The organism is Clostridium sp. AF22-10 (assembly GCF_003478725.1).
Lineage (GTDB): Bacteria > Bacillota > Clostridia > Lachnospirales > Lachnospiraceae > Otoolea > Otoolea fessa.
Window position 1 is genome coordinate 1 of sequence record NZ_QUFZ01000018.1, and the last position, 57,671, is coordinate 57,671.

52 protein-coding genes and 2 pseudogenes (1 of these 54 running past the window's edge) are annotated in these 57,671 nt (G+C 44.6%); 2 read left to right on the forward strand and 52 right to left on the reverse strand.

Annotated features, from left to right (window positions below; all coding sequences use genetic code 11):
• The 14 genes from DWX91_RS12215 to DWX91_RS12295 form a co-directional block, all read right to left on the reverse strand.
• Nucleotides 1-1,519 (reverse strand): AAA family ATPase (locus tag DWX91_RS12215; RefSeq protein ID WP_118539033.1); only part of this gene is annotated, 1,519 nt, incomplete at its 3' end.
• Nucleotides 1,516-3,012 carry a MobQ family relaxase gene (gene mobQ / locus DWX91_RS12220; RefSeq protein WP_118539035.1) on the reverse strand — a complete coding sequence of 499 codons (1,497 nt, stop codon included), beginning with the start codon at nucleotides 3,010-3,012 and terminating at the stop codon, nucleotides 1,516-1,518. The genes mobQ and DWX91_RS12215, both read right to left, overlap by 4 nt.
• The gene (locus DWX91_RS12225) at nucleotides 2,978-3,337 is read right to left on the reverse strand and encodes a DUF3847 domain-containing protein (RefSeq protein ID WP_003500140.1); all 360 of its coding nucleotides are present in this window, start codon (nucleotides 3,335-3,337) and stop codon (nucleotides 2,978-2,980) included. The genes mobQ and DWX91_RS12225 overlap by 35 nt, the downstream gene beginning before the upstream one ends.
• A 382-nt stretch (nucleotides 3,338-3,719) precedes the next feature.
• Entirely contained in the window at nucleotides 3,720-4,328 is a 609-nt protein-coding gene (locus DWX91_RS12235) for an ATP-binding cassette domain-containing protein (protein ID WP_002593328.1), read from the reverse strand.
• A complete protein-coding gene (locus DWX91_RS12240) occupies nucleotides 4,325-6,289 on the reverse strand; it encodes a DUF1430 domain-containing protein (protein WP_118539037.1) in 1,965 nt (654 codons plus the stop codon). Before DWX91_RS12240 ends, DWX91_RS12235 begins: the two co-directional genes overlap by 4 nt.
• A gap of 260 nt (nucleotides 6,290-6,549) precedes the next feature.
• On the reverse strand, nucleotides 6,550-7,833 hold the full coding sequence (ltrA, locus tag DWX91_RS12250; RefSeq protein WP_117995321.1) for a group II intron reverse transcriptase/maturase: 1,284 nt from the start codon (nucleotides 7,831-7,833) through the stop codon (nucleotides 6,550-6,552).
• Nucleotides 7,834-8,361: 528 nt separating this feature from the next.
• Nucleotides 8,362-8,706 carry a TnpV protein gene (locus tag DWX91_RS12260; protein ID WP_118539041.1) on the reverse strand — a complete coding sequence of 115 codons (345 nt, stop codon included), beginning with the start codon at nucleotides 8,704-8,706 and terminating at the stop codon, nucleotides 8,362-8,364.
• Nucleotides 8,703-11,639 (reverse strand): DUF4368 domain-containing protein, encoded by a 2,937-nt coding sequence (locus tag DWX91_RS12265; RefSeq protein WP_118539101.1) that lies wholly within the window; start codon nucleotides 11,637-11,639, stop codon nucleotides 8,703-8,705. Before DWX91_RS12265 ends, DWX91_RS12260 begins: the two co-directional genes overlap by 4 nt.
• A gap of 110 nt (nucleotides 11,640-11,749) precedes the next feature.
• Nucleotides 11,750-12,250, reverse strand: coding sequence for a PcfB family protein (locus tag DWX91_RS12270; RefSeq protein ID WP_118539043.1), 501 nt, complete (start codon nucleotides 12,248-12,250; stop codon nucleotides 11,750-11,752).
• 41 nt (nucleotides 12,251-12,291) lie between these two features.
• A complete protein-coding gene (locus DWX91_RS12275; RefSeq protein ID WP_118539045.1) occupies nucleotides 12,292-12,477 on the reverse strand; it encodes a hypothetical protein in 186 nt (61 codons plus the stop codon).
• A 4-nt stretch (nucleotides 12,478-12,481) separates the two neighbouring features.
• Nucleotides 12,482-13,177, reverse strand: coding sequence for a phage antirepressor KilAC domain-containing protein (locus tag DWX91_RS12280; protein WP_182435080.1), 696 nt, complete (start codon nucleotides 13,175-13,177; stop codon nucleotides 12,482-12,484).
• A gap of 13 nt (nucleotides 13,178-13,190) precedes the next feature.
• Complete coding sequence (locus DWX91_RS12285; protein ID WP_118539049.1) at nucleotides 13,191-14,087, reverse strand: DUF6017 domain-containing protein; 897 nt, start codon at nucleotides 14,085-14,087, stop codon at nucleotides 13,191-13,193.
• A gap of 497 nt (nucleotides 14,088-14,584) precedes the next feature.
• Nucleotides 14,585-15,220, reverse strand: a complete 636-nt coding sequence (locus DWX91_RS12290; protein ID WP_118552728.1) for a sigma-70 family RNA polymerase sigma factor — start codon at nucleotides 15,218-15,220, stop codon at nucleotides 14,585-14,587.
• 431 nt (nucleotides 15,221-15,651) lie between these two features.
• Nucleotides 15,652-15,858 (reverse strand): hypothetical protein, encoded by a 207-nt coding sequence (locus DWX91_RS12295; protein WP_097776605.1) that lies wholly within the window; start codon nucleotides 15,856-15,858, stop codon nucleotides 15,652-15,654.
• Between the two features lie 283 nt (nucleotides 15,859-16,141).
• Between DWX91_RS12295 and DWX91_RS12300 the strand changes: the two genes are divergently transcribed.
• A complete protein-coding gene (locus tag DWX91_RS12300; RefSeq protein WP_097776604.1) occupies nucleotides 16,142-16,543 on the forward strand; it encodes a helix-turn-helix transcriptional regulator in 402 nt (133 codons plus the stop codon).
• Nucleotides 16,544-16,588: 45 nt separating this feature from the next.
• The gene (locus DWX91_RS12305) at nucleotides 16,589-17,143 is read left to right on the forward strand and encodes an ImmA/IrrE family metallo-endopeptidase (protein WP_118539053.1); all 555 of its coding nucleotides are present in this window, start codon (nucleotides 16,589-16,591) and stop codon (nucleotides 17,141-17,143) included.
• A gap of 71 nt (nucleotides 17,144-17,214) precedes the next feature.
• Here the strand turns inward: DWX91_RS12305 and DWX91_RS12310 are convergent, their stop codons facing one another.
• The 38 genes and pseudogenes from DWX91_RS12310 to DWX91_RS12495 form a co-directional block, all read right to left on the reverse strand.
• Complete coding sequence (locus DWX91_RS12310) at nucleotides 17,215-17,544, reverse strand: hypothetical protein (protein ID WP_118539055.1); 330 nt, start codon at nucleotides 17,542-17,544, stop codon at nucleotides 17,215-17,217.
• A gap of 129 nt (nucleotides 17,545-17,673) precedes the next feature.
• Entirely contained in the window at nucleotides 17,674-18,291 is a 618-nt protein-coding gene (locus DWX91_RS12315; RefSeq protein ID WP_243099048.1) for a VanZ family protein, read from the reverse strand.
• The gene (locus DWX91_RS12320; RefSeq protein WP_366470096.1) at nucleotides 18,292-19,197 is read right to left on the reverse strand and encodes a sugar phosphate nucleotidyltransferase; all 906 of its coding nucleotides are present in this window, start codon (nucleotides 19,195-19,197) and stop codon (nucleotides 18,292-18,294) included.
• 20 nt (nucleotides 19,198-19,217) lie between these two features.
• Nucleotides 19,218-21,086 carry a glutamine--fructose-6-phosphate transaminase (isomerizing) gene (glmS, locus tag DWX91_RS12325; RefSeq protein WP_118539059.1) on the reverse strand — a complete coding sequence of 623 codons (1,869 nt, stop codon included), beginning with the start codon at nucleotides 21,084-21,086 and terminating at the stop codon, nucleotides 19,218-19,220.
• Between the two features lie 85 nt (nucleotides 21,087-21,171).
• A pseudogene (glmM, locus tag DWX91_RS12330) lies at nucleotides 21,172-22,556 on the reverse strand (phosphoglucosamine mutase).
• Between the two features lie 390 nt (nucleotides 22,557-22,946).
• Nucleotides 22,947-23,657 carry an acyltransferase family protein gene (locus DWX91_RS12335; protein ID WP_412693906.1) on the reverse strand — a complete coding sequence of 237 codons (711 nt, stop codon included), beginning with the start codon at nucleotides 23,655-23,657 and terminating at the stop codon, nucleotides 22,947-22,949.
• A 105-nt stretch (nucleotides 23,658-23,762) separates the two neighbouring features.
• Nucleotides 23,763-24,932 (reverse strand): Coenzyme F420 hydrogenase/dehydrogenase, beta subunit C-terminal domain, encoded by a 1,170-nt coding sequence (locus DWX91_RS12340; protein WP_118539063.1) that lies wholly within the window; start codon nucleotides 24,930-24,932, stop codon nucleotides 23,763-23,765.
• Nucleotides 24,933-24,963: 31 nt separating this feature from the next.
• A complete protein-coding gene (locus tag DWX91_RS12345; protein WP_118539065.1) occupies nucleotides 24,964-26,067 on the reverse strand; it encodes a polysaccharide pyruvyl transferase family protein in 1,104 nt (367 codons plus the stop codon).
• 6 nt (nucleotides 26,068-26,073) lie between these two features.
• Nucleotides 26,074-27,573: a lipopolysaccharide biosynthesis protein gene (locus DWX91_RS12350; protein WP_118539067.1), complete on the reverse strand. Its 1,500-nt coding sequence runs from the start codon at nucleotides 27,571-27,573 to the stop codon at nucleotides 26,074-26,076.
• A 268-nt stretch (nucleotides 27,574-27,841) separates the two neighbouring features.
• Nucleotides 27,842-28,951 carry a non-hydrolyzing UDP-N-acetylglucosamine 2-epimerase gene (gene wecB, locus DWX91_RS12355; RefSeq protein ID WP_118539069.1) on the reverse strand — a complete coding sequence of 370 codons (1,110 nt, stop codon included), beginning with the start codon at nucleotides 28,949-28,951 and terminating at the stop codon, nucleotides 27,842-27,844.
• A gap of 18 nt (nucleotides 28,952-28,969) precedes the next feature.
• Nucleotides 28,970-30,229, reverse strand: a complete 1,260-nt coding sequence (locus tag DWX91_RS12360; RefSeq protein WP_118539071.1) for a hypothetical protein — start codon at nucleotides 30,227-30,229, stop codon at nucleotides 28,970-28,972.
• Between the two features lie 58 nt (nucleotides 30,230-30,287).
• Nucleotides 30,288-31,442, reverse strand: a complete 1,155-nt coding sequence (locus tag DWX91_RS12365; protein WP_182435081.1) for a glycosyltransferase — start codon at nucleotides 31,440-31,442, stop codon at nucleotides 30,288-30,290.
• A gap of 38 nt (nucleotides 31,443-31,480) precedes the next feature.
• On the reverse strand, nucleotides 31,481-32,656 hold the full coding sequence (locus DWX91_RS12370; protein ID WP_118539075.1) for a glycosyltransferase: 1,176 nt from the start codon (nucleotides 32,654-32,656) through the stop codon (nucleotides 31,481-31,483).
• Nucleotides 32,657-32,686: 30 nt separating this feature from the next.
• Complete coding sequence (locus DWX91_RS12375) at nucleotides 32,687-33,496, reverse strand: ATP-grasp fold amidoligase family protein (protein WP_412693903.1); 810 nt, start codon at nucleotides 33,494-33,496, stop codon at nucleotides 32,687-32,689.
• 106 nt (nucleotides 33,497-33,602) lie between these two features.
• The gene (locus tag DWX91_RS12380; protein ID WP_118539079.1) at nucleotides 33,603-34,697 is read right to left on the reverse strand and encodes a glycosyltransferase family 4 protein; all 1,095 of its coding nucleotides are present in this window, start codon (nucleotides 34,695-34,697) and stop codon (nucleotides 33,603-33,605) included.
• A complete protein-coding gene (locus DWX91_RS18200; RefSeq protein ID WP_412693904.1) occupies nucleotides 34,694-34,879 on the reverse strand; it encodes a hypothetical protein in 186 nt (61 codons plus the stop codon). Before DWX91_RS18200 ends, DWX91_RS12380 begins: the two co-directional genes overlap by 4 nt.
• Nucleotides 34,852-35,871, reverse strand: coding sequence for a glycosyltransferase family 4 protein (locus DWX91_RS12385; protein ID WP_412693905.1), 1,020 nt, complete (start codon nucleotides 35,869-35,871; stop codon nucleotides 34,852-34,854). Before DWX91_RS12385 ends, DWX91_RS18200 begins: the two co-directional genes overlap by 28 nt.
• Before the next feature lie 18 nt (nucleotides 35,872-35,889).
• A complete protein-coding gene (locus DWX91_RS12390; RefSeq protein ID WP_279220256.1) occupies nucleotides 35,890-37,140 on the reverse strand; it encodes a nucleotide sugar dehydrogenase in 1,251 nt (416 codons plus the stop codon).
• 45 nt (nucleotides 37,141-37,185) lie between these two features.
• Complete coding sequence (locus DWX91_RS12395) at nucleotides 37,186-37,926, reverse strand: nucleotidyltransferase family protein (protein WP_118539081.1); 741 nt, start codon at nucleotides 37,924-37,926, stop codon at nucleotides 37,186-37,188.
• Between the two features lie 11 nt (nucleotides 37,927-37,937).
• A complete protein-coding gene (locus tag DWX91_RS12400; protein WP_118539083.1) occupies nucleotides 37,938-38,321 on the reverse strand; it encodes a VOC family protein in 384 nt (127 codons plus the stop codon).
• Complete coding sequence (locus tag DWX91_RS12405; RefSeq protein WP_118539085.1) at nucleotides 38,318-39,490, reverse strand: galactokinase family protein; 1,173 nt, start codon at nucleotides 39,488-39,490, stop codon at nucleotides 38,318-38,320. Before DWX91_RS12405 ends, DWX91_RS12400 begins: the two co-directional genes overlap by 4 nt.
• Nucleotides 39,491-39,512: 22 nt before the next feature.
• On the reverse strand, nucleotides 39,513-40,589 hold the full coding sequence (locus DWX91_RS12410) for a GDP-mannose 4,6-dehydratase (protein WP_118539087.1): 1,077 nt from the start codon (nucleotides 40,587-40,589) through the stop codon (nucleotides 39,513-39,515).
• Between the two features lie 1,067 nt (nucleotides 40,590-41,656).
• Nucleotides 41,657-41,977, reverse strand: coding sequence for an NAD-binding protein (locus DWX91_RS12415; protein ID WP_118472781.1), 321 nt, complete (start codon nucleotides 41,975-41,977; stop codon nucleotides 41,657-41,659).
• 391 nt (nucleotides 41,978-42,368) lie between these two features.
• Nucleotides 42,369-43,829, reverse strand: coding sequence for a sugar transferase (locus DWX91_RS12420; protein ID WP_118539089.1), 1,461 nt, complete (start codon nucleotides 43,827-43,829; stop codon nucleotides 42,369-42,371).
• Nucleotides 43,830-43,943: 114 nt separating this feature from the next.
• Nucleotides 43,944-44,579 (reverse strand): hypothetical protein, encoded by a 636-nt coding sequence (locus tag DWX91_RS12425; protein ID WP_118472779.1) that lies wholly within the window; start codon nucleotides 44,577-44,579, stop codon nucleotides 43,944-43,946.
• A 37-nt stretch (nucleotides 44,580-44,616) separates the two neighbouring features.
• A complete protein-coding gene (locus tag DWX91_RS12430) occupies nucleotides 44,617-45,645 on the reverse strand; it encodes an LCP family protein (RefSeq protein ID WP_118472778.1) in 1,029 nt (342 codons plus the stop codon).
• Nucleotides 45,642-46,361: a CpsD/CapB family tyrosine-protein kinase gene (locus DWX91_RS12435; protein ID WP_118472777.1), complete on the reverse strand. Its 720-nt coding sequence runs from the start codon at nucleotides 46,359-46,361 to the stop codon at nucleotides 45,642-45,644. The genes DWX91_RS12430 and DWX91_RS12435 overlap by 4 nt, the downstream gene beginning before the upstream one ends.
• A gap of 6 nt (nucleotides 46,362-46,367) precedes the next feature.
• Nucleotides 46,368-47,159 (reverse strand): YveK family protein, encoded by a 792-nt coding sequence (locus DWX91_RS12440; protein WP_118472776.1) that lies wholly within the window; start codon nucleotides 47,157-47,159, stop codon nucleotides 46,368-46,370.
• Between the two features lie 79 nt (nucleotides 47,160-47,238).
• A complete protein-coding gene (locus DWX91_RS12445; RefSeq protein WP_118472775.1) occupies nucleotides 47,239-48,015 on the reverse strand; it encodes a CpsB/CapC family capsule biosynthesis tyrosine phosphatase in 777 nt (258 codons plus the stop codon).
• 617 nt (nucleotides 48,016-48,632) lie between these two features.
• On the reverse strand, nucleotides 48,633-50,591 hold the full coding sequence (locus DWX91_RS12455; protein WP_117795592.1) for a fructose-1,6-bisphosphatase: 1,959 nt from the start codon (nucleotides 50,589-50,591) through the stop codon (nucleotides 48,633-48,635).
• 282 nt (nucleotides 50,592-50,873) lie between these two features.
• Entirely contained in the window at nucleotides 50,874-51,356 is a 483-nt protein-coding gene (locus DWX91_RS12460; RefSeq protein ID WP_118472804.1) for a GNAT family N-acetyltransferase, read from the reverse strand.
• Between the two features lie 411 nt (nucleotides 51,357-51,767).
• Nucleotides 51,768-52,346: a pyridoxal 5'-phosphate synthase glutaminase subunit PdxT gene (gene pdxT, locus DWX91_RS12465; protein ID WP_022360404.1), complete on the reverse strand. Its 579-nt coding sequence runs from the start codon at nucleotides 52,344-52,346 to the stop codon at nucleotides 51,768-51,770.
• A 1-nt stretch (nucleotide 52,347) separates the two neighbouring features.
• A complete protein-coding gene (pdxS, locus tag DWX91_RS12470; RefSeq protein WP_118539091.1) occupies nucleotides 52,348-53,223 on the reverse strand; it encodes a pyridoxal 5'-phosphate synthase lyase subunit PdxS in 876 nt (291 codons plus the stop codon).
• A 364-nt stretch (nucleotides 53,224-53,587) separates the two neighbouring features.
• Nucleotides 53,588-54,438 (reverse strand): annotated as a pseudogene (rsmI, locus tag DWX91_RS12475) (16S rRNA (cytidine(1402)-2'-O)-methyltransferase).
• 15 nt (nucleotides 54,439-54,453) lie between these two features.
• Complete coding sequence (locus DWX91_RS12480) at nucleotides 54,454-55,185, reverse strand: tRNA1(Val) (adenine(37)-N6)-methyltransferase (RefSeq protein ID WP_118539093.1); 732 nt, start codon at nucleotides 55,183-55,185, stop codon at nucleotides 54,454-54,456.
• Entirely contained in the window at nucleotides 55,175-56,086 is a 912-nt protein-coding gene (locus DWX91_RS12485) for a stage 0 sporulation family protein (protein WP_022360400.1), read from the reverse strand. The genes DWX91_RS12480 and DWX91_RS12485 overlap by 11 nt, the downstream gene beginning before the upstream one ends.
• A gap of 4 nt (nucleotides 56,087-56,090) precedes the next feature.
• A complete protein-coding gene (holB, locus tag DWX91_RS12490) occupies nucleotides 56,091-57,080 on the reverse strand; it encodes a DNA polymerase III subunit delta' (protein WP_117796592.1) in 990 nt (329 codons plus the stop codon).
• A 260-nt stretch (nucleotides 57,081-57,340) separates the two neighbouring features.
• On the reverse strand, nucleotides 57,341-57,671 hold the 3' portion of the coding sequence (locus tag DWX91_RS12495) for a guanylate kinase (protein ID WP_118539095.1). 287 nt of this gene lie beyond the right edge of the window; the window shows 331 of its 618 coding nt (coding positions 288-618); its start codon lies beyond the right edge, outside the window — the gene reads right to left on this strand; the stop codon is at nucleotides 57,341-57,343.

Sequence of the window (57,671 nt, forward strand, 5' to 3'; positions counted from 1 at the left end):
TGGGGCTGTCCTTCAGCTTGCCGATAAAGAGCAGACTGCGGACTGCCGCCGTAATGTCGATAGACCCTAATCCCCGGTAGGTGCTTTGCGTTCCTGCGGCTTTGTTGAGATGTCCGATCAGCACGATAGCGCACCCGGTAGCCTGTGCAATGTCTCCCAGACTGCGGAATATCGGGCGCACCTCGTTTGCCCGGTTCATGTCCACATCTGCGCCCAGAAACGCCTGTACCGGGTCAATGATAACCAGCCTTGCGTTGTTTTCCGGGATTGCCCTTGCGATGCGTTCATCGGCAAGGGTCAGTGGTGTGTCTCTATCGTCAATGACAAGCACTTTTTCAAGGTCTGCGTCTGCTTCCATCAGTCGGGGCTTGACCGTATCACCCAGACCGTCCTCGGCAGTCTGGTAAATGATATTGAACGGTTCAAGGGTTTCCATACCGGGCAAGGGCTTTCGGTTGGTGCAAGCCGCCGCAAGACGCATGGCAAAGTAGGTCTTGCCCTCGCCAGGGTTGCCCTGTATGATCGTCAGCTTTCCAAAGGGGATATAGGGAAACCATAGCCATTCCACGCTCGTCAGCTCCACATCTGCCATGCGGAGCATGGGAACAGGCTGGGCGGTGGGCAGCTCTCGCAGCGTGATTGTCTCGGCTATGAATTTGCGGCTCGGAATGTCCCCTTGCTGACGGAGAACATCGTTCCAGTCTTTCCTTGCCGGGACAAGGCGAATGACGGCGATCTCGCTGGGAATGGACTGTGCCAGTCGGGTACAGGCTTCGCTTCCTGCGGTGTCGCTGTCAAGGCAGAGGAACACTTTTTGGGTGTCCTTGCGTTCAGAAAGAAAACGGTCAAGGGCTTTGCCTGAAACGCCGCCCAGGGCAAGGTAGCTCCTTGTCTGCCAGTCTTGCGGATAAAGGCAGATAAAGGACAAAAGGTCAATCGGTGCTTCAAAGACAAAGAGCTGGTTGCCGTTTCCCTCATAGCGGAACGGATAGGACTTGTCAGACCCGGCAATGTCCTGTCTGAATGGGTCTGCCGTTCCTCGCACATGGGCGTATCTCGGTGTGTCGTTTCGGTCTCTGCCGACAAAGACAACATTGTGCCGCTTTGCGTCCTCGTAAATATCCCCGGAAAGAAGAAAAGCCTCAACAAGCGTTTTGTTGAGACCCCGGCTTTCGCAAAGATATTGAATTACCCTGTCGGCTGTTCGGTTGTGCAAGGGCAAGTGGAACGCTGTGGGCGGTGCTGTGGTGGCTTCGGTCTGTCCTTCGCCGCTTTCGCCGGTCAGCATTTGGACGGCTTCGGGAAAGGACTTGCCGTAAAACTCCATGACGAAATCAATGGGATAGCCGCCCTTACTCTGGCTGTGGCGAAACCACTTGTTTCCCCGGACGGTCAGGCTGTCATGTTCTTTCCAGCGGTATTCCCGTCCGCTTTTGATAAGTGTCTCTCCCTGTGTGCGGAGAAAATCTTCCAGACTGACGGCGTTTGCCCGGTCAATCTGCGCTTGGGTGTAATTCATCGGGATAGTTCCTCCTTTTTGTGTCGTGTTTGGGGTCGATTTTGGAGCATTTGTTCCTCTGTACGCTCGTTAAATCGGGCGGCAGTATCTACACATGACTTGACCTTCCAAAGGCGGTGTAAATCGTCTCTGACAGCCTTAAACTCGCCATAGGTGGTTTCGTGCGCCTGTTCCAGCTCGTCATACTCGTCGGACAGCTTTTTCATATCCACCTTGCCGTCCGGGAACTCCCCGGTCAGCTTTCGTCTGGCGGCGTAGAACTGTTTCAGTTCCGCTTCATGCTCTGCCTTGTACTTGGCTCTGGGCTTCTCAAACTTGATTTTCTGCAAGCCGTCATAGACAGGCTTCAAGCTCTGGAAAGCAGCGGAGCTGTCATAGAGCTGCTTAATTGCTTTCATTCGGGCGGTCTGTTCGTCCAGCGTTTTCTTCAAGCTCTCTGTGGCAGCACTGTGTTCGCTGACACGGCTTTCTAAATCTTCAAGGGAGTAAATGCCGTTTGCCCGGAGATAATTGAAAGTCTCGTTCATCTCCTTTAGATTGCTGACCTTGCCTTTCTGCGAATATGCCCCGGCTCTGCGCTGGGTGTAATAGGCGTTCAGCAGAGAAACAAGGTCGGGTGCCTGCGGCTTGGCAAGCTCTGCTTTTGCTTCGACAATCCAATCAAACAGGAGAGCGATTTTCTTCTTGATGTCCCGGATAACGGCATTGGTCGCTCTGATCCAGCGGTTGAACTCGCCTTTCTCGGTGCGTATGCCTTTCTTCTCCATTGCCCGGACGGTTGCGCCCTCATGAACGGTGGGAAGAAGCTCCACGCCCTGACGCTCATAGCTTCGGTGGTCGATACGAACGTCAAGCCCCTTTTCCGCAAACTTGGCGTTGCATAGCTCCGCCCATGTCTGCCGCCAGTATTCCAGCGTTTCGGGACTGCCCCAGTCGGTAGTGGGAACGGCGTTGAAAATAAACTCGCCGTTCTGGTCTCGGATACGGTTGCCGTCCTCGTCCAGCTCGTACACCCGGCGTTGCTTTAGCCCCCATTTGCCGTCCTGCTTAATGGGACGGATAGGGCAAAGCACATGGAAGTGTGGGTTTGGTATGCCGCCGTCCTCCCTGTCTGGCTGGTGTACGGCGAAGTCAACCACCATGCCCCGGCTCACAAAGTTCTCCAACAAAAATTGCCTTGCAAGAGCGATGTTTTCCTCAAGGGAAAATTCATTCTGCAAGGCAATGTCAAAGCTGTATGCAAGCTGGGCGTTCTTTCCACGCTCGGCTTTTTCCACGGCGTTCCATAGGGTCTGGCGGTCTGCGTATTCGGGCGGTGCATGGGACGGCAGGAGAATATCGGAGCAGATCACGCCGCCCTTGCGGGTGTAGTCGCTGTATTCGCCGTAATACTCGCTATACAATCGCTCCCCGGCACGGTAGGCGGCAGAAGCAATAGCGGACTGTCCTGCGCTTCGCTTAGTCTGCGTGACGCTCAGATGAAATAGTGCCATCGGCTTTCAACTCCTTTTCTCTGTTTGCTTGGCTGATGTGGGTAATCGCCATGTGACGGACGGCTCGCTGGACTTCGGACAGGGAAAAGATGTGTTCCATCAGCTCTGTCATTTCGGTGCGTGTGAGATCTTTGACCTCCGGGGCAAGGCTCTCAATCGTGCCGCCCAGATTGCAAAGGCGGTGGGTGCGCTTGGTGCGTTCGCCTTTCTCCAGATACTTCTTTCTGTTCTCCAGACGCTCCAACTTGTGCTGTTCCTGTGCAAGCTGCGTCTCGGCTCGTTCCTTTTCGGCTCGAAGCTGGTCAAGGGTTTTCGGTTTTGTCATTGTGATTGACCTCCTTTTTTTGATTTTTGGGATAAAAAAAGACCGTCAACTTTTCGCACATTGCGACCAGTCAACGGTCTGATTTTCAGTATTTGTTTTTCCAAACTTGCTGGCGGCGAACAGCATTTTATGCTGTTTGCGGACGGCAAGTCCACAAGGGATAGACGCACAAGCGTCGCAAGGGAGTGTAGCTCCCTTGACGGAACGAAGTGACGAAACATTCTCGGTCGGGCAGTTTTCTTCTGCTGACTGGGAATGAGCTCCGCAGGACGCACATACTCCCGATAGGAGAGTATAGAAGTGCGCCCTTTAGTTCCTAAAGGGATTTTCTTCTGACCCAAATTATATAAAATGTAGATCAAGACATTTCTAAGAGGTACTCTCAGATTTTCACAACATAAGGTTCATCTTCAATAATACCCTGATCGTGGGTAACAATGATAACCGTTTTACCTTCTTCATTGAGTTCGTGCAACAACCTCATAACAATATCTCTATTTTTCTTGTCAAGTGAGCCAGTAGGTTCATCTGCCAAAACAACAGAACATTTTTTCATCATAAGACGAGCTAAAGCAACTCTCTGTTGTTCACCACCGGAAAGCTGATAAACTTTTTTGTTAACTTCCTTTGATAACCCCACACGATTAAGAGCTTCTTTAAGTGATACTTTAGTTCGGCTTGATTTTTTAATCAAACTTAAATTTTCTTTAACTGTCTTATTTTCAAGCAGTGCAAAATTCTGAAAAAGAAACCCCACTGTATCCGCAAAAAAACTGTTTTTATTTTTAAGCCGGGTAATATTCAGCCCTTCGATTATGATACTGCCGCTATCCGGCTTTTCGATACCACCAATCATATTGAGCAAAGTGCTTTTTCCACTGCCGCTATCCCCGCTGATTACTACAAAACTTCCATCCGGAATTTCCAAATTAAAGTTGGAGAAAATTATTTTCTCTCCAAATGCTTTATTTAAGCCACGAATTATAATCATAAACATCCACCTTTCAAGGACTTTGAGATATTTGTTTTTTCAACCCACATAACATTTGTGAAAATGATTGCCATTTCAATAATGGTGAGCAATGCTCCAACCAGTAAAGCAATCCCGACACTTGCGTTAGATATAAAAAGCGAAACAATGCAAATCAATATCACAACGGCTATATTTTCTAAGAGATTAACGGAAATAAATCTTTTGTGCCTTTCATAAAAGCGATAGCCCAAAACCTTTTTGAGGGAGATTTCCATCGCATTAAGTCTAAATTCCATTTTCACTTCAGATATGATGATAGCGATATCTAACAGCAATACTAATACGCAAAGAGAGCTTATAAAGCCAATCAGTTTCACGAGGAAACTATGACTATAAGTATAATCCTCCCCGACATTCGTCAGCATAAAATAGTGTGGACCAAGCTGTTCTGCATATTTTTTCGCAGCATTACGAATTGTGCTTTCATCGCATCCGTAGATCACCTCACCATTATATGTTCCTGTTTCGATATAACTTCCATTCAAAGCAACAGCCTCATTTGCCTGATAAATAACAATCGGATTTGTTGCTCTTGACAATCCGTCAATCGCCTCTTCTCTGTTCGAGTTGAGATAATAAAACCGCTCTCTGCCGGAATATTCTTTATAGACAACACGCAGCGCTTCTGCATTTTTGGTAAGAGAGTCAATTTCCTTTTTGGCGATATCTTTGTAAGACTCCGCATTTCTTCCCTTTGGCACGAAGACCACGATATCTTCTTTTTCATCATCTTCAGTAAGCATATCAGAAAACCCTTGCAGCATATCTCTGGCATTATGATTTACAAAAATATAATTATCCGTATCGCTTATCCGGCTGCCTATGCAGACCACCGGATTTATCGTGTTGTATTCATTTTCGTAAAGGTCATTCCAAAATTTGCTCTCTTTGGATTCCTCCTCATTTTCTTCAAAAGGAGGTTCAATCTGCATAACTCCAAAATAATAATCATTATAATGATTTTCTAAAAGAGTAGTGTTTGTAAGTAAATTACCTTGAATGCTACTGAGATTTGTAGTTATTGTAAAAATTGTCATAGCAGTAGCAAATACTTTAAGACCGTTCAGAAGATAAAACATACCTTTTTTATCTGAAGCATTGGCAAAGGCTTTTTTTACATCAAAGCGGACAAAAGCAGCATAAGGAATTACGGAAAGAACTGCTCCGGCACAATACACTGCCAAAATGAGATGATCTTCATACGCTCCCGATATAAATTGAGAAACAAGCAACTTTGCTAAGACGAATAATGCAGCATATGAAATCATATCAGCCACTACAGCTTTTAGAGCAATCACAGCAGCATTTTCGCCCAGAGAAGCTCGTACAACTACTTCCTTTTGTCTGCGTATCACCTCAATCATATTAAGTACAATCATCAATATGGCAACCATGCCCCAAACAATGAACATCATATCAGTTTCGGTTGATTGCCAAAACTCTGGCTGCGATATAGAATATTCTTTTGCCAAATCTTGATATGTGGCAATAATGTCATCATCATCACCGATATAGCTGACCATTATTTCCTGTCCATTGCCTGTGTTTTTTGCTTCTCTAAAATCTTCAAATTCTATTACGGTGATTCCGCCTATCAAAGCCGTATATGTTTTTTCCTCAATATCCATTGTGCTTTTAAGACTATCCCGAACAACGGTATCATCACCATAAATATAAAGTCTTGTCTGATAATTAGAAACTCTCTGATTAAAAGTCGAAAAAATATGAACACCATGCTTCTCAGCTGTATCTTCTGCATTGGCTAAAAATGAATCCATATCGTCATTAGTAGTTGTGTATCTGGACGATAAATAATAAGCACCATTAAAGTTCCAGAGCATATTTTGATATACTTCAGCTTGCATAACAAAAGCAAAAATAATCGTAATCAACAGCAATATATTTCTTATATGTTTCATTTGAAATTCTTAAACCTCCTTTGAATAGGTAACAGACACACGATTGCCCAAAATACTAATATGGATTTTTTCATACAACCACATTCTCTTGTTAGATTCTAATTTTCCGTTTTCTTTATTCGCATAAATTGTACCATAAAACTCGTGAACAATTCTACCGCAACTTTGGACTACAATCGAGTAGGAGGGAAAATTAAATAAATTTTCCCGACCTCTCACACCACCGTACGTACGGTTCCGTATACGGCGGTTCAATCAACTTAACAAGTAACACACCTTTCGGCGTAGTAATCCATCATTGAGACTAATCCAAATCTGGTTAGTCTCTCATTGCTTATTGCAACGTTCACAGCACCCTTGTTGCATACATAGGCAATCCTATCCCCTGCATATGCAACTTTCCATGCTGTATATTTGTTAATTCCAAGTTTTATCAAGTTCTTTGCACGATTTTGTGGTGTCTTCCATTGTTTCCATATACACATACGAAGTCTGTAACGAATGTTTGAATCTAATTGTTTGCAGAGTGTTTTCATGTTTCCTATTTTGAAGTAGTTAATCCACCCTCTAATGAGCTGGTTAAGCTTCTCTACTTTATAACTGTTGCTGACACCCCAACTACGACAAGTGAATTCTTTCATCCTTTTCTTAAACTTTGCTACCGATTTTGCATGTGGTTTCGCCTTAAACTGATGCGCTCTTGAATCAAAGTAAAAACCGAATCCAAGGTATTTAAGTCCTTGTGGTTTATCTACCTTGCTCTTGCTCATGTTGACTTTGAGCCCTAGCTTCTTTTCAATGAATCGTGAAATATTTCTCATGACTCTGTTGGCAGACATTTCGCTTCCGACCATAATAATACAGTCATCCGCATATCGTACAAAGTTAAGCCCTCGCTTTTCCATTTCCTTATCAAGTTCATTCAGCATGATGTTTGCCAATAATGGCGAGAGATTTCCTCCTTGTGGTGTCCCCACAATGGAATCCTCATATTCATCATCTATCATGATTCCGCTGACAAGGTATTTTCTAACGATAGAGATGACATCTCCATCTTTAATGGTTCTGCCTATGATAGTCATAAGCTTGTCATGATTTACTGTGTCAAAGAACTTTTCCAAGTCGATGTCTACAATCCAGTCATTACCGTCATTCATCCTATCAAGTGCTGTTAGGATTGCTTGTTGTGCACATCTATTCGGTCTGAATCCATAACTTTGGTCATGGAACTGTTCCTCATAGATTGGTGTTAATACCTGCGCAATGGCTTGTTGTACAAATCTGTCTGTTACTGTTGGTATTCCTAGGTTTCTGACACCGCCATCAGGCTTTGGTATCTCCACTCTTCGTACTGGCTGAGGTTTATACTTTCTTGTCCTCAACTGTTCCTTGATGATTTCGCCGTTCTTTGCAAGATGTTCCTTGAGTTCTGTGTACTTCATTCCGTCCACTCCCTCTGCACCTTTATTTCGTACGACTTGCAGATATGCTCTATTGAGGTTATCACTAGATAATATCTGCTCCATTAGACTACTTGTGTCCATGCGTTCTTTCCTTTCCGTCTCGCTTGATTTGACCACCCTTTTCCCGATTGGTTACGGCAGATGTTGCCATTTCTGCAATTCAAGACATACTCAAACTTATTGATTGTTCGCCCCTTTGCTCCATCTCCATTACAGAGACTTCTTCACTACTATGGGCTCGGCTGACTTCTCACAGTTCGTTGTTACTAGCTAATGGAACCTCTGTGAGACCTCCACGCTTAAGGTGCACGCTCTTTCTCTCCATATATCCGCCACATTTACTCTGCTACTACAAAGGTGATAGTTATTAGACTTTGTTGCTTTCAGCCAACTTATCTCTCGCAGCCTAGCCTTCTATGTGATTTCTGTCCGTCGGACCAGAGATTTGCTTACAGCTTCCTTCAGATTCCACCTCGCGATGGACACCCTTGCTGTTCGGCTATACACTTCCCACTATCTGGGCGTGTTCGGGACTTACACCCGTTAGAGCGCGCCCATGGCGCGCAAACTGAGAAAAGTCCGAACAGTTTTCTGCCCGGACTTCCTCGCTCAATCATAAATCAATTCCGCTTTCACAATCTCCTCTGCCTGTGCCTTGCAAGCGTTCATCTGCCGCACCCATTCCATTTGGTTTTTGGCTTTCAGCCTTTCGGTCACGCCGTTTTGCTCTGCCAGTGACCGCACGATCAGCTCCATGCGGTTTCGTGCCGCTTCGTCAATCTCGGCGCAATGCTCAAAGAGCTTGTCGGATAGCACCAGCTCATTGAACAGTATCGGACGGTGCATTTCCAGATACGCCTTGCGAAGTCTGCCGTAGTGTCCGAGGGGCTTGGTCTTGCGGATAACGATGTTCGGGATAAGATAATCGCCGTTCTGTGTATAAGTGATATTCATGCTGTTTGTACTCCTTTCATCGGCTCTCTCTGCGGTAAACTGCTGACAGGGACGAACACTCCCTTTGCAATATCCTCCGCACGAATAGCGGCTTTCTTGGCTTCGATTTCTGCCTTTTTTCTCCCCTTGATTTTGTCCTCGTATCGCTTCTGCGCTCCGCTGGCTTTCCGCTTCAAGTAGTTCTGATGAAGCCTGTCCTTGCGTTCCTCACGCTTGCGGATTTCCTCTAATTCCTCCGGAGTAAGCTCCACTTCTCCAAACGCTGGGGGAACGAAACGCCCGACAAAATTGAAGTAAATCTCGACCTCCTGTGTGGTCTGTATACTGCCTTTGCGGTCACGCTCATGCACAAGGATTTTCTCGATAAACTCGTTGAGCATAGCAATGGTCAGCTTGTCGAAGTTCTCGTACTTGTCAATCAGAGCGATAAAACGGTCAGCGTCCTTTTCGTGTTTCTCATAGCTCTTGACAGCCTTTTCCAGAACAGAGATTTCGGCGGTAAGCTCGGTCTGCTCCTTTTCATATTGAGCGTCCAGAGTGGCGTATCTGCTGTCGGACAGCTTTCCTAAAATGTTGTCCTCGTAGATTTTGCAGAGCAGGACTTCCAGCTCGGAAACTCTCTGCTTTGCTGTGGCAAGGCGTGTCCGCTGTTTCCTGACCTCTGTGGTCTGCTGGCTGGACTGCGCTTCCTGCACCACACGGACAAACTCGGCTCTGTCATGCTTCGCATACTCGGCAATGGATTTCAGCATTTCAGAGACAAGGGACAGTACCACATCTTCATTGATACGGTGCTGGGTCTTGCAGAGCGTTCCGCAAGGAACTTTGGTGTACTGTGAGCAGGTGTATTGAGAAATGCGCTTGCCGTTGTTGGTGCGGTGGACATACATCTTGCCGCCGCAATCGGCGCAATAGAGTAAGCCCGTGAGGGGAGCTGCTTCGCCCCAGCCGTCCGGGTAGCGTCTGACATTCCCACGGATTTTCTGCACAAGGTCAAAGGTCTGCTGGTCAATAATGGCTTCGTGCGTATTCTCAAAAATCGTCCATTCGTCCTCCGGGACATAATGGCTTTTCTTGTCCTTGAAGTGCTTTCGGGTCTTGAAATTGATGGTGTGTCCCAGATATTCACGCTTTTCAAGAATGTTGCAGATGGTGGAAGAACCCCAGCCGTACACATCTTTGAAAGTCTTGTTTTTGTTCACGCCCTCGCCGTGCTGGGCAAGGTAAGCGGACGGAATAAGCACCTTTTCCGATTTCAGTTTGCTGGCGATCTGATACGGACCGTAGCCTTCAATCGTCATGGCAAAGATACGCTTGACCACCTCTGCGGCTTCGGGGTCAACCAACCATTGGTCTCTTGCTTCGTTCCAGAGATAGCCGTAAATGACCGTGCCTGTGAGGTGCTTGCCGGACTTGCCTTTGGACTGGAAAGTGGAACGGATTTTTCGGCTGGTGTCTCTGGCGTAATACTCGTTCATAATGTTGCGGAAAGGGGTAAAATCATCGTCACCTCTGGCACTATCCACGCCGTCATTGATGGCGATAAGTCGCACGCCACGCTGACGCAGGATTTCCATAATCTGACCGACTTTCAGATAGTCACGACCCATGCGGCTCATGTCCTTGATACACAGGTACTCCACATTCCCGGCTTCCACTTCTTTCATCATTGCCAAAAATCCGGGACGATCAAAGCAAGTGCCGCTAATACCATCATCCGTGAAATGGACAATGTTCGTAAAGCCCTGCCGTGCGGCGAACTCCTCCAACATAGCCTTTTGATTGGAAATGGAATTGCTCTCACGCTGTTGGTCATCGTCTTTGCCGAAGTCATCACGGCTCAATCGTTCGTACAGAGCTGTGATTTTCTCGTTTTTTCTCATAACTTGCGCTCCTTTCTTCGGTTTTAGGTTGTGTGTTCTAAGAGACTTCCCAACTGCTTGATTAAGAAGTCTTTTAGAGCATACAACACCTGCCGCCAGCTTGTACTTTTTGTACTGCCGCACGGCAAAGTGTTCCGGTTTCGCCTTTTCCAAATCCTCAAACAGCTCATCGACGGGATTCTTAAATTCCTCATCGTCCTCGCGGGCTTCGCTGGCATTGATAAATTCCAGCAGCGTGGAGAAGTTCTGTTCTTCCTCCGGGGCTTCATAGTAGATATAGCCGATGAGTGCGCAGTAGAGCAGGCGTTCTGCCTTGACCCAGAAATCTTCGCCGGACTTCTCGCCATCTCCTTTCGTGTTGGCGATGATGGTATTGACCAGTTTCAGAATATCTTTCTCACTGCGGATATAGTGGAACGGGTTATAGTGCATCGACTTCTTGAAATTGATCGTATTCAGGACTTTGATTTTGTACCCGGCATCCGAGAGCATCTTTCCGCATTCAATGATGATCGTACCTTTCGGGTCAGTACAGACGTAGCTGACCTTTTCGGGCATCTGCATCAGATTGGGCTTCACGAAAAATCGTGTCTTGCCGCTGCCAGAGCCGCCAATCACAATGACGTTCTTATTTCTGGCATACTTCGGATGCTTTGGTCTGCCGCTCATCATCAACCGTTCCGTCTGGGTGAGTAGCACATTATTCTCGAATACCGGGTCAATAAAAGGTTCAATGTCCTTGGCATTGCCCCACCGGGCAGAGCCGTATTCCTCTCCCTGACGATACTTCTTTGCGTTCTTCCCCTTAAAGTAGATCACGGCTTTCAGTGCTGCTGCACCGATCAGACCCACCAGCAAGTCGAACGGATGGACACTTGGCAGATAACTCTTGTAGGCCAGACCGAAGTTCATAAAAAGAACCATCAGCCTGTCCACGATGGTATCGCCATTACAGTGTCGGTACAGCCATGCGGCTTTCTCCACCATGTAAAAGGCGATAATGTAAGGAAAATTCAGCAGGATCAGCTTTTTCATATCTGCCGACTGCATCTTTCCGCTGATTGCCGCCGCTGCTTTCTTGCCCCATGCCGTTCCACCTGTCTGGTTGGAGGGGGCTTTGCGCGGACGCTTGCTTTGTGCGGTCGTTTTCTTTTTCTGGCTCATCGCACCTGCCCTCTGTCTTTCGTCTTTTCCTTGGTGATCTCACGATGCTTGGCAACACGCTCCTTTGCCTGCTCCAGCTTCTTGCGGATGGACTGCCGCTGCTCCTTTTTCAGCGAAACTCCGGTATATTCCTTGAATGCCGCCGTCATAACATCCACATCTTTTGCCTTGAAAAAGACCAGATATTCGGTCTTGCCCTCTTTTTCTGCCTTTTTCAGACTATAATCAACGCCGTACTTCCTAGCTACCCGGTCAAACGACTTGATGTTATTGTCTGTGACAACGATATTGGTAAGCTGTGCGCCGCTCTGTTGCAAGCTCTTGATGCTCTGCTTTCCTCTCTTACATCGGTTCTGCCCTCCCATCTTCTTCGACTGCTGTTTCTTCTTCTCGATCTCTGCCAACAGCTTTGTCAATGCTGCTTTCAGAATCTGTGCCGAGATTTTTCCGCCTTTGATGCACAATGCCATCGTTTTTTCGTTTACTTCATCCTGCACCTGCGCCCTCCTTTCCGGTTTATAGTTTTATCCAAACGGCATCAGACACTGACTGTGCCTGATACCGGGGGAGCCGTATCGCCAAAGACCGAACGAAATTTCTTTCTGCACTGGTGCATCATGTAGCCGCACTCCCTGCGGTGCCGGCAGGAAATGCAGGGATGGTCGCTGTCCGTCCCCGGACGCTGGCGCATCATACGTTCAAACGGGCTATTCGTAAAGTTCATAGGCTCACCCCTCCTGTTCTGCCATCGGAAGAATCCCACGCCGTTTCAGTTCGTGGTACAGAAACTTCCTGCCTTTGTGCGTCCATGCCGTATGCAGCTTTTCCACTGCACTGCCATCACTCCGATGGAGCCGGAAAACAAGGTTTGCAGTATATCCCTTATCCTGATGCTTTGCATACAGCACCCACTGGTTATTGGCCCGGTACTGGATACCGTGCAGATGGAGCAGACGATTGAACACCTTTGCACCGCAGCCGTACTCTTTTGCGATCTGTGTCGTTGTCACCAGCGAATCGGGCGGCTGTGATTCGTAAAAACGCTTCGGCGGCGCGTGGCTTTTGCACTTGTGCTGATGCAGCAGTTCAATGACTGCCTGCATCCAGTGATCCGTTCCCATACAGTGCTGTCCTTCGCAGCTGTGGAAACAGTCGTTCTTGTGGAAGTGATGGAGCTTGTACAACTGCTTTGCCATCTCCAGCGTGATCCGGTAGTCTTTCACATACCGCTGCACCGTGCGCCCGCCCTCATCCTGCGGACGGACACGGGGAACGAACTCATAGTCCCGGCCCTCCACAAATCCATACTGGCACATCCGGGGGAACCACTTGCGGAAGTCACTCCGAATCTGCATCTGGTCGTACAAGTCTCTCGCCCAGATCACCGAGGGAGCCATATCAAAATCCATAAAAAACACGCTCATTGCATCGTCCTCCTTAATTGCTTCTGCCGCCCCATCCGAAATCACGTCTGACCTGTGCAGCGTAATAGCTGTCAATCGTGGTCGGAGCATTATACAGTGTGGCAAGCAGATATTGTTTGATGTTTCGTACCTGCGTGGTATTGCTTTTCAGGCATTCCATTACATACTGGATGTGCATGGAATCCAGCTTCATCAGGCGGCTTTTGACCACCTCTTTCGGCTTTTCTTCCCCGCAAATGCGCAGGAACTTCTTTCTGCTGGTTACGGTTTCCACAAGAAGTTCCAGAATCTCCATCAGGATTTCCCGGTCATGTGGGAAGTTCTTCTCTAAGATTGGGATTTCCAGCTTGTCTTGAAAATAGAAGCGATACCTTTCATCTTCCCGCATCTCCCCGGATATGTTTTCACCAGATTGTGCAGAATAGATTAGATCAGTCTCACTACTATCAGTATTATTTATATCAGTCTTACTTCCGTTTGATTTCCATACTCCCGGAAGTTCGCTTTTCAAACCACCAGAAGTTTGATTTTCATACTTCCAGTAGTTCGATTGTGAAAGTCCCGCATAGAGGTCTTTCACATAGAGCAGGTTCGGCTTTCCCAAGCCCTGCCTGCGCCGCTCAATAAGCTGATATTCGTGTTCCAGCTCGTCCAGCAGTTTGACCGCTTTTTGTCTGGCACATCGAATCGAATCCATGATTTCATCTATCGTACAGATGATGTAGGCATTTCCATTCTCGTCCTGCCAGCCATTTTTAAGCGAGAGATTCATCCGATCCAGCAAGACTGCATAAAGCAGCTTTGCATCGCCGGACATCTTTTCAAACAGGTCTACCTTGATGAGTGCTTTCGGCACACGGTAGAAACTGTATCGGTCTGCTTCCAGACCTCTGAAATACGGGTACTTCATGTAGATTCATCACCTCCCCTCTTGCTGGATTTGCACTATTATAAATAACAGTACATTCCTACGACGGAGCATCTTTCGACACTCCGCCGCATTGTATCTGCTGTTATTTGAGCTTTGCCATTCTGCCCCAGCCCGTTCCTGCCCCATATTTCAGCGGCGTTTTCTCTGACAAGACACGCAGGATGCACATTCAGTATCAGAAGTATCTCTCTGGGATGGCTTATTCAATTTTCAAGGTTCATGTGAGAGGTTTTGTATTGTCCTCTCATCCTTAGAATCGGAGAAAGGTCATTTCGCAAGGTGTTTTTAAAAAAGTTTTTGAACTTTTTATGAACTTTCCGATTTGGATGGAGATTTTTTGTGTCCTCTCACTCCTAGAATCGGAGAAGGTCTATTTCGCAAGGTGTTTAAAAAAAAATTTAAAAAAATTTTTGAGCCGCCCAATTCAGAGTGTTTTCTGTGATTGGACGGCTCATCTTTTGATTATGTATAGGTTATCAGCTGCACAATGCCCGGAAGTGCTTTTTCTGTATCTTGTAAATTGCTGCGTTATAAATTCCGGTAAGATTCTGGCGGGTCATGCCAAGGTGTTTCGCTGCCTCTGTGAAAGACAGACCATGAAACAGATGAGTATGGACGACCTTTCTCTGCAAATCAGTCAAAGTAGAGAGCAGCTCTTCCACTCTTTCCTCACTTATCATTCTTTCCAGTGTACTCACTGCTTCATCGACTCCCTCTAGGATTTCTTCCCTATACTCCCTGTCCTCACGGGATGGCATCCATTTTCCCTGAATGATTTCGTAATTCATGAAAATACGATCCTCTCCTTCCAGAACCAGCCGGATGTGCCACTCATATTCATCAAATTCCTCTTCCTCAATGTGATGCCCCGCACCTTCCAATGCATCATATTTATAATGTACGCAGTTACGAAGCGAGAAAACGGTCACTCTTTTATGCGCCCTGTAAATCACATAACCATTTTGGTAGACACTGATGCTTCCATGATTTTCCAGAATCTTCTCGGCTACCACCGACACGCCAGATTCCTCAAGAGCCTTCACGGTGGGAACACGCTGTTCCTTGTACAAAGGAAGTTTAACAAGCTTTTTCAGTTCCTTGAATGTCATCATAATGTCCACCTTTCTGCCTTTTGGCTGCGGGTGGTCTGAAACAAAAAATGCAGCAAAAGTTGTCCCAGACTTACCCGTTTTTTTTTGAACGGGAAGTCTAAGACTTCTCCTGCTGCATCGCTATTTCATGATTCTCTTTTAAGGTGTGATGTTTAGTCTCTCATATATAGAATTGCTGGAAGGGCATTTCGCAAGGTATTTTTGAAAAAAAATTAAAAAAGCCGGAACAGGATGAGTTACTCGCAGGCGCACTGCTGCGCTGCATTCGCTCATTCTGTTCCGGCCTATATCACATATTGCTACGGTATCGCTCTAAACAAACAGATATTATATTGTAGACCCAAAAGAACGTCTGATGGAGCTGGTCGGCTAACTAAGTGCCGCCTAAGATTCCACCTCTGCGCTTTCAGTGTCCGATGAAGCACTCTGCTTCAGGCTTCTTTCCGTTGGTTCTCTGCTGTAAAAAATTCGATACTCTTCACGGGAAGGCCGTGAATACACTCCACCAGAGATTCAGCAGAAATATAATCTTCACAGCCACCACGCTTGATCTGAAGCATATTCTTTCCATCAACGACACTGCGATTCCCGATCCGCAGCCCCTTTGGGGTGCGGATTTCATGTTCTCCGTTGCTCATCTTCTCACGGCCTCCTTTGTGTTGGTTTAAATTTCTTTTTTCTTCTATTCAATTTCACCTTTTGAACTTCCGCTCTTTTTTCACCTTTTTCGGCTTGCATATTTACGATTTTTACGGTATAATAATTCAAAAGATGATAGAATATAGCATATATTATAAGCAAGTCATGTCGCCGTGTCAAGAGGAAAATGTGAAAATTTATTGCATCTCACTGATTGAATATTTACAAATTCCATTGCACATTGTTACAGCACGATAACTACTCCATAGAAAGGTTGCAAGCATGAAATTTGGAGAGAAAGTTCGCGATCTACGAAAGAAACATTCTTTAACACAGGACGAATTGGCACAATGTCTGGGTATCAACAAACGAACGATCATCGGATGGGAGCGTGATGGCCGCTACCCTCGCAGTATTGAAATGCTTGAAAAGATGGCCGATATATTCCATGTACCTCTGACCTATTTACAGCCGGATCAGTCTTTATTTATCGAACGTGCCGCCGAAGCCTACGGAAAAAAGGGCAAAATAGAAGCCCAGCATCTCGCATTTGAGCTTACTGAGCTATTTGCCAGTGGAGATTTGACCCCGCAGGATATGGACGGCATCATGTATGAAATGCACAAAGCCTATTTTAAGTACCGAGAACAAAAACGAGAAAAGGAACGAATCATGAACCTGTGAACCACTGTTCCATTCACTATGCCATCCCCGGAAGGAGATCACATTATGGATTCTGCGTTTATTCACCAAGCTGCCAACGAACTTGTCCAAAATGCTGGAACTCGCAACATCAAACAGATTGCGCGCAGTTGCAGCCTGGACATCAGTGAAACATCTCACATTAAAGATATGCTGGGTTTACTTTCGCTCTATTTTGATAAGCCACTGATCCTTATCAATCGCCAACTGGACAAACAGACGAAGCAGATGGTGTGCGGCTATGCGCTGGGACATTATCTGGAGCATCAGCTGCTTATGGACTTGCATACTCTGAACAAGTTTCTGACCATTAAGGACAAGCACATACTTCTTTATGAGCATAACGCTTTCACATCCCACCTGATGCTGGACAGTGATGAAGTCTATCAAATGACACGGAGAGGGCTGGACGCTGCGCAGATTGCCGCCGTCAAAAAGATTCACCTTAATCTGGTGCTGGTGAAATTGCTGGAACTGCACCATCTGGGGTACGATCTGCGTCACTACCACGCCCAGCATCATGCGTTTATCAAGCAGTTCAACCTTCCGGCACATTTTCAGTTTGATGTGGCCGCCGGATGAACTTATGTTCTTATAACTCTAAAACCCGTAATGGACGGCACGTTATGCCTGTCCATCACGGGTTTTTCGTGTTATTTCAGTTTAGCGAGGATTTCATCGGCACTCATGCCTTCGGCAAGCAGCTTTTTCAGAACGGACTCTGCTTCTGTCTTTTTTGCTTCTTCTGCAGCTTTGGCATCTGCTTTTGCCTTCTTTGCTTCCAGCGTTGCCACTTCTTTTTCGGCCTTCTTCAGAGCAGTCTTCTTCTCTTTCAAGTCAGCCTTTAAAGTGTCAATGTTGGCGGTGATGGATGCGATTTCCGCTGTGAGTGCTTCCTTCGCGGACTGCTTTTCCGCAATCTGCGTTGCAAAATCAGCAGTCACAGTTTTGGGCTTATTCTTGCTACCTTTTGTTCTGGGCATAGAATGTATACCTCTTTTCTTTAATTAATATGGCTTAAGTATATCACTGCGTTGGAGTGAGGGCAATATACTGTTATTGTTCACTATTAAGGAGCTACCGCTCCCAGTATATCACAATTTCATCCGGTTTTACAGACGTTTTCTTGCCTTCATCGCTACATAGTACAATAAACCGCCGAGTGCTCCACCTACGGTGTTATAGAAGATATCCGATAGCTGGAATGTTCCCAAACGAAGCAATAATTGCAGCATCTCAATGCTTATCGAAAAGCAAAATGCTATCTTCCCGCTTTGCCATAGGATCTTCTTCAAGCTGTTTTCAATCTTCTCTCCGAATGTCCACAGCACTACTGCTGAGAACGGCACCATCATGATTACGTTCTCGATGCACTCGGTGGTCAGCTGTCTCTCTCCGTTCACAGTCTCCCAGATGCCCCAACCGCCCATGACGTCAGATAAAGGATTCATCCACATCTTTCTGTTCAGCAATGTGCGGAACAGAATAAGAGAAGTCACAAAGGCTAAGAAAAATAGTTTTCTAAAGCATACACTCTCCTTAAATTTCCGATACCATGTCACTATGGCGTTCTTCCATCCTTTGCCTGCTGTGGTAGGCTCATAAGCATATAAGTAGAAAAACATAGCTAGGAATGAAAGGAGAAGTGCGAAACCAAACGGCTCATACAGGGCAGTCAGGATATTTGTGAGGATTTTCCCTAGTAAATCAATCATTTCTTTTATCGTCATTTACAGATCACTGAACAAGTCAGCCTTGTACACACCATTCTCCAGCATCTTCTTGAAGCTGTCCTTTACAGATGCGACATCCTCATGATAGGTCATGCCATACCATGTATCATTGGTTTTCAGAACCTTTACGGACATCTTGCCCTGCTCTAATAGCTCACCGATGAAGATAGGGATTAGATATTCTGCCTTCATAGGATTGCCCGGCACTTCTTTCTCAAAGAACTCTTTGAAGCCTTCTTCCAGCACACCTAGGAAATCAGGAGTCAGACCCCACATATTCATAGAAACCAGAGAATCAACATCAATCACTTTTCCGTCTGCTTCTGCCCCATCCGCTGTCTTTACGATGTTCTTAGTCTCCACTACTTCGGTCAGGTTGTTCTGCTCGTCCATCTTGCAGATACCACGGGTCACACCGCCGTTATCAGACAGCGTGTTCTTCAGCACAAAGCCAGCCATGCAAAATTTACCGCCGTTCACCAGATACTCATGAACAGCCTTAAAGCCTTCTTTGCCGTAGTAATCGTCTGCATTGATAACGATAAACGGAGTCTTCAGTAATTCTTTAGCTACCAGTACCGCCTGACCGGTTCCCCAAGGTTTTGTTCGGCCTTCTGGTAAAGTTCCTGGAATATCATTAATATCCTGGAATGCATAATCCACTGTTACATCATGCGCAGAGCAGATAGCTTTAATACGCTCACCGATAACCTCTTTAAACTCCTGCTCAATATCCTTGCGGACAATAAATACCACATGGTTGAAACCTGCTTCAATGGCATCATGGATGGAATAGTCCATGATGATATGTCCAGCATCATCCACCGGTTCCAACTGCTTGATTCCCTTTCCGAAGCGGCTACCGATACCGGCTGCCATGATAAGTAATGTTGTATTCATCATACCCTCCCTATTGCTATTTTTCATTCTACAGTAACACTTTTCGCCAGGTTTCTTGGCTTATCCACATCCAGACCTTTTGCCACAGACACATAGTAGCCCAGCAGCTGCAGCGGAATCACTGCCAAACTTTCCACAAAGTGCTCGTCCACCTTCGGAACATAGACCGTGAAGTTTACCTGATCTTCGATTTCGTACTTGCCATATGTAGTCAGCCCCATCAGGTATGCACCACGGCTCTTACACTCCAGCATATTGCTGATGGTCTTTTCATACAGCTCGCTCTGTGTCAGCACACCGATGACCAGCGTTCCCTGCTCGATGAGGCTGATCGTACCGTGCTTCAGTTCGCCCGCAGCGTATGCCTCGGAATGGATGTAGCTAATCTCTTTCAGCTTCAGACTTCCTTCCAGGCAAACTGCATAATCAATGCCACGGCCTACAAAGAACACATCATGGGCATTTGCATACTTTGCCGCAAACCACTGAATACGTTCCTTGTCTTCCAGCACCTTCTGCATCTTCTCCGGGATGGCCAGCAGCTCGGAGATATAGTAGCTGTACTGTTCTTCAGTGATTTTTTCTCTAACCTTCGCAAACTGAACCGCCAGACAATACATAGCCGCCAATTGTGCACTGTATGCCTTGGTCGTTGCGACAGAAATTTCTGGGCCAGCGAGTGTGTAAAACACCTTATCGGCTTCACGAGCAATGCTACTGCCCACCACATTGACGATTGCCATTGTGGTAATGCCCTTTTCTTTTGCAAGACGCAATGCTGCCAGTGTATCCGCTGTCTCACCAGACTGGCTAACAACGATCACCAGTGCCTTCTGATTGAGTGGCATTTTACGATAGCGGAACTCAGATGCGAGTTCCACACGCACCGGGATATCTGCTATATCTTCCAGCACATACTGAGCAGCCATGCCCACATGCCATGCAGAGCCACAGGCAACAATATAGATTTGCTCAAAATTTTTAATTTCGTCCTCGGTGATCTCCACACTGGACAGGTCGATAGCGCCGTTCTTGATCACAGAGTTAAGGGTATCCTGAACAGCTTTCGGCTGCTCATGGATTTCTTTCATCATGAAATGCTCAAAGCCGCCTTTTTCGGCTGCTTCTGCATCCCACTTGATCTCGGTGGTCTGCTTCTCAATTTCATCACCGTTCAAGTCATAGAAATGAGCTTCACCCGGAGTCAGTTTTGCGAACTCAAGGTTGCCAATGTAATACACGTTGCGAGTGTATTTCAGAATTGCCGGGACATCCGAAGCCACATAAGTTTCACCATCCGCAATACCGATAATCATCGGGCTATCCTTACGCGCCACCCAGATTTCGCCCGGATAATCACGGAACATCAGTTCAAGCGCATAGGAACCTCGTACACGAACCATCGTCTTGGCAATGGCATCGATAGGGCCGAGGTTGTACTTCTTATAATAGTAGTCCACCAACTTGATGACTACTTCGGTATCCGTCTGGCTGTAAAAAGTATAACCGTGCTTCAGCAACTTTTCCTTCAGTTCGACATAGTTTTCAATGATACCATTATGAACGCCGACTACTTCTGATTCTACTGCCCCAGAACCAGAACGGTTGCAGTTGCCAGACACATGAGGATGTGCATTGGTCTGACTCGGCTCACCATGTGTTGCCCAACGTGTATGACCAATACCACAGGTTCCTTTCAGCGCATTACCAGCATCTGTTTTCTCGATCAGGTTGGACAGACGGCCTTTTGCCTTGACGACCTGTGCCAGAGCTTCTCCATCGCGTACAGCCAGTCCAGCCGAGTCATATCCTCTATATTCCAACTTTGACAGACCGTCCAACAAAATCGGTGCTGCCTGTTGGTTTCCTGTAAAACCAACGATTCCACACATAGGTTTATCCCTCCCGTTATTTAATCTATTATACTTTCCCTTCTATGCAAAACGACTCCGGGAACTGCCAGAGTCGTCATTGACTTTATGCCTTATATCCCTTTTCGCAGATCACATTGACCACTTCATCAACATACTTCTGGCAGGTATCATGGTCAGGTGCCTCCACCATGACACGCACCACAGGCTCTGTACCGGATTCACGAACTAGAATACGACCAGTATCGCCCAGTGTTTCTGCCACTTTATTTACCGCTTCCTGTACATCAGGGTCATTCTGTGCGGCTTTCTTATCCGTTACACGGACATTCTCCAGCACCTGCGGATAAATTTTCAGCGGTGCTGCCAACTCACTCATCGGCTTCTTCTTGGCCAGCATAACTTCCATCATCTTCAGGCTCGTCAGAATACCATCGCCGGTACTGGCATACTTGCTGAAGATGATGTGTCCACTCTGTTCACCACCGATACGACAACCATTCTTTGCCATATATTCATAGACGTACTTGTCGCCCACGGCAGTCTTAGCATAACCAATGCCCTGCTCATCAAATGCTTTGTACAGGCCAAAGTTGGACATAACGGTCGTAACCACAGTATTGGTCAGCAGCTTGCCACGCTCTTTCATATAGCAGCCATAGATATACAGGATATGGTCGCCAGTGATGACATTTCCCTTCTCGTCCACGCACAAGCAGCGGTCAGCATCGCCATCAAAGGCAAAACCGACATCCAGCCCGTTCTCTACCACGAACTTCTGCAGGCCTTCGATGTGGGTGGAGCCAGCGTTATTGTTGATGTTCAGGCCATTCGGCTTGTTGTTTATGACATAGGTGTCAGCACCCAGCGCATCGAAAACGCTTTTAGCGATGTTCCAAGAACTTCCGTTGGCGCAGTCTAGGCCGACCTTGACACCCTTGAAGGAATAGATGCCGAGACTGATCAGATAGCCATATAACGGTTACGGCCTGCCACGTAGTCCACCGTGCAGCCGATGTGCTCACGACGAGCAAAGGGCAGTTCCGGCCAGTCCTTATCGAACACATGGAGCTTTCCGTCGATATAATCCTCCACCAGCAGCAGGGTCTCCTCCGGCATCTTCTCGCCGTAGCAGTCGATCAGCTTGATGCCGTTATCATAGTAGGGATTGTGGCTGGCAGAGATCATGATGCCACAGTCAAAGTCATCCACACGAGCAATATAAGCCACGCTGGGCGTAGTCGTGACGTGCAGCAGGTAGGCGTCTGCGCCGGAAGCAGTTAGACCTGCAACCAAACTATATTCAAACATATAGGAGCTGCGACGAGTGTCCTTGCCAATGACAATGCGAGCGGGGTCGGTATCACCATTGCGCTCACGCAGAGCATTGTAATACCAACCCAGAAAGCGACCCACTTTATAGGCATGGTCCGCTGTTAATGTAATTCCGGCTTCACCACGGAAGCCGTCCGTTCCAAAATACTTACCCATTTTTAATTACCTCTTATTGTTCTATCTTAAAAGGAGAAATTTTCAAATATCAGAAATAGCAAACCACATTTTTTCATTCCTGATATAATCATATGTTTAATCACTTATCTTCAATTGATTTAACAAAGCACTTGCCTTATGCACTATAATACTTTGAGCACTAATCAAGCCAATTAATATAATGATTTTTGAAAAGGTAGAAATTTGCAAGCTTAAAATAGATAAAGGTCCCAATATGTATAAATTTGCAAGCTTAAAATAGATAAAGGTCCCAATATGTATATATGATGAGCCAAGTATATATCATATGAGTATTTATCTGATAATTTTTAGTATGTGAGCAATTCCTGAAATATGTTGAAGAAACTTTTTATTATATCACATATAAAATTAAAAACAATGAAACTCCCAGTAATAAATGACATAGTTCCCATATCGCGCATATAACGAATTTAACGCATCATTTTTTAATGTGATTTTTAATATATACTTCATATATATTTTCACAATATTAAATATAATGCTCGTTGGAACAAACAACAAACTCGCTTTATATAGCCACTTTTCATCTTTCAGTTTCAGTTTTCCTATAGAATATCCGCATATATAACACAAAATCCAAATTGGATTAAATTGTGGCAGATGTATTTGAACAACAATACACAAACACACGCAAAATGAGAAAAATTCTATTTTAAAGTTTTTGCGATTTTGAAACTCATATACTTGAGATAATATCGGTGTCAACAAATAACAAAATAAAATTGTTCCTACAAACCACAAATGTCCTAAACCAGCTATAGTTCCTTTACAAAACACCATTAATATAATGTCTTTTATATCAACCACTTGATCTGAAAATATATATAATAAAACCACATCAATTAATAAACAAACATAATAGCCACTAAGAATCTTTATAAATCTTCTTTTTATAAAGCTGTATCCATTGTCGATTCTTCGTTGTCCATATAAAAAGCCGGATATGCAAATAAAAATTTGAACACCGCAGTTAAACCACCATGCTAGCTCGTTATCATAATATTGTAAAACATGGCATGCTACAATGAAATTCATAGCAATATATCTACAAAAACTAATACCTAAATCACCTCTTACCCCCCCCCGAAATCATTCATTTTCTTGATATCTACGCCTTTAGTCATTCATCAAACCCCTTATCCTTCAATTATTTACACTGTATTCTCATTGAATCTTTCTATCCCAACAAATACACTTTTTTATAATACTTTTAAGTAATATAATAGGGTATTCTTTGTAATAACGTTTACACACCTTTTTATAAACCGTAGCCTTAAATGCAGCATCTATTCCATATTTATAATATTTTTCCCAAAACAAATCGTATTGAGAACTTTTAGGTAAAGGTGCTCGAAGCTGTGAATTACCAGCAACAGCTTCACTCCAATTTCTTTTTTCAAGAACTAGTGATTTGCATTCATTTAAAAAATCAAATCCGCGTTTACTATTTACTCCTATTACCGAAACTTTTCTATTTGGCTTATGAAAGGGAGCTTCTGAGCCAATTCCCCAAAAATCTCCAATCGTAAGATCTGAGCATCTTTTTTCACGTGCAAATGGGCATTCAAAACAAGCATCATTATTGATAATGCCGGAATTAAATGCCTCCAAATATGGATCCCACCACATCCTCCGATGCCATACATTTTTCTTACCATCGTTGAGGATCATCTCCTCGCCCCAAGATGATCTGAAAGAAATTTTTTGAATTTTACTTTTCTTTTTTACCTCAACCCATTTGATATAATCGCGTAAAACTTTATATGATGGAACTCCATGACAAATCAAATCAACCGTCAATAGCCTTTCTGCGTTGTCCATTGCAATGCTACGAGCCGCTTCACATTCACACGGCGTCCCAATGAACAATACATTCTTTCCTTCTTTCAAAACGCTCTTTACTTGATTTAATGCATCGACTGGATACGCTTGAACATATTTACTTCCTTTAAATTGTTCAATGTTCTGCTTATCACAGGAAAGCTCCATTCTGGCCTTAAAGTTGGAGTCCATAATCGTTCCCACAATCGCCCAATTCTTATCGATTGCCAACTCATAAAAAGCTGCTGCTACACCTCCGGAACTGCTTCCATTTTGCTTTTCCGGATCCGTTCTATACGCTGCATACGTTACTGTATTATCTTTGTACTTATACTCGCTATTTGCAGGACAATGCTTAGAACACAAACCGCAATCTACACATTTTCCCTGATCGATGACCGGTCTAAGATGCCCCGTTGTTTCATTTTCTTTCAGTGATATCGCATCCTTAGGACACACTGTACAACACGCGCCACAACCGTAGCATTTTTTATTTTCACAAATTTTTTGCATATTTTCCACCAAACTTTCTGCAACGCACAAATTATTGCAATGCGCTTTGCAAAAATTCTTTTGAAGATTTTAATAATGCACTTTTTCTTTCATTTACTTTACTATAATTTATATCACTTTCGATCAAACCATCTTCCTTTGTGGTGACAAATCGATCTGCTAACCCCATCACATTCATAATATTATCCAATCGAGAATTGTATTTGTCACGTTTCAACGCCACAAACTGTCTTTCCATATTGATTGAAAAAGACACTCCATGAAAAGAATTTGTAACCACAAACGAAGCATGCCGGAATAGCCAAATATACTTATCCGGAGTTGCGTCCGAAACGACTAGGTCAACGCCATAATCAATTTTGCTATATACTGGCCGGATTAAAACTGTATGCAGTCCTTTAGCAACAGCAATCTTTTTTGCCAATTTTACAATATCTTCTCCTCTTGTATCCAAGAAGTAAATCAACAAATATTTTTCTGGGCATCCCACAACTTCTTTTTCATAGTTCTTCCATTGTGCTCTGCTGAAAAGGAACGTCGGATCCAGCACAAATTTGCAATTCTGAATCCCATGTTCATCCATAATTTTAGCTGAAGATTTTTCTCTCAGGCTGATTGCCGAAAAAGTCTCCAGCAGCTTACGTATCTTATCCCAATCTGTGTCTGAATATTCCTCTTTCCCACAACTAGCCGCATATGCGATCTTCGTTGTATTCTCAGAAGCAAAGCCAAGATAATACATCTCATCAATGCCCTGATTGTATTCGCTGTTCCAAATCTGATCACTTCCAGCGATCAAATAATCATAATCGCCAAATTCAGCCTTTGCTTCCCGCATTGAATAAATCGGCTTTGAAACGGAGATATTTTCTTTTAGATAAGATATATATTTTTTATTTGTTTTTTCAAACCGGCTCATTCTAATCAAGCCGTGGATAAAATATTTTGCTCCATGACCAGATATATTCTTCAATCGGTTTATTCTTTTGAATCGTTTCGGAATATAATTAATAACATCAACGCATTCAAATTCAAAATTCTGTTTTAGATACTGGGACAATGCTATCGCTTGCAGTGCTGATCCAAAGTTGACGCCATAATGTATCGATATTATTCCTACCTTTTCTTTGCGCATAATATCTCACCCTTTTCTTCTTCTGACAGCTTTCTTGCATACGTTCAAGAACAGCTCTTTATCAAATGCAAAATTCAAAACAACAGTAACTGCACAGTATACGCCAAAACACAACACTCCATTTTTGACCCACAAAATCAATGTAGACGATCCCGTCGTATCTAATACCGACACAATAAGACAAGAAATCACAATCGTGCCAATCGAAAGGCTCAATCTTTTAACGATATTAGAAATCGGATACGGCATAATATCTTTATTTATAAACCAGACCAGATATATCATTCTGTACAGCATACCAATAAATGTTCCAACAGCAATTCCCTCCAAGCCAAATTTAAAGACCAATATAACAGAGAGAACGATGTTGATGATTGCCTCTATATAAGCACTATTGGAAGTCTCTTTGAATTTACCTGCTGCATATACAACCGATACATAAGGATCGCGAATACAATAAATATACTCTGCAAAAATGATTATGGTTGAAAAAATCACTCTATAATAATTGGTATCTGTCACGCCATGCGTATAAATCAACACAAAACTAGGCAGCAAATAGATACAGCATCCAAATATTATAGTCGCGACATTTGATACAACAAACTCATAAGTTTCCATATACTTGCTTGCTTGTTTATAATCGTTTACTGCAATCGCCTTTCCGATCATCGGATTAAACGCATTGGAAAACGACTTAAAAAGGTTTTGCAAATTTTTTACGACCAATAAATAAACCGAATAGACCGACACTGTTTTCAAGTCGCTAAATAGCGTCAGCACAACCACGTCTGTATTACTGTGGATAAAATAGGCAAAATTCTGTCCAAAGCAAGCCCATCTTTGAGCCAACGAGTTTTTGTCTGGTTCCACATCCTTATACAGTTTATAGTGTTTTTTTACGTAATTACTATAAGCCACCGGCTGTATTGCAAACAACAGCACGCTGCACAGCTTTACAAAATGCAACTCCGGAAACAGCTTAATCGAAACAACGACTGCGATGATGTTCAACAATGTAATCAACGATTGCCACAGTTGAACAATATACATTTTCTGATCTGCCTGCAGCAAAAGCTTGTACGTAATAGAAAAAAAGTATTGTATAAACAAAGTAAACGACAAAATCACAGTCAACGAAGCCACATAAAGCCACGAAAAGCTCGATTTAATCACAATCGGATACACACATGCCAATGCGATGGTGTAAAACACAAATATAGATGCAATCTGTCTGAAGAAGTTCTCAGCCGCTTTCAATACGCTGCTTATTTTTCTGTCATCTTTCTTTGCAAGTGGTCCATATAAAGCTGTAAGAACCACACTGCCAATTCCACCTTCAACCAATGCAATATAATTCAAAAATTGCGTTATTGACGATACCAGTCCATTCGCTTCTGAGCCAAAGGTGCTTAAAATCAATCGGGGAACGATCAATCCACTTATAAATGTCACCAACTGACATAGCATAGTGCAGCCTACATTTAGCATTACTTTTTTCTTCATTCAATTATCTCCATTTGAAACCTTTCATTAAATATCCTACTTTTAACTTATCCTTCATTTTCGATTTTCAATTTTCTCTTGTATTTAGGAATTTTCTTAAAATTAACGGATGAAGTGAATCTAAAATTGAATTCACTTCATCCATCAATTCTACAAGTGCCTATAAAATCAATTTCGTTCCTTTATAGGATACATTCTACTGCTTGAGAGTATCTATTCTTTCCAGTTAAAATGATACTGTCTCAATACAGTCATTTCCATGCAAACATCAAATAGAAGTATATCCTTTTTCCAAAATGTCCGCAATTCTTTCACAAGCATGGCCATCACCATACGGATTGGCAGCATGTGCCATTTTCGCATATTCTTCTTCATTATCGAGCAGTTTTGTAAACCACTCATATATTTTTTCCTCACTGGTACCAACTAATTTCAATGTTCCTGCATCAACGCCTTCCGGACGCTCCGTAGTATCTCTCATAACAAGAACCGGTTTTCCGTAGGAAGGGCATTCCTCCTGGATTCCACCAGAATCTGTCAGGCACAAAAAGCATCTAGCTTCAAAATTATGACAATCGAATACCTCAATGGGATCAATGATATGGATTTGGTTACAATCTCCCAGCTCTTCATCGGCAGCTTTTCGGACGATCGGATTCATATGGATTGGATAAATAGCTTTTACATCCGGATGTTCATTTAAAACCCGCCGAATCGCTCTGAACATATTGTGCATCGGCTGACCAAGATTTTCTCTTCTATGCGCAGTAATAAAAATCATCCTGCTGTCGCCTACCCAATCCAGTTCCGGATGATGGTAATCCGCAATTACTGTATGCTGCATGGCATCAATCACGGTATTCCCCGTCACATAAATGGATGTTGCATCTTTCCCTTCGTCCAACAAATGCTTTTTTGCCAGTTCAGTGGGAGCAAAATTATACTTACTGATAATTCCGACTGCCTGACGATTGAATTCTTCTGGATACGGGCTGTAAATATTGTAGGTACGCAAGCCGGCCTCCACATGTCCGACCGGAATTTGCAAATAGAAGCAAGCCAATGCTGTTACAAATGTCGTCGTGGTATCACCATGAACCAAAACGATGTCAGGTTTCACGTTCTCTAAAACCGCTTTGATTTTTTCCAAAATACCAGTCGTAATATCAAACAATGTTTGCCCCTGTTTCATAATTGCCAAATCATAATCTGGAATAACATTAAAAGTTTCCAGCACCTGATCCAACATCTGCCGGTGTTGACCTGTAACACAAACGATGGTTTCTAAGGTTTCTCTTTTTTTCAGCTCGTTTACCAACGGACACATTTTTATTGCTTCTGGTCTTGTACCAAAAACTAACATCACTTTCTTTTTCATACAATTACTCCTTTTTATTTATTGCTTTTGGGTTTTGAGTGAATTTTGAACAAAATATATAACGCTCAAATAAAATGGCATACACCACATTCGTTGTGCATCAAAAATATTAAGTAAAATACAGGATAGTATCATATACACAACAACACATTTTTTTAAGCAATCATCTCCACCCTCAATCTTCCTAATTCTATGAGAAGCAAATGTTCTTTTCATTGAATCAAAAAACAATTTTCCGTATAATAGCAACGATAAGATTCCAAATGTAAAAATTCCGCCCAAAATTCCAAGGTCTTCCAGCCAAAATCTATCTGTATCGGATCTTCTTAAAATACTAAATGCCTTATTAGTATATGCTGATAAGAATCCTACTCCTAAAATGGCATTCTTTTCTTTAATCAAGCTCCAATAATGATCGATCGTCAATAATCTTGCTGCTGTAGAACCTCCGTCCATACCATTAAGCGAAAACAAATTCAGAATATAATCTAAGCCTCCAAAAAGGACGAACGCAATAATAATAAAAGAAATCGCCATCAGTTTGACGTTCTTTTTTCTATTGGAATCTGTTGAGCAATAATATCCATATGCCGTTAAAACAATCGTTACTATTAGCTGAAACCTATATTGCGTCACAAAGATCAAGTATATGTATAAGAAAGCCAAAACAAGCCAATACAACAACTGTTTTTTCACAAAACAATAGTAAAGGGTCACACATAACACAATGCCAAATAGCGCTCCTGTATCCATTCGCATAAAACCGTTTCGTGTCCATCCCTCAGAGTACTGGAATAGCAAACCCGAAAAAACTGTCATTCCCTTGAAATTATACAAATACCATGTAATAAATTTAATTCCAAGAAGAAACATCGACGTCCAATATATTGTTTTTGTGAATTTATACATATCGTCATCCATAGTAAAAATATAGACGATTGGATATGAATAAAAAGCATAAAAATACTTTCTGGTGATTATTAATAGCTGTACAATGTTATATCCGTACGCAATCACCGAGTAGATCATTTCTATTAAAATAATCACTAGGTAAATCATCAAATAGTTTGATAATGCTTTGCACTGCATTCTTAAATTCATATTTGAGCGAGTCTTATTTTTCACGTATAGTGCTAATAAAACGCCTATCGCTGCAATTAAAATCTCATAAACAAAAGAGCTTCCTGGCAACGTAATTATTTTATCAAACCCTAATGTGTATAATGTCACTGCACAAATAATCACTTTGAACAATTGTGAGACCTTAACTTTTCCCATATCTATTTTCTCCTATCCAATGAATAACCACCGGACAACATCAGCCTCCTTCAATATTTCAATCATTTACTATCGAGTTTACAATACAATCCAAATCCACACTTTCAAAAAAAGCTTTTGAGTTTTTAACCATTTCATCATGGTTGGCATCCACGTATCGAATTGCATCTATAATTGTTTCCGGCTTCAAATCTCTACAACAAACACCAATATTATACTTTTCAAACGGTTCTCTTAATCCCAATACATCTGTACCTATCATCGGAATATTGCAGCCTGCATATTCATAAATTTTATTTGGTGCACAATACAGTGCATTCAGAATTGTAAATCCACTGCCTTCGATTTCTCCCGGCTTATAAGGGACCAGCGCAATATCCGCATATTTTAAAAACTCCAAATGTTTCGGTGGATTAAAAAATCCCATATATTTTAAGGAGGAATAGCTATCGCACAGCTTCTTAAATTCTTCTGCGCCATCTCCTCTGAACTTGCCGAACAAATACAGGCAATAGTCCTCTTTTACTCTTTCGACAGCTTCTGCAAAGGATTGCAAATCTCTATCTGCACTGATAACTCCCAGATAAATGATTTTTTTGCGTTTTTCCCTTTTCATCTCCTCAATTACAGGAAGCATATCCTCTTGTACTTCGCCACTCTTGAGGTAGTACGGTTTATTGGGCAAAACATAGGGGAGCTTTTCCAAGTTCCAACCGACTTTTTGTATATATGCTCTATTTTCTTCTGGAACAACAATTTTCCATGCCTTTTGAGCATAATGCTTAATATTAAATTTTAAAATTTTTGCGCCTCGGAACATCGGATATGTATCTGTCAATTCCATCAGCTGCATTACATGTCTGTCACTATATTCCAGCAGTTCTTTTCCCAAAGTTCTTACAACACTCGGATTAACAGTCCACACGATATCTCCATCCATAGTATCTTTCAGCGCCGCTCGATATCCTTTGGTTTTTATACCTCTTTTTTTTAAGCGCAAAAATATGTTACTGTTTTTGACCGCCTTTATTTCTGTATACGAAAATCTCTTATCCTCCGCAATGATCGTCGGAAGATTCTTGACGCCTTCAGCTACTAAATGAACTTTATAATCGTTGTTCAAAAGGCATTCTATCAAATTGAGCGTTGGTGGATACAGCATCACATTCTCATAAATGAAAATTCTTATCATATTTTTTTTCTTGTCAAACATCACAATATCTCCCATTTGCTTTAAACCGTCTTTTTCTTTTATTGCAAGTCAAAAAGTTGATAGTATCCCTCAATTTCTTTTTCATTTCCATACTCATGCCGAGACAGGTATTCTGAATACCGACGCGGTTCTTTCAAAATTTTCATGATACCGTCAGCAATTTCCTTGCCGCTCATTCCTACAATAACGCCCTCATCCTCGTTAATCTGATCATATACCGTAGGATAATTTGTTGTAACGATTGGGCAGCACAGAATTTTTCCTTCATCCAAAACTACAGATTTTCCCTCAAAACGTGACGATTGTACCAACACGTCTGCATTTTTCATATATGCGTAGGGATTTTCCCGTGCCCCTATAAATTCAAAACAGTCTTGCACTCCCAATTCTTCTCGTTTTTTTTCTAATTCTTCCTTTAAACTTCCGATTCCTAAAACGACCCAATGAAACTTCACTCTAGATTTTTTCAATTCCAAAGCTGCTTCCAGTGCAAATTCAAATCCTTTTTGCGCATTCAGTCTTCCAATTGATACGATATTCAACACATCTCTTTTAAATTCAGGCGGATAAAATTCTTTTGCCAAGTTTCTTATAACCTGAGAAGATGTCAGGTTGGGTAAAACCACAAATTTTTCTGCAATGCTAGGGAAGTTTTTCTTCAGGTCTTTGGCACACAAATCAGATATCGTTACCACCTTGTCTACTTTTTCAAAATACTCAAGGTCCATTTCTTTAAAATGTCCAAGCTGGGAATATTCATTATGTACCCATGCAATCTTCTTTGTAGCCTTTACTTTATCTACAAGAAAATATGTTTGTTCGCGCTGCATATAAGCGATTGCCACATCGTATTCTTTTGTAAGTTCTGGTATGATTTTTTTGTAAAAATGCTCCCATCTGTATTGGCGGCTTTTCGCAACAGAGTTTGTTTTTTTACGGGAAATAAAAGTTCCTATCATATGAACAACCGAAAGATATGGATGTTTCAACGCCTCTGTTTTGTTGTTATCATACAGTGTATATAATTTATTGCAATTCGAGATGATATTCACCTCTTTGGGAACTTGCTTTAAGAACATTCCTTCATTCTGAAACAGCAGCAAATCCACATTATACCGATCATAATCCAGCAACTGTAATAAGTTTACTAGGCTTCTCTCAGCTCCACCATTTCTTAGGCTGCTCATTACAAATAAAATGTTTCTTTTTTCCATTACTCCTGCTCTTTCCTCCCCATTCTTCTTTTATTTCGTCGGCAAGGTAATCCAAGAGCCAAATTTTTCATCCCATTCTGCCGGTTCAAAGCGTTCGAATCCACTCCAATGGAAAAATGTGATCTCCCCGAAATACACTTTGCCATTGATGTCGTAAAAGTCAATCCGCGCTTCCGGCAATCCCTTTGACAAGATCTCCGCATATTTCTTCATTTCATCCAATCCCTTAGGCCGTTTGATTTTATCCCACTCTTTGGAGTTTGGATGACCATTCGTAAAAGGCAGATGGTTAAAATCCATATCAAAGAAATCGAACTTTGTCTCTTCGTTCGGATTCGTGCGATCCGATGCAATAAACATTGCCTTTGCTTCACCGTCAAAAGCAAAAATCTTATAATCCTTTAACTCATAGCCCGATTCATCGACCATGTATTCTTCTGCGATAATTCTGCGCTTTACATTCTTATATGGCCATTCTCTATTTTGCATATAATAGTCGTTCTTTAGGCTCTTCTCGATTTTCTTTTTTGCCACCGTCATATCCAGTTTTGATTTATCTGTGCAAATAACCAATCCTCCGGAATCATGTGTACACTTCAGAACAAACTGATTCGGTAGCTTTGAAAAGTCTATATCATCAAAACGATCCCATACACCCAGTGTCTTAATAATATGTTCTTCTCCAATTTTAGATGCTACATATTGCTTTACTTCATACTTATCCACCATCATCGTATATTCGGGTTTTCTGTCATAAAGCTTCAGCCACTGGAGTTTTTCGCTATATGTTTTCGGACTGTTCAAATCCAGCGGGTATCCAAACACATTCTTAAACTGCATTTTCAAGAACTCTTCATCGCTCATATTCTTGAAAAAACCATGCTGTGCCAATATAATCGTTCTTTTCTTAGGACTTTTTAGAACCGCTATTCCTTTTTTGATTATATTACTCATTTTTCAATTCCTTTCCGCATACACTATATGCCAATTCTCTCCACTTTCGACAGATCGTTTCCAGTTTCAACCGTTCTGTTGCAATCTCAGCATTTTTGCCCAATTCATTTCTCAAGTTTTCATCTTCTATCAATGCCATAATTTTTTCAGACAGCACATCAACATTCCCGATTGGTACAAGGAAACCGCTTCTGCCATCATCAATTAACTCTGAGGGACCACATTCACATCTTGTAGAAATACAGGGCAAACCTGCGTGCATTGCTTCACACAGTACATTCGGAAATCCCTCATAAAATGATGAAAGCACAAACACTTTGGCTTTTTTCATTTCAAGAAATGGTGTATGCGTCACACCGCACAATTTTACATTTTCCTCAAGATTTTCTTTCCTTATTAAATTTTGAAGTTCCTCTCTACGATTTCCTTGCCCAAAAATCTTCAACTTCCAAGACGGATGTTTTTCTGCCACCGCTTTGTAGGACTTAATCAATGTCACAAAATCTTTCTGTTTTTCCAATCGACCTACTGAAATCACCGTATTTTCTTTTTCAATATCCTGTCCCACACATTGTTTGCCCATCTCGTCAAAGTCCAAGGGGTTTTCCAGAACCACAATCTTTTTTTGTAAATATGCTGGATAAAATGATTTCATCTCATTCGTCTGTACACAGATGGTATCCGCAAATCGATATAAGAAGCATGTGATTTGAAAAACATATTTAGGATATTTCCGTAAAAGATTATTTCTGTCGCAAACAATTACCTTTGTCCTCGACATAAGCCCTGCTAAAATCAGCATAAAATTGCATCTGCTCAAAAAGGAAATTGCCACATCCGCTTTTCTCTGATCCAGATATCTACAAGTCGCATGGAAATCATAAATCCACTCAAGGAATTTACCCTTTCCGTTATAATTGACTTTATTTAGCTTAACACCGTCTGCCACACTATAAAACTGTGGCCGTTTTTCATAAGATGTAACACTGACATCTTCACCATGTTCGGCAAAGTTAGCTGCAAGATTCGTTAAGACATGCTCTGCCCCACCACTAGAGAGGCTACTAATATAAAAATCCACTTTCATTTGCTTTGTATTACTCCGTTTCTGCTTTCCCGTTCTTGCAGTACGGTATTATAATCTACGACATCACCCGCATAGACGCGCAACATTTGATCTACTACAATATCCCAATTATATCTATCTAAGATATAAGGTGCCGCTTCTTTCTTATATTTTCTCACAAGATTTTCGTCATCCAAAAGCATCTGTAATTTCTTCTGAGGTCTGTTTCATTTCCTTTTTCAAAGGACAGGGCCTTGTCATGTACTACCTCTGTGTTTTCTGGAATGTCGCTAATCAAACAGCAATTGCCATAACTCATAGCTTCCAACAAAGCATTAGCCATTCCTTCCAAGTTACTCGGAAGCGCAAAGATGTAAGCATTGCTGTAAAGTTCCTGCACCTCTTGTCCATACACATAACCCGTGAAAATTATTCGTTCGTCTCCCTCTGCTAATGCAAGGAGCTGATTATAGTAATCCTTGTTCGACTCCGATCCTCCAGCGATTACAAGTTTCCTATCACTTGAACATTCTCTAAATGCCTTAATTAAATACTGAAGCCCTTTTTCCGGCACAATTCTTCCCAATGATAGAATATATTCATTCTTTTCTAATCCGTATTTTTCTTTAATAATTTCCGGTGCATGGCTTTTGGGCTTATCAATACCATTCGCAAATAGAATCGAATTCACTCCATATTTTGTGTCAATATATTCTTTCATGTTTTTGGAAAGCACCAAACACACATCTGCTTTTGTTGCAGCCATTCGCTCTCCAAATTCAAGGTATTTTGATGCAAACCCGCCCCACTTATCTCTTTGGCTATCTATACCATGTAGCGATGCCACTACTCGTAACCCAAAAAGTTTAGCAAGTGGAATCATAGCACATGATCCTGACGCACGGAAACTCACACAATCATACCGGCTGAATGCTGCATGAATTGTTGCAAGAAAAGAATAAATCGGAACACACGCCGCTCCCTTTACTGTTGGAACCGTTACTATATTAATTCCTTTATATTTTTTCAGCTTCTTGCCATCAAATTCTTTTCCAAAAACATTGTGACCGCCACGGTTATATACTGTGACATCATTTCCTCTTTGCACCATCCGAACCGCATGTTGCTCTACGCCTTTCTCTATTCCACCTTCGTTTGATGGTATACGCTTATGACCAATTATTGCAATTTTCATTACTCCGCCCTCAACTAATTAATCTCTCTGGAAAATGTCTCTCGTATAAACCTTCTCTTCCACATCATCAAGACACTTATCATATCTGTTTGCGATAATGGCCTGGCTGCGCTTCTTGAACTCATCCAGATCGTTTACCACAACGCTGCCAAAGAACTTTTCGCCATTTTTCAGAGTCGGCTCATAGATAATAACCGTTGCACCCTTGGCTTTAATGCGCTTCATGACACCCTGAATGGAGCTCTGGCGGAAGTTATCACTGTTGCTCTTCATGGTCAGACGGTAAACGCCAACTACAACTTCTTTTTCCTTGCTCTCATCCCAACTGTCATTCGCTTCATAAGCACCAGCAATTTCAAGCACACGATCCGCAATAAAATCTTTGCGCGTACGGTTTGATTCCACGATTGCTTCAATCAGGTTTTCCGGTACATCTGCATAGTTTGCCAGCAACTGCTTGGTGTCTTTCGGCAGGCAATATCCACCATAACCAAAGGATGGGTTGTTATAGTGACTGCCGATACGTGGATCGAGGCAAACACCGTTGATAATCTGCTGGGTATTCAGTCCCTTCATCTCGGCATAAGTATCCAACTCGTTGAAGTAGCTGACACGCAGAGCCAGATATGTGTTGGCAAACAGCTTGACTGCCTCTGCCTCGGTGAAGCCCATGAACAGCGTGTCGATGTTTTCCTTGATGGCACCCTCCTGAAGCAGTTCTGCAAAGGTGTGCGCAGCCTTCACCAGCCGAGCATTCTCCACGTCGGTACCGACAATAATGCGGCTCGGATACAGGTTGTCGTAGAGTGCCTTGCTCTCGCGCAGGAACTCCGGGCTGAAGATGATGTTGTCACAGTGGAACTTCTCACGAACCGATGCAGTGTAACCAACCGGAATGGTGCTCTTAATCACCATGATGGCTTCCGGGTTATACTCAATTACCAATTTGATAACAGCCTCAACTGCGGATGTATCAAAGAAATTCTTCTTACTATCGTAATTTGTAGGTGCAGCAATGACCACGAAATCTGCATCGGAGTATGCTTCCTTAGCATCCAAAGTTGCTGTCAGATCCAGTTCTTTTTCTGCCAGATATTTCTCAATGTATTCGTCCTGAATCGGAGACTTCCGATTGTTGATCAGTTCAACCTTCTCCGGGACGATATCCACAGCCGTAACATGATGATGCTGGCTCAACAGCGTAGCAATGGAAAGTCCTACATAGCCTGTGCCCGCCACTGCAATTTTCAAATCCTTAAATTCTCTCATAATACTTATCTCCTCATCTGTTTTTTCTTCTGTTTATATTTACCCTCACTTTGAAAACACGCTTTTTACATACTCATAGCTGTTAATATCGCCAATGTCATAACGCTTACCCGGCATCCTATAAGCGTGCATCGGGGTCTGCTTGCTCAGCCATGCTGCAAAACTACCCGGTGCGTCATAACCGCAGCCGTTGTCCAGTGCTTCCTGAATGCGTTTTACATCCTCACTGCGATAGCAATAGAACGGCGGAACCGCCAGATTGCCTTTCGGCTCCTGTGGCTTTTCCTCATAGGATGTAATCAGGTTATTATCATCCACTGTGATGATTGCCGTTTTCTGCTGTTTTTTCAGTTCATTTTCCTCGTGGCACATCACGCAGGAAGTTTCTTTTTCCTTTGCAAAATCCACGAAAGCGGAAAGGCTGAAGTCCAGCACGTTATCACCGGCCATGACCAGCAGATCATCGGAAATATTCAGCATTTCAACTGCAAGCTGAATATCCTTGACAGCGCCCAGACGCGTTTCATTTGTGCTGGTTCCATCATCAATCACCGTGATCTCATAAGGACGAACTTTTTTCTTATTATTTTTCCAGTCCTCAAAGTGCTGTGCAAACTTGTGATTGGAAATCACTACAAATTCATCAATATCAGTGGTTTCCACTAAATCGTCCACCAGCCAGTCGAGAATGGATTTCTCGCCAACCTTCAGAAGCGGCTTCGGAAAATTCTCTGTCAGCGGATAAAGCCGAGTGGCATATCCTGCTGCTAAAATCAAACATTTCATCTATGGTTTCCTCACTCATGTATTTCTATCGGCAGTCCGTCTGGGTCCTGAAAGAATGTCATTTTATCTTTCGTGTAGGTATCAAATCGAACTGGTTCGCACTCTATTCCCAGCGATTTCAGTTCTTTGACCGTTTCTTCTACGCTTTCTACTCGAAATGCCAGATGCCGCAACCCACAGGCTTCTGGACGGTTCACTCTTTGGGGAGAGTTCTTTTCTGCAAATATCTCAAGTTCTGTGTGTTCATCTACTCGAAGATCCAGCTTCCAGTCACCACGCTCTGCCCGGTAATTTTCCCGAATCACTTCAAAGCCGAGCTTCTGAACATAGAACTCTCTCGCCTTTTCAATGTCGGAAACAATTATAGCGATATGGTGTATCGAACTCAGTTTCATAACTCCACACCATCTGCGCTCTCACACAAGTGGAAGCTATACTTTCCTTCCAGTTCCGGGAAAGCTTTCAGATATTCTGCTCCGACCTTTGCCTCAATTTCTTCTGCTTTGTTCGGATCAATCAATGCCATGCAACAACCCTTGAAACCTGCACCGGAGAACCGGCCACCGTAGATTCCATCGGTATCTGTCATGATCTCATACAGTTTTTTCAGTTCATCGCAACCACACTCATAGCTATAAATCGAGGACTTGCCGCTTTCAAAAACAAGCTGACCATAGCCTTCCAGATCACCTTTGCGCCACAACTCTGCACCGTTTTCTGCACGAGCGAATTCGCTGTAATAATGCTCTGCCCTGCGCCGCCACAGTTCCGGCAGGCGATCCTTATAGCTTTCAAATACTTCAAACGGCACATCCCGCAAGCGGGTATTGGCAAAGGTGTCATAATCCATCCCTGCATAACCCATCAACGCATAAGCCGCTGCTTTGCATTCATCCTGCCGCAGGTTGTATTTGGAGTTTTTCAAGGAGCGTTCCAGGCCAGAGAAGAAAATTGCTACTTTGTAAGGTTTCATTGTCTCGTTGGTCGGAATCAACTCGTAGCTGTCATCTTTCGTGTCGAGGTATAGCAGATGGTTCTTCTTGGAAAGGACTTCACAACTCTGGTCAAGCTTGCCACAAGAAACACCTACATACTGGTTTTCTGCGGCTTTTGCAGTGAGAATCATCTCCATCGGTTCCAGATGAATACCGTTAACTTTGCACAGTGCCGACAGAAAGCAGATAATAACCGCTGCCGAAGAGGAAAGACCACCAATCGGCAGACTTCCTTCGATGATGCCGGACAGACCAACTTTCAGCCGGTACTTCTCGCTCAGCATCTTTGCTGCGCCACGCAGATGGTCAGCCCAATCTCCTTCTTTTTCCTCTGGCACTGCATTCACGAAGAACTGCGCACGTTTCGGGAAATTCAACGACTGCAATTCCACAACACCATTGTGTTTCGGATGGTATGCCATGTGGATGCCCTTATTAATTGCCAAACCATTGATCTTGCCATACTGGTGATCAATGTGAGCTCCAAGCGGGCTGATGCGGTACGGACAGAAAGCTACACCATACGGTTCCTGATGGTATAATTCCTTATAAACCTCAACACACTTCATTTATCTGATTTCCTATTCTTTCTTATTTATAAAATTCTGCATACCACTCAGCGAACTTCCTCAGACCAGTTCTCAGACTTGTACTCGGCTTATACCCGAAATCACGCTCCAGTGCGCTTGTATCTGCATAGGTCACAGGCACATCACCCGGCTGCATTGGAACGAGTTTTTTGTGTGCTTCAAAGTCATAATCTTCCGGCAGCACTTTTGCCCGAACCAGTTCTTCCTGCAAAATCTGTACGAAATCCAGAAGGTTCTCAGGATTCTGATTGCCAATGTTGTAGACTGCATACGGAGGAATTGGCAGACCATCTTCTCCATTTCTGCGTTCCGGTGCGCCCTGCATGACACGAACAACACCTTCCACAATATCGTCCACATAAGTAAAGTCACGCTTGCAGTTGCCATAGTTGAAAATCTGAATCGTCTCACCTTTCAGCAACTTATTAGTGAAACCGAAGTAAGCCATATCCGGGCGGCCAGCAGGCCCATATACCGTAAAGAAGCGCAGACCCGTAGACGGAATGTTGTAGAGTTTGGAATATGCGTGAGCCATCAGCTCGTTAGATTTCTTAGTTGCCGCATACAAAGAAACTGGATTATCTACCTTATCATCTGTGCTGTACGGAACTTTCTTATTGCTGCCGTAGACAGAAGAACTAGACGCATAGACCAGATGTTCTACCGGAGTATGTCCCTCATCGTAGGAATGACGGCAAGCTTCCAGAATGTTATAGAAGCCAATCAAGTTTGCTTCTACATAAGCGTCTGGATTCGTGATAGAGTAACGAACGCCCGCCTGTGCGCCGAGATTGACAACGATCTGCGGCTTATACTGCTCAAAAATAGTTGTGATTGTTTCCTTATCTGCTAAGTTTCCTTTTACAAAGCTGAAATTTTCAAACTTGTTCAGTTCATCCAATCTCGCTTCTTTCAAGCGAACGTCATAGTAGTGGTTCATGTTATCCAGTCCCACAACCTTTGCTCCCTCTACGGTTGTGAGAATCCGTTTCGCAAGGTTCGAGCCAATAAAACCAGCCGCACCCGTAATAAAAATGCTTGTGTTTTTCAAGTCGATTTTCGTCTTGTTTTCCATCATCGTTTCATCTTTCCTCCCACATCAAAGTACTTTTGAATTATTATTTACAAACAGCAAACAAGCCCACGGCGGATCACTCAATTGCAATCCACCGTAGGCTCGATTCGTTCTCCTTAATTTTTTACTTGCTGCTCATTTTGTGGGTCAAAACAGAGCTGCACCAAAGCCTCCCACTTATAACCTCTGGATTTCAGCTTCTCCGCAGCCTGTCAGCAAATAAATACTTTTGTTGAACGAGTCGAGCCGTCAAAACCCTTTAGTTATCGTGGTTTTTCTTGGTTGACCCTATTATATCTCTAGCCCCAGTGCCCGCAACGGAGATTTTGTAATTCTTCATGTTATTTACTCCTCCGGCCCTCATCGGGCATATCCTCTAATTTTCTATGTACACATCCATATGGATGGTCTTTCTCTCTAATTCCTCATGTGTGATAACCACACTCGGCTAAGTGTTTTCTTATACTGTCGTATCCAACTACCCCAGCAATCATATTTCCCTTGTTTTCTACTCCATAAAACATCCGTTGAGTACACTCGTCTCTATTCCTCTATAGCCGAAGTGTTGATTTATACAGTCGAACCCCGTATACCCTGCAATGACGTTTTTTCTAAGTGTTGGATTGTCGAATCGAACCCTGTCGGCGCATGAGTTTTGTTAAAACTGTATATATCATCCGGTCAAATTCTCACCATTCATTGTTCGTTATGAACAAATCATTCACTCTCACCGCACAAAATCTGTATTTATCATCGCCATCAATGCTCTACTCAACAGCTGTTTTATGAAGTAGAAATCGTCTGTTTTTCCGTAATTTTCATGACTCAACAAACCGTTATGATGTAGATGTCATTAGCAGGTTAAATAGTGTACTCAACAGCAGTTTCAGACGTTAATGATAAACTCACGGATTTTTTTGTTTTCCCCTGTTTTCCGCCATTTCTATGGTTCTTCTGAAAAAGATGTGCCAATTTTGTGCCACATGGGGCAAAAATTCAGCGTTTTGTATAAGCATCTAGCATTTATAGCTCATACAGCTGTGAAATATAGCCAATTTCAGCAGCCCCAATTAGTGTGCAAAACAGGTTCTTTTCGATGTTGCTACGTCAATACGGTTTGTTGAGTAGACATTTGTAGGTGCCGCTATTACAACGAAATCTGCATCTGTGTATGCGGTCTTCGCATCCAACGTCGCGGTCAGATTTAATTCTTTCTCTGCGAGGTACTTCTCTATATAATCATCCTGAATCGGAGACTTGCGATTGTTAATCAGCTCAACCTTCTCCGGTACAATATCAACTGCAGTTACCTGATGATGCTGACTCAGCAAAGTTGCAATCGACAGCCCAACGTAACCAGTGCCAGCAACAGCGATTTTGAAATTCTTCATAATATTTACTCCTCCGGTCTTCTTTGGACCTAATTACCTCAAAAGGTGTTTTTATCTATGTACACGTATTTCTTGCCAATCGTATACTTTTACCCCCTCAACTTACTTCAAAGCACAACAACAAGCCTGTATACAGATTGCAACAACAATCTATACGCAGGCTTGTCCTCGTACCTCCTTATTCTGTTTTCTGCTCTATCAGCTTTCGCTGTGATGGGTTAAGTATAGAGCGCAACCAGAAGCCATTAACCCCTGAAAGCACGCTGGCCGTAACGCACCATGACAAGCAGAAACAAGTTGAGGTGAAAAGGTCAAGCCGCGCAAACCCGCATGAAATCAGGCTTTTCTCTGCTCTCAATCGAGCCATCCACTTATGGATAACTTGTCCCCCTTACACCGCCCCATCTCTCCTCAAAACCACCATCACCGTCTTCATCAGAATCTTTATATCCATTCCGATATTCCAATTAGTGATATACTCCCGGTCGAGGCGGACAACTTCTTCGAAGTCCGTGATTTCACTTCGACCGCTGACCTGCCACATACCGGTAATACCCGGCTTGATCGCCAGTCTGGCTTTATGGTGCAATTCATAGAGATTGGTCTCTGAAATCAGCGGCGGGCGGGTGCCTACAAGCGACATATCTCCTTTCAGCACATTGAAAAACTGAGGAAATTCATCCAGGCTTGTCCGGCGGATAAATTCACCGATTCCGGTCTTATGGCTTCCATCCGGCATGATTTGATTTCCGATCACGCGCGGGTCAAAATCAAGCTTGAACATCTTTCCATCGCCCAGCTTATTTTCTTTCATCAGCTCATCACGGCGTGTTTCGGCGTCCATGTACATACTTCTGAATTTGTACATTTTGAACCGTTTTCCATTTTTTCCGACTCTTTCCTGGGTAAAAAAGATCGGTCCCGGTGATGACAGATAAATCGCAGGTGCAAGAAATAAAAAGAGTACCGCCGTCAATGCACAGCCGATCAGTCCGCCTATGACATCCATCATCCGTTTGAGAAAAAGCTGGAAAGACGACGCATAATTGATGCTCGTTGTCAGCACGGTATACGGTCCTATTTTCTCCACAAACTGTCTCTTTCCCGGCACACTTGTCACTTTTGCCAGGTTCAGATGCACCGTTACGCCGGTTTCTGTCAGCTGGTTCAGCAGCTTATCCGGATATGGCACCATCTCTGAGGTTATAACAACAACCTCATCAATCCATCCCTGGCAGACATAATGGGGAAGTTCTTCCTCCTCCACTATCACAGGGATTTCTTCGATTTTCTCTCCTACATGCGATTCGTGACATCCGATCAGGCAGACCCCCGCAATCATGTATTGTGCATAATTGTTTTCCTTGATCGTTTTGACCGTCCGTCCGGCTATGTCCTCATTTGTCACAATCAGCAGAACACGCTTGTTTCCATCGACTGTTTTTTTCCGCTGCAGATGCCATTTCCAGCATTCACGCACAATATATGCGATTCCGATATAGAAGACAGCCGTCAGCATCAGTGCCAGCCTGGAATACCTCTGCCCTTCCTGCAGAAGGAACAGATATAAAAGAGCACTGCCTTCTATAAAAACGGCCTGCTTGACAGCTACTATAAATTCCACAAAATGGTCTCTTCTTATGACTCCCCGCATTGTCTCCCGGCAAACCAGCAAAATCAGATCCATCATTCCTAAAAAAATCGCCATATTCCGATACAAAATCGGTGTGTATATATCCCATCCATACCCACTGCATGCATAGGCAAGTATTAATGCCGCCTGCAGAGAAATCACATCCAGGATGATGAAATCGATATGCTTCATCCATCCGCCTGAATTTCTTCTGTACATATCTACCGCTCCCCCCGTCAATGCCTATTGCAATCGACTTTGTAAATCAGCCTCTCAAGGTACCGACAGGTACCTCTCTTACCAGATACCTGCCGGCTTCCGCGGCCTTATCAATTAGTTCTTATGAACCAATGTAAAGACTGCATTGCCCGGAATTGTTACATTAACAGAGTTTGTTGCATGATCAATCCCGTTGACCGGAGCTAATTCCCACTTATGATCGGTTTCACTGTAGTAGTAGATTTCTACATTCTGAACATCACCCAGAGCTGCTACTGCAATATTTACCGTGACCGGATCACTCACTACACCGCCATTTGCATCGGTTGTCATGAGCTGCTGTGCCGGCATAAGCGGAGAATATCCAACCAGTGCCGGATCACCCGTTACACGATACAGCGGAACACCTGCATTGATCTCAAACACTTTTTCTGCAACAGCCCAGCTATTGCCGTCTTTGATCTGCTGATCGGATGCGAACCCAACCGAACTGCCATTTGCAGTATTTCCCTGCGAAACAGTAATACCGTTGGAACCATTCTTACCACTATTCTTGATACCCGTAGATGTCTTGTTGGTAATGGTTCCCGCATTTACATTGAGACCTGCGCTCTTGGAAGAGGCAGAACCTGAACTGCTTCCTCCGCGGTTGACCGTCACATTTGTGTTCGGGCTCGCTGCCATTGCCAGTGTGCCCGGCACTGCCATGATTGCTGCTGCCATCATGAGTGCTGCGTACTTCTTTTTCATTTGAACCTTCCTTTCCGGCTTTCAAAGCCTTTGCTTTTTAAGCTTTTTCTTTATAAAAAAGATTGATGACAATCTCTTTTAGCTCATCCATATCTGGATAAAACTCTTCGAATTTTCCCTGATATATTTTTCCCGACAGTTCAATAAAATCACCGTCTTCCATGGCATCCGGACTGTTCAAAAGCGCCAGTCCCATGTCCATGTACTGGTCCTTTGCCATGTTGGTGATCGCCAATTTCTGTATTCCATCCACCAGCCGGGTTATGGTGGTTTTGTCTGCCGCCTGACTTTCCTTTGCCTTCTGAATAAACGCTTTCAGATATCCTTTCTGCCGGTGAAGACGAATACTTGCGGAACCCTCTTCGTCCACATCCCGGAAGCGGACATATTTTTCTGTCAGATCTCCGATCAGGTTGACTGTTTCTCCCATCTTGAAATCTTCTGGATACTGGTTTGCGACCATCTCGTCATCCACAGTAACCGGCACACCACCGACTGCATCATTGAAATAGGGAATCGAATCCATATTGACTGCAAAGTATCCGTCGATCTTAAGACCAAATAAAAGTTTAGAAAGGGCTTCTGCTGTCAGTTCACAGCTTTCTTCCCGCCCGTCTCCAAACGCATACGCCAGCGTCAGCTGCTGTGTCTCGGTTCCCAGAGGTTCCCCAAAATAGTCAAATACCTCTATCTCCGTCATTGTATTTCTTGGAATCAGAACAATCTGAGCCTGATCTCTGGACGCGTCCTCGGCGATCAGAAAGATGGCATCGGCATCGCCGCCTTTTCCCGAAACTACCTGTGATGCCATCTCGCCCTTCGTATCAATACCCATACAAAGAATGGCTCTCATCGCTGTATTCCGGCGATATTTCTTTCCATTCCAGGTCAAAATCCCATTTTTCTGGTCTTCTGCATCCTTGTTTTCCTGCTGCCCGCGTGCTTCCATCTCCTGCACGGCTGCTTCTCTCTCTTCATATCTGTAATACGCATGGATACCGAATCCCACGCAGGCGATTCCCAGCGCCGCTCCGGCAATCCATCGAATCATATTCTGCTTTTTCATTTATCCGACTCGTTTTCGTAATATTTACTATATTTGGAATATTTTCCATAATATCTATGATAGTATCCGCTGCCTGCCATATCGACACGATTCAGTACGGCTCCTAAAATCCGGCAGCCCGTCCGCTCAAGCTGGTTTTTTGCTTTCTGCACCAGGCGATAACTGAGCGCCCCGCTTTCAACTACCAGGATAGCTCCGTCACAGCGCTGAGAAATAATAGCTGCGTCAATGACACTTCCAAGAGGCGGCGTATCAATGATGATCGTGTCATATTCATTTCTTGCCCATTCAACCAGCCGCGCAAATGCGTCCTCTCCCAGCAATTCCGCCGGATTCGGCGCCATCGGGCCAGAGAAAATGATGTCAAGATTTGGCAGATTGGTATGATACAGAATATCCCCCAGCAGTTTCTGTCCTGTCAGGTACTGCGTCAGACCGTAAATCTGCTGCCCGAATCCGAAGCGGGATACCAGCACGGATTTACGGATATCGGCATCAATAAATAAAACTCGTCCCTCTGTCTGTGCCATTGAAATCGCCAGCTGGGAAGATGTCTCACTTTTTCCCTCATCCGGCATCGTGCTGGTCAGCATGATCACTTTCAATCCACTGCCCGAAAACTGAATGTTGGTACGGAGTGTTTTCATTGCTTCCTCATATTGATAGTCTTTTTTTTCATCCTGTGTAACCGGGATGAACAGATTCTGGTTTGCCATGCTCTCCTACCTTCTTTCGTTTTTCTCTTTTCCGGCAAATGGATTGATGATATCCCAGATGCCAGAGGTACGTTTTACTTTTTTCTCGCCTCTTCCGTGAATCTTGCTCTCCGGAATCACAGCCAGTACCGGCAGTTCCAGATATTTCTCCACATCTTCCTCTGACTGAATCGTATCATTCAAAATAACGGTCAGGCTGATGTATGCACACACCAAAAAGGCTGCTATCAAAGCGCCAATCGCAGCATTTTTGGTATTGCTCGGACTGGTCTTTTTAACAGCCACCTCACCGCTCTCGATGAGTTTCGGCGGTGTCATCTCCATGATTTCTCCTACATAGTCCGATGCTACTTCTGCCGTCGTATCAACGATCTTTTTTGCCATTTCCGCATCCGGATCCTGCGCTGAGATGCTCAGAATACGTGTATCTTTCGGATTCTCCACTTCAATCTTCTTAACCAGGTTTTTATAGTCCATGTCCAGATGAAGTTTATCGACTACCTCTTCCATGACCGAGCGGCCGGTAATGATCGTCTTGTAATCCTGCGTCAGCTGCGTGCCAATCTGCAGGTCGGCCAACGATGTCAGTGTTGTTTCTTTTGTCAGTACATAGATTTTTGCGGTTGAAGTGTACTGCGGTGTGAGCAAAAAGTAACTATATGCCCCTCCAATTGCTCCTCCAATCACAAGCGCTCCGATGATAATCCAGAGTTTCCGGAGCAATGCATACAAAATCTCTCCGACATCAATTACATCCTCGTCATCCCACGCCTGTTTTTGACTCTCTTTCGTTTCCATACCTTACAAATTTCCTTTTCTTTCTTTTTTTCTGACCGGCATTCTGCCAATCTGTTTCAGATGTATTTTAGAGTTTCTCTTATAATCGTTCATCCAGGATTATTTTTTCTGGATTCTCCACTGACAATTGTCTGGCCAATGTATCCCCGCCTTTTTTCCGGATCCAGGCAAGTGCCCTGTCACTGTCCGGTGCACGATGATGAACCCCATGCATATCGGTTCCCAAAAAACTGATATATCCCGCCAGCAACACTTTACGGCACCAGCGCCGTTCCAGTCTCTCACGTAAATTCCAGACATTTCTAAGCTTTATCAGACTTCCGTAATTCATCTGAAGATAAGCGCCCTCCCTCTGAAGCTCTGTCAGACGTCCTGTCTTTCTGAGACACTGATAACGCTCAATATGCGCCAGCACTGGGAAATATCCCGCCAGCAGCAGCTCCCGGACTGCATTCTGTATCTGGCTCCACTGCGACTGGGGAAGGAATTCTACCAGAACATAATGACTTCCCGCCAGTGTCAGCAGTTCTCCCCTCTGAAGCATATCAGCCATGCCTTCAAAATATTGTATTTCCTGCCCGCTATACAGTCGCAGCTCCGGCATCACCTTCTGAACCGCTTTTGCCATCTGCTCCATAAGTCTCTGTATCTGTTCCGGTTTTGTCCGCCAGTGATAGACGGTATAATGAGGGGTTGCTATCACATTGCGCACACCTTGCTGATATGATTTCCGAAGCATCCGAACACTGGCGCTTATGCTTTTCGAGCCATCATCAAGTCCCGGAAGAACGTGTGTATGTATGTCCGAAATTCTTTGTTCTTTTTTTTTCGGCTCTTCCTGCGATTTTTGCAACATTCTATTCTCTCCCTTCGCTCTCAGCGCCGCTTTGTTCTCCCGTCAGATCCAGCCATCCATGCGTCTGCCTTTTTCTGCGGTAACAGCCGCAGCTTTTTGTATGTCCACTTTTTAAATGCGTTCCGTAAACCAGACAGATGTTTCCGCAATCGCATTGGCACACCCAGTATCGGTGAACTCCTGTCTTCTTCTCGCTCTGTCTTATAATCAAAAGATGTCCATATTTCCGCCAACCAGATTTTCCTGCTTTATATATGTCCCTGTATATGACATAATATGTATTATGTCATTGCTGCATTCCTTTTTTTAATAAATTTTTTATTATTGTACTATAAAATATTACAAACTACAACCGCAACGCAAACTGGAATATTGCGTTTTTTTTGTTTTGAAAATAATGTAATCAGAAAATCAACGTTTTCCTTTTTTCTTTTCTCTCATCGGCTGTAAAAGTCCTCAAATCACGGCACACTGTATATGACATGATACATATTATGTCATTGCCGTATTCCTTTTCATTTTACACTCTCTGATTTCTGAATATTTGCCTCTACAGCATTCACTGCAATCGGATCACTTACGTGATTTCCATTTGCATCCGTTGTCTGGCGAATGATCTACCGCGTAAATTTCTCCGCGATCGCACCGCTATAGTACGCATTCAGCAGTTTTTCCAGATCTTTGATCTTCTCTTTCAGTTCCCGTCCGATATCGGTATCCCCGACGCACTTGCGCTCCGGCACCCATTTGACCATACGGCTCTCGGAATGGATATCACTCTCCTTCTCGATCGCCGCCTCGGTGGACTCAAACGGATCGTGCGCTGCCAGAATCAGACCGTAGGAGTTGTAAATCAGCGTATACCCCGCGATACCGGTTTCTTTCTGATATGCCCTTGAGAAACCACCGTCGATGACGAGAAGCTTACCGCCGCATTTGAGCGGGCTCTCGCCGTCTTTGGATTTGACCGGGACGTGACCGTTGATGATGTGCGCGCCCTCCGGCTCCAGACCAAACTCACGGAGAATGCGGTCAAGCACTTCCTCATTTTCCAGCATATCGTAATACGGATTTTTTACTTCTTTATGTGTCTCTTTTTCTGCCAGAAAATAGCGTTCAAACGTTGCCATCTTGTCCTTGCCGAACAGCGGGGAATTTTCATTCAGCCAGATATACCACATCATATCCCTGCCTTTTTCCCGCTCTGCCTTATCGACCGCGACAAACCCCTTGCGGACATAATTGTCCAGAATATCGTACAGCGCCTTTCCCTTATATTGCTTGCCGTAGATCTCTACCTCCTTGAAGGTACCGTCCTTATTTAACGGAACGCAGCCATGGTAGAGAAGGTTATTGTTGTATACTTTATAGAGACTTCCCTTCGCCAGCAGGAATTTCATATGCTGCTGCAGCTTCTCGCAGTTCATGAATGCACGTTCCAGACGTTCCATAATATCCGCTTCTTCCGGTGTAAATGCATATGGATCTTTCGGATCTACGGTCGGGAAATTCATATCGAGCATCTTGTACTCTTTGCCGCCCAGCTCCAGAACACCGCGTTCAAAATCAATATGATGCAGAAGATTTCGTTTCTCCAGGCCAAATTCCGGATGGCGCTTGATGATCTGCCCTTCCGCCTTGAACTGGATGATCGAGATCGCCTTGTGCATCTTCTGGTTCATCTCGCGCTCAGACGCACTGTAAGAGTCACTGCCCTTTAACTGGAAGCAGGTGCACGGGTCATCCCCATATGTATTGATCGCAAAGGTTGCCAATGGAAGAAGGTTGATGCCGTAACCATCCTCCAAAATATCCAGGTTTCCATATCGTGCGCAGATACGGATTGCGTTTGCAATACAACCCATCTGTCCCGCTGCCGCGCCCATCCAGAGCACATCGTGATTGCCCCACTGGACATCAATCGAATGATAGGTCATCATCTTGTCCATGATGATATGCGGCCCCGGACCTCGGTCATAGATATCACCCACGATATGAAGATGATCGACCGTCAGGCGCTGAATCAGCTCACTTAGCGCTATGATAAAGGCTTTCGCCCGTCCCACACGGACAATCGTCTGGACGATCGCATCGTAGTAGGATTCCTTGTCCTGCAGATCGCCGCGCTCAGTCAGAAGCTCTTCCAGCACATAAGCAAATTCCTTCGGAAGCGCCTTGCGAATCTTCGAACGCGTGTACTTGCTCGCTGCCCGGCGGCAGACCGCAATCAGACGATAGAGTGTGATCTTGTACCAGTCATCCGGATTCTTCTCCGTCTGCAGAATCCGGCTCATCTTCTCCGCCGGATAGTAAATAAGGGTTGCCAGCGACTGCTTGTCCTGACGGCTCAGGGTATTTCCAAATACATCGTCAATCTTTCGCTTGACGGAACCGGAACCATTTTTCAATACATGGGAAAATGCCTCGTATTCTCCATGGATATCGGTCAGGAAATGTTCCGTTCCTTTCGGCAGATTTAAGATCGATTCCAGATTGATGATCTCCGTCGATGCCGCTGCAATCGTCGGGTAAAGCTCTGCCAGTCGATCCAGATAACGCGCCTGCAATGATTTCATGTTTTCTCTAACCCCTCCTGTTTGCGGACGCCCCTTTTGACCCTTTTTCACCCAATCCCGTGCATCCTGCTTCCGATGCCCGTTATGCATATAAAACACATGCAAAAGATACACGCAGAAAGATGGAAAAGAATTTGTAATGCTTGTTACAAAAAATCGAAATGGCGTCTCATTTTTAATTCTGATACTTGTATCTTATCACACTTCTATTAAAAACGCCATTTCGATTCCTATAATAAGTATTATTAGTATTTGCGGGCAATCACGTATTTCTTCTTAAATTTAAAACTTATACCGCATCTGATACCAAGTCACATTCCCATGCACCGATTCCGAGATCCCCTCATTCACAAATCCAAACTTGGCATAATAGGCTATCAATTTTTCCTTACACGTCAACACAAGTCCCTTCCTCCCCTGTTTTCTGGCATCCTCGATGGCGCACTGGAGCAACTGTCCCGCATAGCCATGTTTCCGATATGCCGGGATCGTATTGACACCAAAAATCATCTGCCATGCGCCGTTTTCATCGTGCATTTCTGCCCGTTCGTACATCTCATCCGTCAGATCTGGCTTGTCTGTGACGAAGCCGTCCACAAACGCAATCAGCTTTTCGCCTTCAAACATGAGCCAGAAATAATTTCCATAATACTTAATTCTCTCCGCAAACTCCTCTTTCGTTGCGGCTTCCGCTGCCGGAAAGCATTCTGCTTCCACGGCTGCAATCTGAGCCAGATCTGCTATTGTCGCTGTTCTTATCTCCATAATATCTCGTATCATCCAATTATCCTCGTTCGAGGATAAAAAAATAATCTCCTTTCTCTCTTCAAAGGCATTCGCCCATATAATTCAAGTCGAACGTCCGTGAGACTTGGCGCGTGATTCTGGTCAGCGAAGCTGACATATTCTTTACAGAATCACTGCGCATCCTCGCGGAGCGTTTATCTCAGTCGGAGAATGGACTCCCACTGAGACAAATTTGCTATTACTCACCACCTGAAGAGGTGGGAGTCTTCTCGACTGAGATAAAAAAACGGTCAGAATCAATGACATCTTCCCACATTTCAGAAATATATCATCCATTCTGACCGCTTTAAATGGCTGCAGTTCTCGCTCCCCTTACCAGTAGGTTTCACTTTTCATCAACCACACGCTAATTTCTACCAAATTACACTCTTAATTTCCTTTGCAGACTTCCTCTAGAAAATACCGGTGCACCGTCACATCCTCATTCAATTCCGGATGAAATGCCGTCGCAAACTGGTTTCCCTGTCTGGCTGCGACTATCTTTCCGTCCACTGTCGCCAGCACCTTAACATTTTCCTGAAGCGAAGCGATGTACGGCGCGCGGATAAAAGTCATCGGAATCGTCCCCAGACCGGCAAATTCAGCCTCCGTGTAAAAACTTCCGAGCTGACGCCCGTAGGCATTCCGCACCGCCGACACATCCATCGTCGCAAAGCACGGCGTTCCGCCCTCGATCTCCTTGGCCAGAAGCAGAAGCCCCGCGCACGTTCCATACACCGGAAGCCCTGCCGCAATCTTTGCCCGAAGCGGCTCATAAAGCCCCAGCTCATCCAGGAGCTTGCGCATTGCGGTGCTCTCGCCGCCCGGCAGAATCAGTCCGTCCATCGGTCGCTCCAGATCCGGAAGCTGCCGGATCTCAAACGCCTCTGCGCCCAGTTTCCGTACCATGGCAATGTGTTCGGCAAACGCGCCCTGCACCGCCAGCACGCCTATCTGTTTTTTTTCCATCTTACTGTCCCCGCTCTGCCATCAAAATCGCAATCTCATTCTCATTGATACCAACCATCGCCTCGCCCAGATCCTCAGAAATCGCAACAAGTAATTTTGCATCTTTGTAATTCGTTACTGCCTGCACGATCGCCGACGCACGTTTCTCCGGATTGCCTGACTTGAAGATACCAGATCCAACAAAGACTCCCTCTGCGCCCAGCTGCATCATCAGAGCCGCATCCGCCGGGGTAGCCACACCGCCTGCCGCGAAATTGACAACCGGGAGACGTCCATTGTCATGTACATAGCGGAGCAGATGAACCGGAACTTTTAACTGTTTTGCTGCCTCGTAAAGCTCATCCTCACGCAGGTTCTGAACCCGGCGGATCTCCGAATTCATCGCACGCATATGGCGGACTGCCTGTACGACATCGCCCGTTCCCGGCTCGCCCTTGGTACGGATCATCGAAGCACCTTCCTCGATCCGGCGCAGCGCCTCTCCCAGGTCTCTCGCACCGCAGACAAACGGAACCTTGAACTGTGTCTTGTCAATATGGTACACATCATCCGCCGGAGATAATACCTCGCTCTCATCGATATAATCAATCTCGATCGCTTCCAGAATCTGCGCCTCCACAAAATGACCGATCCTGCACTTTGCCATAACTGGAATCGAAACTGCCTCCTGAATGCCGCGAATCATCTTCGGGTCACTCATACGGGACACACCACCTGCTGCCCGGATATCCGCCGGAATCCGCTCCAGCGCCATAACCGCACACGCGCCTGCCGCCTCCGCTATCTTCGCCTGCTCCGGGGTTGTGACATCCATGATAACGCCGCCCTTTAACATCTGTGCCAGCTGTTTATTCAGTTCATAACGATTCTCTGCCATTTTTATTCCTCCCGTAGTTGAATATGATTTTTCTTTGTAAGCCAAGCGTCCTTACGAGCCTTGCAATCAATACCCGAATCCACTGAATCATTCACAGGCAAGCGCCTCTTCTGCCTTTCTATTCTGCCTTGCGAAAAACAATTCACTGACATTCTGTATTTTTACATTCATTTCCTCATCAACTTAGTAGGAATTATAGCAAAAACTGTACTGATTAAAATATACACTTTTAAATATTTTAATCAGTACAGTTTGTTCTTTTCTCAAATCTTATTCTATTTTTCTTTTATCTGCACAAACCGGAGCGCCCCGGCATTCCACCAACGCCACTCCACTTACCCATTTTTCAGCTTTCCGTTTGTGTCTACGCCTCTTCCGCCTCCAGCAGCGCCTGGTACACATCCCGCTTCGAAATCCCGCGGTCCTTCGCCACCAGCTTCATCGCTTCCTTGCGGCTGTTTCCCTGTGATTCATAATGTTCCATATGCTCTTCCAGGGACATCTGCTGCCAGCGCGCCTGATCCTCCGCCTCGATCTCCTGGACGGATTTGCCCTCGATGACGATCACGCACTCGCCCTTCGGCTCATTTTCCGTATAATACGCCACCGCCTGCGAAAGCGTCGTCCGGAATGCCGTCTCGTATTTCTTCGTCAGCTCCCGGCAGATAGACGCCTTTCTATCCCCCAGCGCCTCGTAAAGCTCCGTGAGCGTCCGCAGAAGGTGGTGCGGCGCCTCGTAAAGCACAATCGTGCGCGTCTCATTCTGAAGCTCTGCAAGCACCCGCTGGTGCTCCTTCTTGTCCGTCGGAAGAAATGCCTCAAAACAGAACCGTCTCGTCGGAAGTCCCGAAATAATCAGCGCCGTAACACACGCCACCGCTCCCGGAAGCGCGGTTACTTTAATTCCCGCCTCGCAGCACTGGCGCACCAGCTCCTCGCCCGGATCCGAAATACCCGGCGTCCCGGCGTCCGTGATGCAGGCAATATTCATGCCCGATTTCAGCTTCTCCACCAGCACACGCGCCTTCTCGACCTTATTGTACTCATGGTAGCTCGTCATCGGTGTATGAATATCAAATGATTCAGAAGCTTAATACTGTGCCGCGTGTCCTCCGCCGCAATCAGATCCACCTGCTTTAACGTCTCCAGCACCCGGAATGTGATGTCATCCAGGTTGCCGATCGGCGTGGCACACAAATATAATGTTCCTTCCATCGTTCTCCTATTCCATTAATACCCGTAAATATCATAAATCTCATCCGTATACACGCCCGGCTCTTTGTACACAATGATCGGCTTTTCCACTGTCATCAGCGCGCCGCCGCCGCGCACCGCCTCGATGAGAACCATATTTGCCTCTTTATCTGCAAACGGATGGACAAATTTCATCCGCTTCGGCTCCAATTTCTGACTTTTCATCGCCATCAGAATCTCAATGAGCCGTCTCGGACGGTGCACCATATAGAGTCGTCCGCCGGGACGAAGTGCCGAAGCCGCCGCGCGCACGACATCCTCCAGATTGCAGAGAGCCTCATGGCGGGCAATCGCCTTGGGAAGATCGGGATTTTTCAGCCCGTGGCTGTCGTTCATGTACGGTGGGTTCGTCGTTATCACATCAAAGGATGCCTTCTCAAACAGCGTCGGAACCTCCTTGATATCGCCCTGCACGATCGAAACCTTCTCTTCCAGCCTGTTGAGCGCCACACTCCGGGATGCCATCTCCGCCATCTCCGCCTGAATCTCCAGACCTGTAAAATGGCTTCCTTCCGTCTTTGCCTCCAGAAGAATCGGGATAATACCGGTTCCCGTTCCCAGATCAAGCGCTTTCTCGCCCGGCTTTACCGATGCAAACCCGGACAAAAGCACCGCGTCCATGCCAAAACAGAACCCGTTCGTCTTCTGGATGATCCGGTATCCGTTCCGCTGCAGTTCATCGATCCGCTCGCCCTCTTTAATTATCATCCAGCTTCGACTTTCCTTCCTTTTTCTCCAGTGCCTCCAGCGCTTTCAGCTCCGCATCGTTGACATTTCCCCTGTCACGGCGGCGCTTCGGCTTAAACTTGAGCTGATCCACACGGTAATCACGGATCTCCTTCTCATCCCGTCCTACCGTCACAACCACCTTTACCTGCTGGCGCAGGACGCTGACGCTGTGAACCTCGCCTTTCAGCCCGTCATCCGTTGTGACGTAATCGCCGACACTCGGCAGATGGCTGTTCAGATCCTCATACGTCTCTTCCTCGTATTTCAGGCAGCACATCAGACGACCGCACACCCCCGAAATCTTCGTCGGATTTAAGGACAGGTTCTGCTCTTTTGCCATCTTGATTGAAACCGGAATAAACTCCGATAAATATGAATGACAACAGAGCGGACGACCACAGATACCGACGCCACCCAAAATCTTCGTCTCATCCCGGACGCCAATCTGGCGCAGCTCGATCCGCGTCTTAAAGACCGCCGCCAGATCCTTGACAAGCTCACGGAAATCGATTCTTCCATCCGCCGTAAAATAAAACAGCAGCTTATTGTTATCAAAGGTGTATTCTGCATCGATCAGCTTCATCTGCAATTCATGCTTGCGGATCTTTTCCTGACAGATCTGGAATGCCTCATGCTCTTTTTCTTTATTCTTCCGTTCCAGCTCCTCGTCATTCTTCGTCGCCATACGAATGACCGATTTCAGCGGCTGGATCACCTTCTTCTCATCCACCTCTCGGACGCCAAGAACCACCTCTCCGAACTCGATTCCGCGGGCGGTCTCCACGATCACATGATCGCCCATCTTGATTTCCATCTGCGCCGGATCGAAGTAATATACCTTTCCGGCCTTGCGGAACCGGACTCCTATTACCTTTATCATAAATTTAATTCTCCTTCATCGTCAAAAGCATCAGCTCCAGCGCCAAATCGGTGTTGACGTTAGCATTCAGCCGGACTTTTGCCTTTTCAATCGCACTCAATATCTCTTCCAGCCCCTCATAGGAACTCTTCTGGCAGCAACTGCTGACCGCCGAATACTCCTCCTTAAAGATCAGCGAATTCATGTCCTTTGTGACCTTAAACATCAGAATATCCCTGTACCAGAGCTGCATGAAATCCAGGCACTCATACAGATCCAGATTGTCCTCCTGCAGCTTGCGGATATAATCCAGAAGCATCGGAATATCCATGTCTTTGATATTTTTAAGCAGCGTCAGCACCTCTCGGTACAAAAGTGCAAACTCCTCCGAAGAGGCGAGATGAATCGCTTTTCCTAAATTTCCTCTCGCAAACGCCGCATAAATATCCGCCTGACCATCCGAAACGCCCATTTTCTCCGTCAGGTAATCGCTTACCACCGAATCCTTGAGCGGACGAAGTTTCAACTGGATACAGCGGGACAGGATCGTCGGCAGAAATACCTCCGGGTTCGTCGTGATAAGCACCAGCACCGCATAGGCCGGCGGCTCCTCAATCGTCTTTAAAAGAGCGTTCTGCGCCTGCACCGTCATTTTCTCCGCCTCATCGACCAGATATATCTTATATGGACTGCTGTACGGGCGGATCGAAACCGTATCATTGATCTGAATTCGGACATCATCGACACCAATGCTCGCCGGTTTCTCATGTGTCACCCAGATCACATCCGGATGGTTGCCCGACAAAAACTGCTTACAGGAATGGCATTCCATGCACGGCTCCGTCCCATGTTTCTCGCACAAAAGCGTCATGGCAAATGCCTTCGCGATCGTCTTGCGTCCCATTCCTTCCTCGCCCGACAATATGTAAGCATGTGAAACTCTCTGATACCCGATCGCCTTCTGAAGGTGCTCTTTTATCTTCTCATGTCCAATAATATCGTGAAAACCTGCCATCTTGATGCTCCTTTCAGGGCTGGACTCTGGATTTTAATTCTAAAATCGTTTCAATCGTATGGATCGGTTGGGATCCCTTCTATCATGCCCTTCTTTTATTATTTGTAAATCTCTATCATCTTAGTATAACACAAGATTTACCCTCTGCCTAGTGCGATGAAATTCCGAATTTGTTACTGTTCACGCATACGTGCTCAGTAACGGAATTTGCCGTGGCTTCGCATTTAAATACGGCAAATTCCTGCTGCCACCACGTTTTCTTACGGCACTTTCGGTTCCAAAACTGCCAATCCGTGAGCCCGAATTTCCCTTACCAACGTATCCACACACGCTTCCAGCTCGCGGTTTTCAAACCGGTTTTCCGCCCGGATCCCACATTTTTCCATATTTTCGGCACTGAAATCTGCCTCATCCGCCAGGAAACGGCGGCACAGCTCCGCATACTTTGGCTCTGTCTGCTGCCGTTCCCGGTCAAGCGCACGCTGAAGGCGTTCACCGTCCTCCACCTCGATGTAAAGCGGCACCAGCACATCCGCACCGAAATAATTCCGCGTCCCCTCATACGATTCCAGCGTCCCGATCATGAAATAA

What these genes read in the sequence shown, in the direction of transcription:
- mobQ (WP_118539035.1), bottom strand. Translation starts at nt 3,012, where the DNA reads ATGGCACTATTTCATCTGAGCGTCACGCAGACTAAGCGAAGCGCAGGA.
- DWX91_RS12225 (WP_003500140.1), bottom strand. Translation starts at nt 3,337, where the DNA reads ATGACAAAACCGAAAACCCTTGACCAGCTTCGAGCCGAAAAGGAACGA.
- DWX91_RS12235 (WP_002593328.1), bottom strand. Translation starts at nt 4,328, where the DNA reads ATGATTATAATTCGTGGCTTAAATAAAGCATTTGGAGAGAAAATAATT.
- DWX91_RS12240 (WP_118539037.1), bottom strand. Translation starts at nt 6,289, where the DNA reads ATGAAACATATAAGAAATATATTGCTGTTGATTACGATTATTTTTGCT.
- ltrA (WP_117995321.1), bottom strand. Translation starts at nt 7,833, where the DNA reads ATGGACACAAGTAGTCTAATGGAGCAGATATTATCTAGTGATAACCTC.
- DWX91_RS12260 (WP_118539041.1), bottom strand. Translation starts at nt 8,706, where the DNA reads ATGAATATCACTTATACACAGAACGGCGATTATCTTATCCCGAACATC.
- DWX91_RS12265 (WP_118539101.1), bottom strand. Translation starts at nt 11,639, where the DNA reads ATGCAGTCGGCAGATATGAAAAAGCTGATCCTGCTGAATTTTCCTTAC.
- DWX91_RS12275 (WP_118539045.1), bottom strand. Translation starts at nt 12,477, where the DNA reads ATGAACTTTACGAATAGCCCGTTTGAACGTATGATGCGCCAGCGTCCG.
- DWX91_RS12280 (WP_182435080.1), bottom strand. Translation starts at nt 13,177, where the DNA reads ATGAGCGTGTTTTTTATGGATTTTGATATGGCTCCCTCGGTGATCTGG.
- DWX91_RS12285 (WP_118539049.1), bottom strand. Translation starts at nt 14,087, where the DNA reads ATGAAGTACCCGTATTTCAGAGGTCTGGAAGCAGACCGATACAGTTTC.
- DWX91_RS12290 (WP_118552728.1), bottom strand. Translation starts at nt 15,220, where the DNA reads ATGATGACATTCAAGGAACTGAAAAAGCTTGTTAAACTTCCTTTGTAC.
- DWX91_RS12295 (WP_097776605.1), bottom strand. Translation starts at nt 15,858, where the DNA reads ATGAGCAACGGAGAACATGAAATCCGCACCCCAAAGGGGCTGCGGATC.
- DWX91_RS12300 (WP_097776604.1), top strand. Translation starts at nt 16,142, where the DNA reads ATGAAATTTGGAGAGAAAGTTCGCGATCTACGAAAGAAACATTCTTTA.
- DWX91_RS12305 (WP_118539053.1), top strand. Translation starts at nt 16,589, where the DNA reads ATGGATTCTGCGTTTATTCACCAAGCTGCCAACGAACTTGTCCAAAAT.
- DWX91_RS12310 (WP_118539055.1), bottom strand. Translation starts at nt 17,544, where the DNA reads ATGCCCAGAACAAAAGGTAGCAAGAATAAGCCCAAAACTGTGACTGCT.
- DWX91_RS12315 (WP_243099048.1), bottom strand. Translation starts at nt 18,291, where the DNA reads ATGACGATAAAAGAAATGATTGATTTACTAGGGAAAATCCTCACAAAT.
- DWX91_RS12320 (WP_366470096.1), bottom strand. Translation starts at nt 19,197, where the DNA reads ATGATGAATACAACATTACTTATCATGGCAGCCGGTATCGGTAGCCGC.
- glmS (WP_118539059.1), bottom strand. Translation starts at nt 21,086, where the DNA reads ATGTGTGGAATCGTTGGTTTTACAGGAAACCAACAGGCAGCACCGATT.
- DWX91_RS12340 (WP_118539063.1), bottom strand. Translation starts at nt 24,932, where the DNA reads ATGCAAAAAATTTGTGAAAATAAAAAATGCTACGGTTGTGGCGCGTGT.
- DWX91_RS12345 (WP_118539065.1), bottom strand. Translation starts at nt 26,067, where the DNA reads ATGCGCAAAGAAAAGGTAGGAATAATATCGATACATTATGGCGTCAAC.
- DWX91_RS12350 (WP_118539067.1), bottom strand. Translation starts at nt 27,573, where the DNA reads ATGAAGAAAAAAGTAATGCTAAATGTAGGCTGCACTATGCTATGTCAG.
- wecB (WP_118539069.1), bottom strand. Translation starts at nt 28,951, where the DNA reads ATGAAAAAGAAAGTGATGTTAGTTTTTGGTACAAGACCAGAAGCAATA.
- DWX91_RS12360 (WP_118539071.1), bottom strand. Translation starts at nt 30,229, where the DNA reads ATGGGAAAAGTTAAGGTCTCACAATTGTTCAAAGTGATTATTTGTGCA.
- DWX91_RS12365 (WP_182435081.1), bottom strand. Translation starts at nt 31,442, where the DNA reads ATGTTTGACAAGAAAAAAAATATGATAAGAATTTTCATTTATGAGAAT.
- DWX91_RS12370 (WP_118539075.1), bottom strand. Translation starts at nt 32,656, where the DNA reads ATGGAAAAAAGAAACATTTTATTTGTAATGAGCAGCCTAAGAAATGGT.
- DWX91_RS12375 (WP_412693903.1), bottom strand. Translation starts at nt 33,496, where the DNA reads ATGCAGTTTAAGAATGTGTTTGGATACCCGCTGGATTTGAACAGTCCG.
- DWX91_RS12380 (WP_118539079.1), bottom strand. Translation starts at nt 34,697, where the DNA reads ATGAAAGTGGATTTTTATATTAGTAGCCTCTCTAGTGGTGGGGCAGAG.
- DWX91_RS18200 (WP_412693904.1), bottom strand. Translation starts at nt 34,879, where the DNA reads ATGCTTTTGGATGACGAAAATCTTGTGAGAAAATATAAGAAAGAAGCG.
- DWX91_RS12385 (WP_412693905.1), bottom strand. Translation starts at nt 35,871, where the DNA reads ATGAAAATTGCAATAATTGGTCATAAGCGTATACCATCAAACGAAGGT.
- DWX91_RS12390 (WP_279220256.1), bottom strand. Translation starts at nt 37,140, where the DNA reads ATGAGAGAATTTAAGGATTTGAAAATTGCAGTGGCGGGCACAGGCTAT.
- DWX91_RS12395 (WP_118539081.1), bottom strand. Translation starts at nt 37,926, where the DNA reads ATGAAATGTTTGATTTTAGCAGCAGGATATGCCACTCGGCTTTATCCG.
- DWX91_RS12400 (WP_118539083.1), bottom strand. Translation starts at nt 38,321, where the DNA reads ATGAAACTGAGTTCGATACACCATATCGCTATAATTGTTTCCGACATT.
- DWX91_RS12405 (WP_118539085.1), bottom strand. Translation starts at nt 39,490, where the DNA reads ATGAAGTGTGTTGAGGTTTATAAGGAATTATACCATCAGGAACCGTAT.
- DWX91_RS12410 (WP_118539087.1), bottom strand. Translation starts at nt 40,589, where the DNA reads ATGATGGAAAACAAGACGAAAATCGACTTGAAAAACACAAGCATTTTT.
- DWX91_RS12415 (WP_118472781.1), bottom strand. Translation starts at nt 41,977, where the DNA reads ATGAAGAATTTCAAAATCGCTGTTGCTGGCACTGGTTACGTTGGGCTG.
- DWX91_RS12420 (WP_118539089.1), bottom strand. Translation starts at nt 43,829, where the DNA reads ATGTACAGAAGAAATTCAGGCGGATGGATGAAGCATATCGATTTCATC.
- DWX91_RS12425 (WP_118472779.1), bottom strand. Translation starts at nt 44,579, where the DNA reads ATGAAAAAGAAGTACGCAGCACTCATGATGGCAGCAGCAATCATGGCA.
- DWX91_RS12430 (WP_118472778.1), bottom strand. Translation starts at nt 45,645, where the DNA reads ATGAAAAAGCAGAATATGATTCGATGGATTGCCGGAGCGGCGCTGGGA.
- DWX91_RS12435 (WP_118472777.1), bottom strand. Translation starts at nt 46,361, where the DNA reads ATGGCAAACCAGAATCTGTTCATCCCGGTTACACAGGATGAAAAAAAA.
- DWX91_RS12440 (WP_118472776.1), bottom strand. Translation starts at nt 47,159, where the DNA reads ATGGAAACGAAAGAGAGTCAAAAACAGGCGTGGGATGACGAGGATGTA.
- DWX91_RS12445 (WP_118472775.1), bottom strand. Translation starts at nt 48,015, where the DNA reads ATGTTGCAAAAATCGCAGGAAGAGCCGAAAAAAAAAGAACAAAGAATT.
- DWX91_RS12455 (WP_117795592.1), bottom strand. Translation starts at nt 50,591, where the DNA reads ATGAAATCATTGCAGGCGCGTTATCTGGATCGACTGGCAGAGCTTTAC.
- DWX91_RS12460 (WP_118472804.1), bottom strand. Translation starts at nt 51,356, where the DNA reads ATGGAGATAAGAACAGCGACAATAGCAGATCTGGCTCAGATTGCAGCC.
- pdxT (WP_022360404.1), bottom strand. Translation starts at nt 52,346, where the DNA reads ATGGAAAAAAAACAGATAGGCGTGCTGGCGGTGCAGGGCGCGTTTGCC.
- pdxS (WP_118539091.1), bottom strand. Translation starts at nt 53,223, where the DNA reads ATGGCAGAGAATCGTTATGAACTGAATAAACAGCTGGCACAGATGTTA.
- DWX91_RS12480 (WP_118539093.1), bottom strand. Translation starts at nt 55,185, where the DNA reads ATGATAATTAAAGAGGGCGAGCGGATCGATGAACTGCAGCGGAACGGA.
- DWX91_RS12485 (WP_022360400.1), bottom strand. Translation starts at nt 56,086, where the DNA reads ATGATAAAGGTAATAGGAGTCCGGTTCCGCAAGGCCGGAAAGGTATAT.
- holB (WP_117796592.1), bottom strand. Translation starts at nt 57,080, where the DNA reads ATGGCAGGTTTTCACGATATTATTGGACATGAGAAGATAAAAGAGCAC.